56 protein-coding genes and 1 tRNA gene (2 of these 57 only partly in view) are annotated in these 55,852 nt (G+C 57.4%); 37 read left to right on the top strand and 20 right to left on the bottom strand.

What is annotated here, in order from left to right:
• Nucleotides 1-135: the 5' portion of a glycerophosphodiester phosphodiesterase gene (locus tag GHO32_RS09055; RefSeq protein WP_048368699.1), read on the bottom strand. It extends 588 nt beyond the left edge of the window; 135 of the gene's 723 nt are visible here — the first part of the coding sequence; the start codon lies at nt 133-135; its stop codon lies beyond the left edge, outside the window.
• A gap of 52 nt (nt 136-187) precedes the next feature.
• Complete coding sequence (locus tag GHO32_RS09050) at nt 188-772, bottom strand: PilZ domain-containing protein (RefSeq protein ID WP_048389311.1); 585 nt, start codon at nt 770-772, stop codon at nt 188-190.
• A 94-nt stretch (nt 773-866) separates the two neighbouring features.
• Here GHO32_RS09050 and GHO32_RS09045 point away from each other — a divergent pair, with 94 nt between their 5' ends.
• From GHO32_RS09045 to GHO32_RS09035, 3 genes are all read left to right on the top strand, one after another.
• Entirely contained in the window at nt 867-2,114 is a 1,248-nt protein-coding gene (locus tag GHO32_RS09045) for a lipoprotein-releasing ABC transporter permease subunit (RefSeq protein WP_153334251.1), read from the top strand.
• Nucleotides 2,115-2,121: 7 nt separating this feature from the next.
• Complete coding sequence (gene lolD, locus GHO32_RS09040) at nt 2,122-2,805, top strand: lipoprotein-releasing ABC transporter ATP-binding protein LolD (RefSeq protein WP_173430604.1); 684 nt, start codon at nt 2,122-2,124, stop codon at nt 2,803-2,805.
• Nucleotides 2,806-2,866: 61 nt separating this feature from the next.
• A complete protein-coding gene (locus GHO32_RS09035) occupies nt 2,867-4,111 on the top strand; it encodes a lipoprotein-releasing ABC transporter permease subunit (RefSeq protein ID WP_048389308.1) in 1,245 nt (414 codons plus the stop codon).
• Between the two features lie 102 nt (nt 4,112-4,213).
• Here GHO32_RS09035 and GHO32_RS09030 read toward each other — a convergent pair whose 3' ends face one another.
• Together GHO32_RS09030 and GHO32_RS09025 are read right to left on the bottom strand one after the other, a co-directional pair.
• Nucleotides 4,214-5,569 carry a heavy metal sensor histidine kinase gene (locus GHO32_RS09030; protein WP_153334253.1) on the bottom strand — a complete coding sequence of 452 codons (1,356 nt, stop codon included), beginning with the start codon at nt 5,567-5,569 and terminating at the stop codon, nt 4,214-4,216.
• A complete protein-coding gene (locus GHO32_RS09025; protein WP_123750253.1) occupies nt 5,569-6,249 on the bottom strand; it encodes a heavy metal response regulator transcription factor in 681 nt (226 codons plus the stop codon). The genes GHO32_RS09030 and GHO32_RS09025 overlap by 1 nt, the downstream gene beginning before the upstream one ends.
• 153 nt (nt 6,250-6,402) lie before the next feature.
• Here GHO32_RS09025 and GHO32_RS09020 point away from each other — a divergent pair, with 153 nt between their 5' ends.
• Entirely contained in the window at nt 6,403-6,939 is a 537-nt protein-coding gene (locus tag GHO32_RS09020) for a plastocyanin/azurin family copper-binding protein (protein ID WP_178113865.1), read from the top strand.
• Nucleotides 6,940-7,008: 69 nt separating this feature from the next.
• Nucleotides 7,009-7,839, top strand: coding sequence for an NADPH-dependent 7-cyano-7-deazaguanine reductase QueF (gene queF, locus GHO32_RS09015; protein WP_153334256.1), 831 nt, complete (start codon nt 7,009-7,011; stop codon nt 7,837-7,839).
• A gap of 83 nt (nt 7,840-7,922) precedes the next feature.
• Here queF and GHO32_RS09010 read toward each other — a convergent pair whose 3' ends face one another.
• Together GHO32_RS09010 and GHO32_RS09005 are read right to left on the bottom strand one after the other, a co-directional pair.
• A complete protein-coding gene (locus GHO32_RS09010; protein WP_123750256.1) occupies nt 7,923-8,396 on the bottom strand; it encodes a peroxiredoxin in 474 nt (157 codons plus the stop codon).
• A gap of 14 nt (nt 8,397-8,410) precedes the next feature.
• Nucleotides 8,411-8,971 (bottom strand): glycine cleavage system protein R, encoded by a 561-nt coding sequence (locus GHO32_RS09005; protein WP_048368689.1) that lies wholly within the window; start codon nt 8,969-8,971, stop codon nt 8,411-8,413.
• A gap of 328 nt (nt 8,972-9,299) precedes the next feature.
• Here GHO32_RS09005 and dapA point away from each other — a divergent pair, with 328 nt between their 5' ends.
• From dapA to GHO32_RS27165, 7 genes are all read left to right on the top strand, one after another.
• On the top strand, nt 9,300-10,178 hold the full coding sequence (dapA, locus tag GHO32_RS09000; RefSeq protein ID WP_153334258.1) for a 4-hydroxy-tetrahydrodipicolinate synthase: 879 nt from the start codon (nt 9,300-9,302) through the stop codon (nt 10,176-10,178).
• A gap of 17 nt (nt 10,179-10,195) precedes the next feature.
• Nucleotides 10,196-11,311, top strand: a complete 1,116-nt coding sequence (gene bamC, locus GHO32_RS08995) for an outer membrane protein assembly factor BamC (protein ID WP_153334260.1) — start codon at nt 10,196-10,198, stop codon at nt 11,309-11,311.
• A 4-nt stretch (nt 11,312-11,315) separates the two neighbouring features.
• Nucleotides 11,316-12,074, top strand: a complete 759-nt coding sequence (locus GHO32_RS08990; protein ID WP_153334262.1) for an MBL fold metallo-hydrolase — start codon at nt 11,316-11,318, stop codon at nt 12,072-12,074.
• A gap of 28 nt (nt 12,075-12,102) precedes the next feature.
• A complete protein-coding gene (gene purC / locus GHO32_RS08985) occupies nt 12,103-12,816 on the top strand; it encodes a phosphoribosylaminoimidazolesuccinocarboxamide synthase (RefSeq protein WP_048368685.1) in 714 nt (237 codons plus the stop codon).
• A gap of 92 nt (nt 12,817-12,908) precedes the next feature.
• Nucleotides 12,909-12,998 (top strand) — tRNA-Ser (locus tag GHO32_RS08980).
• 583 nt (nt 12,999-13,581) lie between these two features.
• The gene (locus GHO32_RS08975; protein ID WP_153336849.1) at nt 13,582-14,223 is read left to right on the top strand and encodes a hypothetical protein; all 642 of its coding nucleotides are present in this window, start codon (nt 13,582-13,584) and stop codon (nt 14,221-14,223) included.
• Complete coding sequence (locus tag GHO32_RS27165; protein WP_153338126.1) at nt 14,139-14,807, top strand: transglycosylase domain-containing protein; 669 nt, start codon at nt 14,139-14,141, stop codon at nt 14,805-14,807. The genes GHO32_RS08975 and GHO32_RS27165 overlap by 85 nt, the downstream gene beginning before the upstream one ends.
• A gap of 254 nt (nt 14,808-15,061) precedes the next feature.
• Here the strand turns inward: GHO32_RS27165 and GHO32_RS08965 are convergent, their stop codons facing one another.
• The 4 genes from GHO32_RS08965 to GHO32_RS08950 form a co-directional block, all read right to left on the bottom strand.
• Complete coding sequence (locus GHO32_RS08965; protein ID WP_153336907.1) at nt 15,062-15,463, bottom strand: type II toxin-antitoxin system MqsA family antitoxin; 402 nt, start codon at nt 15,461-15,463, stop codon at nt 15,062-15,064.
• A 2-nt stretch (nt 15,464-15,465) separates the two neighbouring features.
• A complete protein-coding gene (locus GHO32_RS08960) occupies nt 15,466-15,762 on the bottom strand; it encodes a type II toxin-antitoxin system MqsR family toxin (protein WP_153336906.1) in 297 nt (98 codons plus the stop codon).
• A gap of 150 nt (nt 15,763-15,912) precedes the next feature.
• Nucleotides 15,913-17,166 (bottom strand): MFS transporter, encoded by a 1,254-nt coding sequence (locus GHO32_RS08955; protein ID WP_153336905.1) that lies wholly within the window; start codon nt 17,164-17,166, stop codon nt 15,913-15,915.
• 301 nt (nt 17,167-17,467) lie between these two features.
• Nucleotides 17,468-18,310: a P-loop NTPase gene (locus GHO32_RS08950; RefSeq protein ID WP_153336904.1), complete on the bottom strand. Its 843-nt coding sequence runs from the start codon at nt 18,308-18,310 to the stop codon at nt 17,468-17,470.
• A gap of 449 nt (nt 18,311-18,759) precedes the next feature.
• Between GHO32_RS08950 and GHO32_RS08945 the strand changes: the two genes are divergently transcribed.
• Complete coding sequence (locus GHO32_RS08945; RefSeq protein WP_153336903.1) at nt 18,760-19,731, top strand: AraC family transcriptional regulator; 972 nt, start codon at nt 18,760-18,762, stop codon at nt 19,729-19,731.
• A gap of 348 nt (nt 19,732-20,079) precedes the next feature.
• Here the strand turns inward: GHO32_RS08945 and GHO32_RS08940 are convergent, their stop codons facing one another.
• Entirely contained in the window at nt 20,080-20,841 is a 762-nt protein-coding gene (locus GHO32_RS08940; RefSeq protein WP_153336902.1) for a bifunctional 2-polyprenyl-6-hydroxyphenol methylase/3-demethylubiquinol 3-O-methyltransferase UbiG, read from the bottom strand.
• A gap of 340 nt (nt 20,842-21,181) precedes the next feature.
• On the opposite strand from GHO32_RS08940, the gene GHO32_RS08935 reads away from it, so the two are divergent.
• Genes GHO32_RS08935 through GHO32_RS08925 form a run of 3 tightly spaced genes read left to right on the top strand, consistent with a single transcriptional unit; the run spans nt 21,182 to nt 24,089 of the window.
• Entirely contained in the window at nt 21,182-22,801 is a 1,620-nt protein-coding gene (locus GHO32_RS08935; RefSeq protein WP_153442822.1) for an FAD-dependent oxidoreductase, read from the top strand.
• Nucleotides 22,798-23,124 carry a ferredoxin family protein gene (locus GHO32_RS08930; RefSeq protein ID WP_048368674.1) on the top strand — a complete coding sequence of 109 codons (327 nt, stop codon included), beginning with the start codon at nt 22,798-22,800 and terminating at the stop codon, nt 23,122-23,124. Before GHO32_RS08935 ends, GHO32_RS08930 begins: the two co-directional genes overlap by 4 nt.
• Before the next feature lie 2 nt (nt 23,125-23,126).
• Nucleotides 23,127-24,089 carry an ABC transporter substrate-binding protein gene (locus GHO32_RS08925; protein WP_153336664.1) on the top strand — a complete coding sequence of 321 codons (963 nt, stop codon included), beginning with the start codon at nt 23,127-23,129 and terminating at the stop codon, nt 24,087-24,089.
• A gap of 290 nt (nt 24,090-24,379) precedes the next feature.
• Here the strand turns inward: GHO32_RS08925 and GHO32_RS08920 are convergent, their stop codons facing one another.
• The 6 genes from GHO32_RS08920 to GHO32_RS08895 all read right to left on the bottom strand — a co-directional run bounded on the left by GHO32_RS08920 (nt 24,380) and on the right by GHO32_RS08895 (nt 28,695).
• The gene (locus GHO32_RS08920; protein WP_153336663.1) at nt 24,380-24,892 is read right to left on the bottom strand and encodes a GNAT family N-acetyltransferase; all 513 of its coding nucleotides are present in this window, start codon (nt 24,890-24,892) and stop codon (nt 24,380-24,382) included.
• 44 nt (nt 24,893-24,936) lie between these two features.
• Nucleotides 24,937-25,596, bottom strand: coding sequence for an NAD(P)H-binding protein (locus GHO32_RS08915; RefSeq protein ID WP_153336662.1), 660 nt, complete (start codon nt 25,594-25,596; stop codon nt 24,937-24,939).
• A gap of 18 nt (nt 25,597-25,614) precedes the next feature.
• Nucleotides 25,615-26,664 carry an AraC family transcriptional regulator gene (locus tag GHO32_RS08910; RefSeq protein WP_153442820.1) on the bottom strand — a complete coding sequence of 350 codons (1,050 nt, stop codon included), beginning with the start codon at nt 26,662-26,664 and terminating at the stop codon, nt 25,615-25,617.
• Nucleotides 26,665-26,700: 36 nt separating this feature from the next.
• Nucleotides 26,701-27,522: an SDR family NAD(P)-dependent oxidoreductase gene (locus tag GHO32_RS08905; protein WP_153336660.1), complete on the bottom strand. Its 822-nt coding sequence runs from the start codon at nt 27,520-27,522 to the stop codon at nt 26,701-26,703.
• Nucleotides 27,523-27,655: 133 nt separating this feature from the next.
• Nucleotides 27,656-28,447, bottom strand: a complete 792-nt coding sequence (gene map / locus GHO32_RS08900) for a type I methionyl aminopeptidase (RefSeq protein ID WP_153336659.1) — start codon at nt 28,445-28,447, stop codon at nt 27,656-27,658.
• Nucleotides 28,444-28,695: a ParD-like family protein gene (locus GHO32_RS08895; RefSeq protein WP_048368667.1), complete on the bottom strand. Its 252-nt coding sequence runs from the start codon at nt 28,693-28,695 to the stop codon at nt 28,444-28,446. The genes map and GHO32_RS08895 overlap by 4 nt, the downstream gene beginning before the upstream one ends.
• A 144-nt stretch (nt 28,696-28,839) precedes the next feature.
• Between GHO32_RS08895 and GHO32_RS08890 the strand changes: the two genes are divergently transcribed.
• The 11 genes from GHO32_RS08890 (at nt 28,840) to GHO32_RS08840 (ending at nt 43,101) form a co-directional block, all read left to right on the top strand.
• Nucleotides 28,840-30,561, top strand: a complete 1,722-nt coding sequence (locus GHO32_RS08890; RefSeq protein WP_153336658.1) for a PAS domain-containing sensor histidine kinase — start codon at nt 28,840-28,842, stop codon at nt 30,559-30,561.
• A 60-nt stretch (nt 30,562-30,621) separates the two neighbouring features.
• Entirely contained in the window at nt 30,622-31,929 is a 1,308-nt protein-coding gene (locus GHO32_RS08885; protein ID WP_153338128.1) for a sigma-54 dependent transcriptional regulator, read from the top strand.
• Nucleotides 31,930-32,132: 203 nt separating this feature from the next.
• Nucleotides 32,133-33,446: an ABC transporter substrate-binding protein gene (locus GHO32_RS08880; protein ID WP_048368664.1), complete on the top strand. Its 1,314-nt coding sequence runs from the start codon at nt 32,133-32,135 to the stop codon at nt 33,444-33,446.
• Between the two features lie 28 nt (nt 33,447-33,474).
• Entirely contained in the window at nt 33,475-34,797 is a 1,323-nt protein-coding gene (locus GHO32_RS08875) for an ABC transporter substrate-binding protein (RefSeq protein WP_153336656.1), read from the top strand.
• A gap of 121 nt (nt 34,798-34,918) precedes the next feature.
• A complete protein-coding gene (locus GHO32_RS08870; RefSeq protein ID WP_123750326.1) occupies nt 34,919-35,818 on the top strand; it encodes a branched-chain amino acid ABC transporter permease in 900 nt (299 codons plus the stop codon).
• Nucleotides 35,819-36,763, top strand: coding sequence for a branched-chain amino acid ABC transporter permease (locus GHO32_RS08865; protein ID WP_048368661.1), 945 nt, complete (start codon nt 35,819-35,821; stop codon nt 36,761-36,763).
• Nucleotides 36,760-37,530 (top strand): ABC transporter ATP-binding protein, encoded by a 771-nt coding sequence (locus GHO32_RS08860; RefSeq protein WP_153336655.1) that lies wholly within the window; start codon nt 36,760-36,762, stop codon nt 37,528-37,530. The genes GHO32_RS08865 and GHO32_RS08860 overlap by 4 nt, the downstream gene beginning before the upstream one ends.
• The gene (locus tag GHO32_RS08855) at nt 37,527-38,174 is read left to right on the top strand and encodes an ABC transporter ATP-binding protein (protein ID WP_153336654.1); all 648 of its coding nucleotides are present in this window, start codon (nt 37,527-37,529) and stop codon (nt 38,172-38,174) included. The genes GHO32_RS08860 and GHO32_RS08855 overlap by 4 nt, the downstream gene beginning before the upstream one ends.
• An 8-nt stretch (nt 38,175-38,182) precedes the next feature.
• The gene (locus tag GHO32_RS08850; protein ID WP_153338129.1) at nt 38,183-39,337 is read left to right on the top strand and encodes an iron-containing alcohol dehydrogenase; all 1,155 of its coding nucleotides are present in this window, start codon (nt 38,183-38,185) and stop codon (nt 39,335-39,337) included.
• A 94-nt stretch (nt 39,338-39,431) separates the two neighbouring features.
• Complete coding sequence (locus GHO32_RS08845) at nt 39,432-40,586, top strand: iron-containing alcohol dehydrogenase (protein WP_153334642.1); 1,155 nt, start codon at nt 39,432-39,434, stop codon at nt 40,584-40,586.
• 187 nt (nt 40,587-40,773) lie between these two features.
• The gene (locus GHO32_RS08840) at nt 40,774-43,101 is read left to right on the top strand and encodes an AAA family ATPase (RefSeq protein ID WP_153334640.1); all 2,328 of its coding nucleotides are present in this window, start codon (nt 40,774-40,776) and stop codon (nt 43,099-43,101) included.
• Between the two features lie 81 nt (nt 43,102-43,182).
• On the opposite strand, the gene poxB is transcribed toward GHO32_RS08840, so the two are convergent.
• Entirely contained in the window at nt 43,183-44,904 is a 1,722-nt protein-coding gene (gene poxB, locus GHO32_RS08835) for a ubiquinone-dependent pyruvate dehydrogenase (protein WP_123750331.1), read from the bottom strand.
• Nucleotides 44,905-45,432: 528 nt separating this feature from the next.
• Between poxB and GHO32_RS08830 the strand changes: the two genes are divergently transcribed.
• Nucleotides 45,433-46,812 carry a glutamine synthetase family protein gene (locus GHO32_RS08830; protein ID WP_153334638.1) on the top strand — a complete coding sequence of 460 codons (1,380 nt, stop codon included), beginning with the start codon at nt 45,433-45,435 and terminating at the stop codon, nt 46,810-46,812.
• Between the two features lie 195 nt (nt 46,813-47,007).
• Nucleotides 47,008-47,652, top strand: coding sequence for a class I SAM-dependent methyltransferase (locus GHO32_RS08825; RefSeq protein WP_123750332.1), 645 nt, complete (start codon nt 47,008-47,010; stop codon nt 47,650-47,652).
• Here the strand turns inward: GHO32_RS08825 and ampC are convergent.
• Nucleotides 47,649-48,806 carry a class C beta-lactamase gene (gene ampC / locus GHO32_RS08820; protein ID WP_153334636.1) on the bottom strand — a complete coding sequence of 386 codons (1,158 nt, stop codon included), beginning with the start codon at nt 48,804-48,806 and terminating at the stop codon, nt 47,649-47,651. The genes GHO32_RS08825 and ampC overlap by 4 nt on opposite strands.
• A gap of 290 nt (nt 48,807-49,096) precedes the next feature.
• Between ampC and rnd the strand changes: the two genes are divergently transcribed.
• The 3 genes from rnd to GHO32_RS08805 all read left to right on the top strand — a co-directional run bounded on the left by rnd (nt 49,097) and on the right by GHO32_RS08805 (nt 51,555).
• Nucleotides 49,097-50,230 (top strand): ribonuclease D, encoded by a 1,134-nt coding sequence (rnd, locus tag GHO32_RS08815; protein WP_368668371.1) that lies wholly within the window; start codon nt 49,097-49,099, stop codon nt 50,228-50,230.
• Complete coding sequence (locus GHO32_RS08810; RefSeq protein WP_048368652.1) at nt 50,227-50,520, top strand: YcgL domain-containing protein; 294 nt, start codon at nt 50,227-50,229, stop codon at nt 50,518-50,520. Before rnd ends, GHO32_RS08810 begins: the two co-directional genes overlap by 4 nt.
• Before the next feature lie 102 nt (nt 50,521-50,622).
• The gene (locus tag GHO32_RS08805) at nt 50,623-51,555 is read left to right on the top strand and encodes a D-2-hydroxyacid dehydrogenase (protein WP_153334632.1); all 933 of its coding nucleotides are present in this window, start codon (nt 50,623-50,625) and stop codon (nt 51,553-51,555) included.
• A gap of 101 nt (nt 51,556-51,656) precedes the next feature.
• Here the strand turns inward: GHO32_RS08805 and GHO32_RS08800 are convergent, their stop codons facing one another.
• The gene (locus tag GHO32_RS08800; protein WP_048368650.1) at nt 51,657-52,250 is read right to left on the bottom strand and encodes a nitroreductase family protein; all 594 of its coding nucleotides are present in this window, start codon (nt 52,248-52,250) and stop codon (nt 51,657-51,659) included.
• Between the two features lie 156 nt (nt 52,251-52,406).
• Here GHO32_RS08800 and GHO32_RS08795 point away from each other — a divergent pair, with 156 nt between their 5' ends.
• From GHO32_RS08795 to kdpA, 5 genes are all read left to right on the top strand, one after another.
• Entirely contained in the window at nt 52,407-52,856 is a 450-nt protein-coding gene (locus GHO32_RS08795) for a YcgN family cysteine cluster protein (RefSeq protein ID WP_048368649.1), read from the top strand.
• Nucleotides 52,857-52,883: 27 nt separating this feature from the next.
• Nucleotides 52,884-54,116, top strand: a complete 1,233-nt coding sequence (locus GHO32_RS08790; protein WP_153334630.1) for a hypothetical protein — start codon at nt 52,884-52,886, stop codon at nt 54,114-54,116.
• Between the two features lie 89 nt (nt 54,117-54,205).
• Nucleotides 54,206-55,225 (top strand): RHS repeat-associated core domain-containing protein, encoded by a 1,020-nt coding sequence (locus GHO32_RS08785; RefSeq protein ID WP_082158135.1) that lies wholly within the window; start codon nt 54,206-54,208, stop codon nt 55,223-55,225.
• Between the two features lie 156 nt (nt 55,226-55,381).
• On the top strand, nt 55,382-55,471 hold the full coding sequence (gene kdpF / locus GHO32_RS08780) for a K(+)-transporting ATPase subunit F (RefSeq protein WP_048368646.1): 90 nt from the start codon (nt 55,382-55,384) through the stop codon (nt 55,469-55,471).
• A gap of 8 nt (nt 55,472-55,479) precedes the next feature.
• Nucleotides 55,480-55,852 carry the 5' end (the start) of a potassium-transporting ATPase subunit KdpA gene (kdpA, locus tag GHO32_RS08775; protein ID WP_048390053.1) on the top strand. The gene runs 1,322 nt beyond the window's last position, so 373 of the gene's 1,695 nt are visible here — the first part of the coding sequence; it begins with the start codon at nt 55,480-55,482; the stop codon falls past the right edge of the window.

The following is a 55,852-nucleotide window of genomic DNA, read 5'->3' as shown; positions in this document are numbered from 1 at the left end:
CAACTCGCCATCTTTGGACAAGTGCAAATCCAGTTCGCAACGACGAACGCCGTGCTTGAGGCATTGCTCAAAGCTGGCAAGGGTGTTTTCCGGTGCTTCGCCTTTGGCGCCGCGATGGCCATAAATCAGGGTCACAATTGCTCCTTTATGCAGCATTCACTGCGTCTACAGAGAGGCCGTTGAGGGCTTACTCGGTCGTTGGATCGTCTAAGTCGCGCGCCAGGCGCCGTGCCTGAGCCTGTTTTTGCAAAATATGGCGTGCCAGCAATTGGCGCTGGGTTTCGCTCAGTGCTTCAAATTCTGTCGCTATCCAATAACGCCCGGCGTCGGCCCGGCATTCAACGATCCGTGCGCGCAGCAACAACCCCAATGCTTGCGGCATCAGCACCAGCTTGACCGATACATGGCTATCAACCGGGTACGCTTGCGGGTGGTGAAAGTCGATGCCGCCTTCGGACAGGGTGACTGGCTGCAGTTCGCCGACTTTACCCAGCACGGTTTGCGCGACGATCTGGCTGAGCAGGTCGACGCGTTTGTTCAGGGTTTTAAGGTAACTGGACAGCGTGCGGTCGCGCTCGCTGATCTGGCGCAACAGGTGTTGGGACTCGAATTCGCTGAGGTGCAATTCACTGAGCAAATTGAAGAGCGGGGATGCATCCTGCAACACTTTACCGCTGTCGACCTCGGCGGCCGACAGTGGGGTGATTTCCAGTGCGATCACATCCTCGATACGGTAGTATTCGCGGCGATTTGCTTCATCTAATGTCGACATGGCGAACCCATGATGGCGGCTGTGGTCAGAGTGTAAAGCTGCTTATCAGGCCCCGCCACAAGGACGCCTTCTTTTCCCCAGAACAAGCCCCGACATGTTCAGACCTCTCTTCGTATTTATTGGCACGCGTTATACCCGTGCAAAGCGTCGCAATCATTTTGTGTCGTTCATTTCCCTGACTTCAATGATCGGGCTCGCCCTTGGCGTGGTCGTGATGATTGTCGTGCTCTCGGTGATGAACGGCTTCGATCATGAGATGCGCACCCGCGTGCTGGGCATGGTGCCCCACGCGACTATTGTCGGCGATCAACCGATCACAGACTGGCAAAGCCTGGCCGCCAAGGTTCAGCAGAACCCGAAAGTGCAGGCGGTTGCGCCGTTTACCCAGATGCAGGGGTTGCTGACCCACGATGGCAATGTGCAGAAAGTGCTGCTCAATGCCATCGACCCGGTGCAGGAGCGCAAGGTCTCGATCATCGATCACTTCATGCAGGAGGGGCAGCTCGACTCCCTGACGCCCGGCAGCTTCGGCATCATTATTGGTGACAAGGCCGCCAAGGCGCTGGGCGTGGGTGTGGGCGACAAGCTGACCTTCGTGGCCCCGGAAGTGTCTGTGACCCCGGCCGGCATGTTCCCGCGCATGAAGCGTTTTACGGTGCAGGGCATTTTCCATGTTGGCGCGGGTGAGATCGATGGCTACCTTGGCCTGACCAACTTGCAGGACCTGGCGCGCATGCAGCGCTGGAAGCCTGATCAGGTACAGGGCTTGCGCCTCAAGTTCGGTGATTTGTTCGAGGCCCCGCGCGGCGCGTGGGAAATCGCCCAGCATTTGGGTGACAGCTATTATGCCCGTGACTGGACCCGTACCCACGGCAACCTGTACCAGGCCATCCGCATGGAAAAAGCCATGATCGGCCTGCTGTTGTTGCTGATCGTGGCTGTCGCGGCGTTCAACATCATTTCCACGCTGGTGATGGTGGTCAATGACAAGAAAGGCGACATCGCCATTCTGCGTACCTTGGGCGCGACACCGGGCACCATCATGGCGATCTTTATGGTGCAGGGCACGGTGATTGGCGTGGTTGGCACGGCCATCGGCGCGGTGGTGGGCATCCTTGCCGCGCTGAATGTAAGCGCTGCGATTTCGGCCCTCGAAGGCCTGATCGGTCACAAGTTTCTCAATGCTGACGTGTACTTCATCGACTACCTGCCGTCGCAATTGCAGGCGCAGGATGTGTTGATGGTGTGCGGTGCAGCGTTGGTTCTGAGTTTCCTCGCGACCTTGTACCCGGCCTGGCGTGCTGCGCGCACCCAGCCTGCGCAGGCGCTTCGTTATGAGTGAGTTGGGCATGAAAGAACAAGCAGTGTTGAGTTGCCGCGACCTGGGCAAGGCCTATGAGGAAGGTCCGGAGTCGGTGGTGGTGTTATCGGGCCTGCAGTTAGAGCTGCACCCGGGTGAGCGCGTGGCGATTGTCGGTACCTCGGGCTCGGGTAAAAGTACCTTGCTGAACCTGCTCGGCGGCCTCGATACCCCGACCACCGGCAGCGTGTGGCTGGCCGGCGAAGAGTTGTCGGCGCTGGGTGAAAAGGCCCGTGGCCTGCTGCGTAACCGCTCGCTGGGCTTTGTGTACCAGTTCCACCACTTGCTGCCGGAGTTCACCGCACTTGAGAACGTGTGCATGCCGCTGTTGATCGGCAAAACCCCGATCCCCGAGGCGCGCGAGCGTGCCACCGCGTTGCTGACCCGTGTCGGCCTGGGCCATCGCCTTGAGCACAAGCCCGCCGAGCTGTCGGGTGGTGAGCGCCAGCGTGTGGCAATTGCCCGTGCACTGGTTAACAAGCCGGGGCTGGTGATGCTCGATGAGCCCACCGGTAACCTCGACTCGCACACCGCGCAAGGCATTCAGGATTTGATGCTGGAACTCAGCACCTCGATGCGTACCGCGTTCCTTGTGGTGACCCACGACATGAACCTGGCCCGGCAGATGGATCGCGTGTTGCACCTTCAAGAAGGTCGCCTGACCGCGATTTGATCGGCCAAGCCCGACGCTGAATCACGGCGTCGGGCCTTTTATTTTTATACGGTGCCCGCGAATGTTCAGACCGTTATCGATTTTTATCGGCACGCGCTATACCCGCGCCAAGCGCCGCAATCGTTTTGTTTCGTTTATCTCCATGACCTCGATGATCGGCCTCGCCCTGGGCGTGCTGGCGATGATCGTGGTGTTGTCGGTGATGAACGGTTTTCAGCGTGAAATGAGTAACCGCATCCTCGGCATGGTGCCGCACGCAACCATCGTTGGCGTCAAGCCGATCGATGACTGGCGCCCGGTGGCCGAAGCGGCGATGAAAAACCCGGAAGTGACGGCGGCTGTGCCGTTTACCGAGATGGACGGCATGTTGTCGTACAAAGGCTCGATGCAACCGATCCAGATCAGCGGTGTGGATCCTGCATTGGAAGGGCAGGTGTCCATCGTCGCCAAGCACATCGTGCAGGGCAAGCTTGAAGACCTTAAGCCGGGCGAGTTCGGTGTTGTGCTGGGGGATATCACGGCGCGGCGTTTTCGCTTGAGCGTCGGTGACAAAATCACCTTGATCGTACCCGAGGCCAGCACCGCACCCGGCGGGATTACCCCGCGCTTGCAGCGTTTGAACGTGGTCGGCATCTTCAAGGTCGGCGCTGAGCTGGATGGTTCGATGGGCCTGGTCAACATGGCCGATGCTGCGACCATCCAGCATTGGCAGCCAAACCAGGTGCAGAGCGTACGCCTTGCGGTCAAAGACTTGTACGCAGCGCCAAAAGTGTCGCAGCAAATTGCTGCCGGGCTGGGCGCGGACTACAAGGCTGATGACTGGACCCATACCCAGGGCAGCCTGTTCAGCGCCATGAAAATGGAAAAAACCATGATCGGCCTGTTGCTGCTGATGATTGTCGCCGTGGCGGCGTTCAACATCATCGCCACCTTGATCATGGTGGTGAACGACAAGGGCGCGGACATCGCGATCTTGCGCACCATCGGCGCGACACCACGTCAGATCATGGCGATTTTCATGGTGCAGGGTACCGTGATCGGCATCGTCGGCACCTTGATCGGCGGCGTACTGGGCGTGATAGCCGCCTTGAATGTCAGCGAACTGGTGGGCTGGATCGAACGGATTTCCGGGCAGCATATTTTCAGCTCGGACGTGTACTTCGTCAGCAACCTGCCGTCAGAGCTGCAAGGTGGCGACGTCGCATTGATCTGCGGTGCGGGGTTTTTGTTGAGCTTTTTGGCGACCTTGTACCCGGCTTACCGCGCGGCCAAGATCGAGCCTGCGCACGCGTTGCGGTATTCCTGATCTACCCTGGCCCTCTGTAGGAGAAGCCGGTCGACGCTCGATTGCCTCGCGATCTTTTGATCTTTAAAAGATCGCGAGCAAGCTCGCTCCTACAGAGGGATGTCAGGCATGACAGGGCAATTCAATCACAAACTGTGTCCAGCCTTCCTGCGATTCACACCTGATCTGCCCGCCATGGGCGCGAATGATCGATTGGGTGATGGCCAACCCCAAACCTGCATGTTCGCTACTGCCTTCGCTGCGCGCCGGGTCGGCCCGGTAAAAACGGTCAAACAATCGCGGCAGCAAATCGGCGCTGATCCCGGGGCCGGTGTTGGACAGGCTGATGCGCACAGCGGTCGCCGCTTCGCTGATCACCACCTTGATCGCCCCGCCAGCCGGTGTGTAACGCAAGGCGTTATCCAGCAGGTTGGAAAGGGCGCGCCGCAACATGCTGCGGTCTCCGGCGATCCGGGCGCGACCTTCGCGGGTCAGTTCGATCTGTGAGTCTTCAGCCAACAGCGCATAAAATTCCAGTAGCGACTCCACTTCATTGGCCAGCTCCAAGGGCTCGCGGCGCGGGGTCAGCAAGCCATGGTCGGCCTTGGCCAGGTACAGCATGTCGTTGACCAGTTGGGCCATCCATTGCAGCTCTTCAAGGTTGCTGTGCAGCGCTTCTTTGTAGGCTTCGATGTCTCGCGGCCGGGTCAGGGTGACTTGGGTGTGGGTCAGTACGTTGGACAGCGGCGTGCGCAGTTCATGGGCAATATCGGCGGAGAACGCCGACAGGCGCTGAAAAGAGTCGTCGAGTCGCTCCAGCATGGCGTTGAAGGCGATCGCCAGTTCCGCCAGTTCGGGCGGCATCTGTGCGTGGGGCAGGCGTGCATTCAGCGAGTCGGCTGACACGCTGCCAGCAATCGCGCTCATGCGGCGCAGCGGGCGCAAGCCACTACGGGCCGCCCAGGCGCCGAGCAGAGCGGTGGCCAGCGCCGAAAGCCCGACCGTCATCCAGATCAAGTGCTGCATGCGTTGCAGAAAGTGCTGGTGATGGGTGATGTCGAGCAATAACGTCAGTTGCGGCGCATCAGGGTTGTCAGTGCGAGGGTTGAGGACCCGGTAATCGGTGCCATTGATCTGCAGGCTGCCCAACCCTGGTTGGGTAGGCAACTCCAGCGGCAAGCGCGTCGAGCTGTCAAACCACAGGTGGCCGTCCGGGTCGCGCACTCGTACCGCCAGGTCGGGCTGATGGCTGAGGTCTTGCAGCAGTACCGGCAAGCGTTGCTTGAACGTGCCGAGGGAGTCCACGCCTTGTAGGGTGTTGCGCAAGACCGCGAGGCGGCTTTCCATCAGTTGTTGATCAAGCTCGACGAAGTGCATCTCGCTGGCGCGGCCAAACAGCACCCCGGCAAACAACGAGACGACCGCCGTGCAGCCGGCAAACAGCAGGGCAAGGCGAGTGCTCAGTGACAGACGCCGCATCAGGGCGCGCGCTCTTCAAGCACGTAACCCATGCCGCGCACGGTGTGTATCAACTTGTGTTCATGGTTGTCGTCGATTTTCAGGCGCAGGCGGCGAATCGCCACTTCGATCACGTTGGTGTCGCTGTCGAAGTTCATGTCCCACACTTGCGAGGCGATCAACGATTTGGGCAGCACTTCGCCCTGGCGGCGCAACAGTAACTCCAGCAATGAAAACTCTTTGGCGGTGAGGTCGATGCGCTGACCGGCGCGTTCGACGCGGCGGCGAATCAGGTCCAGGCGCAAGTCGGCCAATTGCAGGCTGGTTTCTTGGGTGGTGCTGCTGCCGCGCCGCAACAGGCTGCGCACTCGGGCCAGCAGCTCGGAAAAAGCGAACGGTTTGACCAGATAATCATCGGCCCCCAGCTCAAGGCCATGCACGCGGTCTTCTACGGCATCGCGGGCGGTCAAGAACAGCACGGGAATATCCAGCCCGGCGCTGCGCACCGCTTGCAAGATCTGCCAGCCGTCGCGACCGGGCAGCATTACATCGAGAATCAGCAGCGAGTAATCACCCGTCAGGGCCAAATGCTGGCCAGTGATGCCGTCGGTGGCCAGTTCGGTGGTAAAGCCTGCCTCGCTCAAGCCTTGGCGCAGGTATTGGCCGGTTTTGGCCTGGTCTTCGACAATCAGCAGTTTCATGGGCAACTCATCACAAAATTCACCTCAGCCTTATACAGGGCGGATTTGTTCGTAGGGTCAAGCTTACAAAGTTGTAATCTAGCGGTCAGTTGAATGCCAGTCGCGCCGCTTTAAGGTGGTACAAAGTCTGACTGCATGTTTCTGGAGGTAAGTATGGCGGTACACAAGCGTTTGTCTCTTGCGGGTTGTTTGCTGGCGCTGAGTTTGCCGGTCATGGCCTCGCCGGGGGAACACTTTGACTTTGGTCATCCGGCGCCTGCCGCCAGTGCCACGCGCACGGTGGAAGTCGACATGACCGACATTGCCTTCAATCCCAAGACGCTGGATGTAAAAGCCGGCGAGACCGTACGTTTTGTGCTGGTCAACAAAGGCCAGTTGCTGCACGAATTCAACCTGGGGCACGCGGCCATGCACGCGGCGCATCAAAAAGAGATGCTCGACATGCAGCAGAGCGGCATGTTGACGCCCACCGGCATCAATCACGCAGGTATGGATCACTCGGCGATGGGGCATGGCGAGATGAACATGCCGGGCATGAAGCATGATGACCCTAACAGCGTGCTGGTGGAGCCGGGTGAAACGGCTGAACTGACCTGGACCTTTAGCAAAACCGACAACCTGGAATTTGCCTGCAATGTGCCGGGGCATTACCAGGCGGGCATGGTGGGGCAGCTGAAAGTTGCACCTTAAATCGGTCTGATCGTCTGCGGGGGCTGAAAGCCTGTAGAATTGCCGGGTTTTTCTAGCCAGGTTTTTGTCATGCATCCCGCAGCCGAACATTCGCCGCTGGGCAAGTCCAGTGAATACATCAGTACCTACACCCCGTCCTTGCTGTTCCCGATCCCGCGTGCGGCGAAATGGGCGGAGCTTGGGCTGAGCGCCGACACGCTGCCTTATGTGGGGGTGGACTTTTGGAACTGCTTCGAACTGTCGTGGCTGTTGCCCTCGGGCAAGCCCGTGGTGGCCATTGGTGAATTCGCGTTTGCCGCTGATTCGCCGAACATCGTTGAGTCCAAATCCTTCAAGCTGTACCTGAACTCGCTGAACCAGACCGTGTTTGCTGACACGCAAACCCTGGAAGCAACCTTGCAGGCTGATTTGTCAGCCGCTTCTGGTAAGCCTGTGAGCGTGCGCGTGCGCAGCTTGAATGACGTTCAAGCAGATGGCGTAGGCGTTTTGCCGGGTGTATGCATTGATGATCTGGACATTACGGTCAGCGATTACGCGCACCCGCGTCCTGAGTTGCTCAAGTGCGACCCATCGCAGGTTGTGGAGGAGAGCGTGTACAGCCACTTGCTCAAGTCCAACTGCCCGGTCACCAGTCAGCCTGACTGGGGCACGGTGGTCGTGGAGTACCGTGGTGCAGCGCTGGATCACGCCAGTTTGCTAGCGTATCTGGTGAGCTTTCGCCAGCACTCAGACTTCCATGAGCAGTGTGTAGAGCGAATTTTTCTCGATGTGCAGCGTTTGCTCAAACCCGAAAAACTGACCGTGTATGCGCGCTACGTGCGCCGTGGCGGGCTGGATATCAATCCGTACCGCAGTACCGAAACGGTTGAATTCAACAACCTGCGGTTGGTTCGTCAGTAAAACCATTTGATCGTGTAGGAGCGAGCTTGTCTCGCGATCTTTAAAAGATCAAAAGATTGCGAGGCAAGTTCGCTCCTACAAGGTCAGGCCTGGTTTAATTGCTTGGCCTGTTCCAGCACCGCTTCAACGTGCCCTGGCACTTTTACGCCGCGCCATTCGTGACGCAGGACGCCGTCCTTGTCGATCAGGAAGGTACTGCGATCCACGCCCAGGTATTCCTTGCCGTAGAGCTTTTTCAGCTTGATCACGTCAAACAGCTGGCACAAGGCTTCGTCCTTGTCGCTCAGCAATTCAAACGGAAACGCCTGCTTGGCCTTGAAGTTCTCGTGAGACTTGAGGCTGTCCCGTGAGACGCCAAACACTTCGGTATTGGCTGCCTGGAACTCGGCGTAATGGTCACGAAAGCCCTGGCCTTCAGTGGTGCAGCCCGGCGTGCTGTCTTTGGGGTAGAAGTAAATCACCACCTGTTTGCCTTTAAGGGCCGACAGGCTAACGGTTTTCTCGCCGGTCGCCGGGATCTGGAAGTCGCTTACGGGTTGGTCAAGTGCAACGGCCATGAGGGGTTCCTTCCTTACATCGGGTTCTGTGGGCGCCACGGTTCGATCAGCGCGTCGAGGTTCAGGGCATCGGCGAAATCCAGGAACTGGTCGCGCAGCCAGCTGATTTGCACACCGGGCGGCAAGGTCACGGTGAACGTGGCGTTGAGCATGGTGCCGCCGGTTTGCGGCGCCTGATAGGTGTCGCAGGTCAGGTTTTCGAGTTCAACGTTGTGGTCCATGAAGAACTGGCACAGCTCGTTGATGATGTCCGAGCGGTAGGCCGAGCTGACATAGGCCACGTACGGCAGTGCCTGCGGGCGAGTTTCAAGTGCCGCGCTGCGCACAACATTGACGTTGAAAGCGTGGCGTTTGGCCAGGGAGGGCAGGCCGGCCTCAAGGCGGGCCAGGGCGTCCCAGCTGCCAGAAATTTCCAGTACCAGCGCGCTGCATTCGCCGTGGCGAGTCAGACGAGAGGTCACCACCGCGCAGCGATTTTCATGGCTGGCCCGGCACAGGACGTTAGTCAGCTCCATTGGGTTGGCGCCGAGTGCACTGATGACAAGGAATTGTTCGCGGACTGTGGGGGTGGACATGCAGCCTTCCTAAAACGATGAGCGGTCAGTACGGTCGATGGCGTGTGAGTCGAGAATCAAGCCCTTAACAAACAGCAGAAGCCCGCCAGCAGGCCGTTTCAGGCAATTTGCACATGCGGCAAACTGCGTTCTGTGGCGTGGGGGCAGGGTGTGAAATGCTGACATAAAGGCCTGTAAAACAGACGTTCGCACACATCAGTACCAATCAAAGGATGAAGGGTAGCGAAAAGCAACGCGAAGGGGAATGCTCATGAGGCGCGCTGTTGCTTGTGCAAGGGTCATGGCGCCAGTACCATTACGGCTCTCTTTTTCCGGCAGGAGCGGTTGCATGATTGCGGGCAGTATGGTGGCACTGGTCACACCTATGGATGCACAAGGACGTCTTGATTGGGACGCTCTGAGCAAACTGGTGGACTTTCACCTGCAAGAGGGCACCAACGCCATTGTTGCCGTTGGCACCACAGGTGAATCAGCAACTCTGGATGTGAATGAACACATCGAAGTGATTCGTCACGTCGTCAAACAGGTGGCGGGGCGTATTCCGGTGATTGCCGGTACAGGCGCCAACTCGACGCGTGAAGCGATCGAACTGACCTCCAACGCGAAGGCCGCGGGCGCAGATGCGTGCCTGCTGGTGACGCCGTATTACAACAAGCCGACCCAAGAGGGCTTGTATCAGCACTTCAAGGCCATTGCCGAAGCGGTTGATATCCCGCAGATCCTCTACAACGTTCCGGGCCGTACGGCGTGCGACATGCTGCCAGAAACCGTGGTGCGCCTGTCGACAGTGAAAAACATCATCGGCATTAAGGAAGCCACTGGCGACCTGACCCGTGTACCCGCCATTCTGGCCGGTGTGAGCAGCGATTTCCTGGTGTACTCCGGTGATGACGCCACGGCTGTAGAGCTCATCCTGCTCGGCGGCAAAGGCAATATCTCGGTGACCGCCAACGTTGCCCCGCGTGACATGAGCGATCTGTGCGCCGCTGCGATGCGTGGCGATGCTGACACGGCCCGCAAGATTCACGAAAAACTGATGCCGCTCAATAAAACCCTGTTTATCGAATCCAACCCGATCCCCGTGAAGTGGGCGCTGCATGAGATGGGCTTGATGCCGGACGGTATCCGTCTGCCGCTCACCTGGCTCAGCGAAGCCTGTCACGAACCGCTGCGGCAGGCCATGCGCCAGTCCGGCGTCCTGGTTTAATTGAGGAAGCATTACGCATGAAGCGATTGGCCGGACTGTCCGCACTAGCCGTGATTATTTCAAGCACCAGCGGCTGCGGTTGGCTGTGGGGCCCAGATGGGTACTTCCGGGACCGTGGCAGCGACTATTTGCAAGCTCAAGAAACTGCACCGATGAAACTGCCACCGGGTGTTGTTACTGACAAGCGCCTGGTGCCGTTGTTGCCGATTCCGGCCAACGTGCCGGATGACAACGTCAAGGGCGAGTTTGAAGTACCCCGTCCACAACCCTTGGCGGCGATTGCCGGCTCCGGCGACTACAGCCTGCAAAAAACCGGCGACAGCCGTTGGGTGTTGGCGCAGCACGTGCCGTCCGAGGTATGGTCGGTTGCGATGCAATTCTTCCAGGACAACGGCTTCCGTATCGATGAGCAGCGCCCGCAAACCGGCGAGTTCACCACCGCTTGGCAGCAGGCTGGCGAATTGTCCTCACCGATTGCCCGTCACGTGACCAGCAGCGGCTTGGCTGCCGACAGCGAAACCCGCCTGCGGGTGCGTATCGAGCCTGGCGTGCAGCGCAACACCAGCGAAATCTACGTGGTCAGCGCCAACCGCCCGGCGGGCAGCACCGCCAATGTTGATTTCACACAGAACTCGGTGAACACCGGTCTGGATGCGGGTCTGGTTGACGAAATGCTGATCAGCATGAGCCGCAGCGCCGAGAAGGGCGGTTCGGTGTCGTTGCTGGCAGCCCGTGACTTCGATACCCCGGCGCGTGTCACCCTGAGCGAAGACGGCAGCGGCAACCCGGTGCTGAGCCTCACCGAAGACCTCGACCGTGCCTGGTCCAGTGTCGGTCGTGCACTTGAGCAAGGCGATTGGCGCGTTGAAGACATCAACCGCACATTGGGCCTGTACTACATCAACCTGGCGGAAAAAGCCGAGAAGAAGGACGAGAAACCTGGTTTCTTCTCCGGTCTCTTTGGTGGCAAGCCGAGCAAGGAAGAAGTTGAAGCCCGCGCCCAGCGTTATCAGGTTCGCCTGAGCAAGGTCGGCGACAGCGTACAAGTGACGGTTGAAGAGAACATCAACAAGAGCGCATCGCCAGAAGTGGCGCGCAAAGTGTTGAGCGAGATTCAAGACAACCTGGGCTAATTTTATGCGTTTTGCCGTTCTCGGCAGTGGTAGCCAAGGGAATGGCACGCTGATAGCCAGCGACAGCACCTATGTATTGGTCGATTGCGGTTTCTCGTTGCGAGAAACCGAGCGCCGCCTGGTTCGGTTAGGCGTCAGCCCACACCAACTGAGCGCGATTCTGGTAACCCACGAACATGCAGATCACGTGCATGGCGTGGGTTTGCTGTCTCGGCGCTACAATTTGCCGGTGTATATGAGCCGTGGCACTCAGCGCGGGATGCGCAAACCACTGGAACCAGCCGGTTTCGTGGCCGATGGTGAGACGCTGCAGATCGGCGCCCTGACCGTCAGTGTGACCCGTGTGGCGCATGATGCTCAGGAGCCCACCCAATATGTGTTCAGTGATGGTCAGCGGCGTTTTGGCTTGTTGACCGACCTGGGTTCCTATTGCGCGGGCGTGCTGCACAGCTACCGCGATCTGGATGCACTGATGATCGAGGCTAACCATTGCCGCGACCTGCTGGCCCGTGGTCACTACCCCTACTTTCTCAAACAGCGAGTGGGTGGTCAGGAAGGACATTTGAACAACCATCAGGCTGCAAACCTGGTGGCCGAGTTGGGCTGGAAAGACCTGCAACACCTGGTGCTGGCCCACCTCAGCAGCAAGAACAACCTGCCGCAGCTGGCCCGACAATGTTTCGTCGACACCCTTGGGTGCGACCCGGACTGGCTGCAACTGGCGGATCAAGATTCAGGGCTCGACTGGCGCACAATCGCCTAGCCCACCTACTTAGCATGCGGAGCCCATCATGGAAAAACGTGAAGAACTCTATCGCGGTAAAGCGAAATCGGTTTACAAGACTGACGACGAAAACCGCTTGATCCTGTTGTTTCGCAACGACACCTCAGCATTTGATGGCAAGCGTATCGAGCAGCTCGATCGTAAAGGCATGGTGAACAACAAGTTCAACGCCTTCATCATGCAGAAACTCGAAGCCGCCGGCGTGCCGACGCAGTTCGACAAACTGCTGGGCGACAACGAATGCCTGGTTAAAAAGCTCGACATGATCCCGGTTGAATGCGTCGTGCGTAACTACGCGGCAGGCAGCCTGGTCAAGCGTCTGGGTGTTGAAGAGGGCATGAAGCTCAACCCTTACACCTTCGAACTGTTCCTCAAGGACGACGCCAAGGGCGACCCGTTCATCAACGAGTCCCACGTAGTGGCATTCGGTTGGGGCACAGCCGAGCAACTGGTTCGCATGAAAGAACTGTCCCTCAAAGTTAACGACGTGCTGAACAAACTGTTCGACGACGCTGGCTTGCTGCTGGTCGACTTCAAACTTGAATTCGGCGTATTCCACGACGGCACCATCGTCCTGGGCGACGAATTCAGCCCGGACGGCTGCCGTCTGTGGGACAAAGCCACTGGCAAGAAAATGGACAAAGACCGTTTCCGTCAGGGCCTGGGCGACGTTATCGAAGCCTACGAAGAAGTTGCAAACCGCCTCGGCGTCCCGCTTTAAGCTGTAAACGCGCGCAAGCAACTGATAGCACGCGATTTTTTTGAAAAAAGGCTTTGCCTGAAATCAAAAGCGTTGTTATGATGCGCGCCGTTGGAGAGATGCCAGAGTGGCCGAATGGGACGGATTCGAAATCCGTTGTACTGGCGACAGTACCTAGGGTTCGAATCCCTATCTCTCCGCCATTACAAAATACCTTTGTAAATCCATCGGTTACGAAGGTTTAAAAGCAGCGATTTGTAGCAGCGGTTTGCAGAAATTTTGCCAAGCCGCAGCGATCAGATCGCTGTTTTTTTTCGTCTGCCTTTTTTTGAGTCGCTGATCAGCCTTTTCGGCCTCTATAAACTGCACTGCGCTCGGTAAACGTCTGAGGTGCGAAACGGCGGGGGCGCCAGCTTCGCGTGGTAGGCGAGCGAATATGCTGCATTGCGACTCCGAGCTTTTGACGTGCTGTGGCTCGGCAGCAGTACGGTAGATGGTCCACTAACAGTTGCGTGGGAGGTGAGGCTCAGGCGAAAATTGGACTGGGCATATCGCCATCATGGAAGGGGGGCCTGCAATGTCATATCGAACTCAAATTGCCTGCTTGGGCAATTCGCGGCAACCCCACGTTAAGTTTATTGCTGGGGAAAATTGGGAAGGTGAGAACCGCAGCACATGGATACGTCCGATGAACAACCGCCAGCAAGACTCAATTGGGCGGCTCTTTCAAGCAACCGTACCTTGTTCCTTCGAATCAACCACTTCAAATTGAGTAGGTGAGGCCTCATGTCCTTCTGCGATGCGGTGCAAGTTACGGTTTCCTCAATCGAAGATACTTTGAAAATTTGCCTCAATGCGATCCACCTTTTTGGAACTCAATCTTCTAACTATGGGTCGTTGGCTGCAGCTATTATCGTCGCAGTGCTATTGTTTGCCATTCGCGAGCTGTTTATCAAAGCCAAGAACTATTCAGGTATCTACTATACGCTGAGCACTGTGGAGGATACGTCTTATAATCCTTATCGCGAAATGCGGATGTTCCATACACTTGTTTTGTTTTCGGACGGATATGTCATTTCTGGAACAACTGAAAAGACCGGTGATATAGACAAGGTTCGGCCTTGTGAATACGAAGGCTCTAGAAAAATCAGGGGTGTGGTCAGCGGTAGGGTTGAGCGGAATTATTTCGGAAGCAGTGTGATGAATCTTCATATAGTGGAACAAGGGAGGTATCGAGAAAGTACCTCATTTATGACTATAAAGGTTCGTCGATTTAGATTTTTTAATCGGTTGAATTCTGGAACTTTTTACTCGACTGCTGCAAAAACAAAAGGAAGTGTGCTGTGTGGAAGAGAACCATTCAAAGAGCATCCTATAGGGTGTGTACCATTCCAATCTATTGCGGAATCGCAATCGTCAAACTGCTAAATTATAAATCTATTATCTCAGACTTAGAGAAGTGTGCAGCGGTTGTGAATTACCTTCAAGGAAAGCATAAATCCGAGGTTACCGATTCTCTACTTCGTGCCTTGGTCGTTGCAGAGGATCATCGGAACTCTATGCACTACGGTGTAGATCCGATAGCTATTCTTCGGTCTATCAAGGTCCGTATGTTGGAAGGTAAGCGGCAGGGGGCAAGTACTATCGAGCAACAATTTGTTCGGACGATAACAGCTCGCTACGAAAAAAGTCCGAGACGCAAAGTGCGAGAGCAGGTCTTGGCGGTTATGTTGAGTTCGAAATTTAGCAAAGGTGATATTGCGTCTTGTTATCTGAAGGTGGCCTACTATGGCGTGTCACTAGTAGGGATTAAGGGTATGCGGGTTTTGAGGGCCGACAGTCAGGAATTCACAAATGAAATAATTGTCGCCCATCTAAAGTATCCTCGGTCGTCTAATCCAGAAGGAATCATGGCGAAAAAACATTTCATTAGGGTGAATCATATAAAAATGTTGCTTGCGAGAGAGAAGGCATGTGTTCTTTTAGCTGAAAGAGACTTGACAGTTTTGTAGCAGAGTTTTGTAGCAAAAAAACTCACAGTTACCTGTATCTGTTGGTTTTGACGTGCTGCGGAGTATGAATCTGAACGTCCCTATCTCTCCGCCATACAAATGAAAGCCCCGCAGATCAAGGTCTGCGGGGCTTTTTGTTTTCTGGTTGTATGCTTTGTACCCACCCGCAACGGCACGATCAAAACCGTATTCGATATCAACCAAGAGCCAGTAGATGAAGTGCAACCGTATCAAGGAGCAATAACGCTCTGTGATTAGCCGTGGCGCACTTCATTTAATAACTCAGGGTGATGATCAAGCAGCTTCAATAGCTTGACCAAGGCCAGAGGCGGTTTGGTTTTACCGTTTTCATAGCGGGAAAATGCGTTTACACCGCCCCCGAAAATCTCGGCGGCTTCGCGTTGATCGAGGTCCAGCTTTTTACGCACAGTGGTAATAAAGGCTGGATCAACAATCGAGGCATTGACTTGCTTGTTGAAGGCCAGCATTGCGCCGCTGACACGACTCGATTGGCTGGCATCCAGCACTGCTTCACCGCAAGCCGGGCAGAACTCGCCGGTCACTTGCGGGATCAGTGTGGATTCGCTCTTGTAGGTATAAGACAGAACTCGGGTGTCATGCACCAGTTCTGCCGCACCGCAAGATGGACATTTCATGTTCATAACTCCTTGAAAGACACGATGAGTACATCATCAATGATCGTGAGTTTCAGATAGACCTCGCCAGCTTGAGTTTTACGCCGGTATACGTCTTGCCAGATTTTGTGATCGGCATGCGTGGTCATGCTTTTATAGAAATCAGTGGGGGCTAATGCCAGAACCACACTGACGATGCCGTCAAAGTCAAAGCCCAGGGCTGCACCGCCGATCAGTGCTGACTGGGTAGAGCGAACCTTTCCTGCTTCAATCAAGGCTTTGACGGTGTGCAGCTTGCAATGCGGGGTCTTTTTCTCCATGGGCTGAAATTAACCTACTTGGTTTTATTTGGCAAATAGGTTAATTGTGTCAGCGCTGCATTCGTCAATGTTTTTTGATTATTTGGCTTAGTCTTATTCCGCTGACCCGGCTCTATTACCCGGCGGATCAGCAGATTCGACACGCTGCCCTTAACCTCTCTCAGCCTCTACCTGCATTTCCGCCGGCTCTGCCACCAGGTTATTACTCACATTACGCCCCAGCACCAGCACGGTGACAAAGCCGCAGCCGACCAGTGCGGTGGCGAGGCTGAATAGCATTGCGCTGCCCATTTGGTCGACGATCTGGCCGCCGAAGAATGAGCCCAGGGCGATAATCACCTGGAACAAGGCGATGAACAGCGGCATGCCGCGTTCGACGTCTTTGGGGGCGACGACGAACATCCAGATGCTGGCGCACGTCGGGAAGGCACCGAAGGCAAAGCCCCAGAGTGCGATGAGCATGACGGCGCCGGTCATGTGGGTGGCGAAAAGGGGGAACAGGGCGGTGCTGGCGCCGATCATCAGTGCCACCAGTAGCAGGGTATAGCGCACGCTGCGGTTGGCCGCGAAGCCGGCAAAGAAGTTACCCAGAACCCCGGCCGCGCCGTAGAGCAGTAACAGGGAGCCAATGGTCGGCCCATCGAAGCCCGAGCTGTTTTTAAAGAACGGCGCAACGTAGGTATATGCCGCAAAGTGGGCCAGGCCGATGAGCAATACGGCGATCAGGCCAACCCGGGATTTCGGGTTGATAAACAAGGCAGGCAGGTCGCTGACCAAAATGGCCTTTTCCGGATTAAGGCGCGGCAACAGAAAAATTTGCGCCAGCAGCACCGGCAAGCCCAGCAGCGCGGTGAGCAGAAACGTCATGCGCCAACCCATCAGGCCGCTCAGCCAAGTGCCCACGGGCACGCCTAGCACGGTGGCCAAGGTCACCCCGAACATGATGATTGAGGTTGCCTGGGCGACGCTCACGCCTTTGGGGGCCAGCCTGCCGCTGAGGCCGATGGCGGTCGCCCAGAAGCCGCCGATGCTAATGCCCAGCAATGCGCGGCCTAACAGCAGTACATTAAAGTCGCTGGCGACGGCTACTACCGAGTTGGCGACGATCATCAGCAGGGTCAAGCCGATTAGCAGATAGCGGCGGTCCATGGCACCGATACCGACAGACAGTAAAGGGGCGGCGAGCGCCGCCATGATGCCGGGCAAGGTTACCATCAGCCCGGCGTGGCCTGCGCTGATGCCAAGGTCGGTGGCGACGTCGTTGAGCACGCCCACCGGGAGAAATTCGCTGGTCACTAAGGCAAAAGCGCCTACGCAGACCGACAGAATCGCCATCCACTGCTGTTTGACGCTTTGCTGATTATGTTCGGGTAGGCCGCTGGAGGCCTGGCTTGCGCTTGGCATGGAGTGGGGTTCCAGGAGGGATATCGCCTGAAGGCAGGCGAGGAGGGGAATTGGGAGGCGATTATAAGAAGCCATTTCGGCAAGCAGGCAGGCGGTCGTTTCGATAGTGATCATCAGTGTAATTAATGCGATGACCCGATTGCTTTCGCGAGGTAGAACAGTGGCTTACAGAGCGACGGATGTTTGCAAGTGTGACAAACCTCACAAGGTTAATGCGTCAATCACTTGACGAAATCTTTTTGACTGTCAATTTCTGAACATGAACAGTAAATGCAGTTTGCACATTAGGGAATGAGAGCTATTATCCGGGTGTCTTTGTGCCATGATCCGGTGGCGCCATGATCAAACTGTCCATGAAAAACTCGATGTGCCCTCTCGGTGTTGTATGGAGGGGCCATCTGCTGATTTTTTTTGCAATCGCTTCGAGCTCTCGAGAAAATTTCGAGCGGGGTGAAATTTCATAGACGGCTCGTCGTTTGTGGGTGGCGTATCGCACGGCGAGATCTTCGGGTAAGTTGCCAACATACATAAGTGACAAGTCAACGTTGCAGGAGGTGAGGGCAAGCAGTTTGCTAAATGCATCGCGGCCTTCCATAGGGCTATACGTTCTATTACTGATAACTCTGAATTTTCTGATTTTGTATTGGTTATTTAGCGTATAGATAAGCGCGTGCGCATTCAGGATCGAGGCGGGCTCATTACAGATGACCACCAATACTTCGTGAGCGGCACGTGTGAAGTTCAGGACAGAATCATTGGCCCCGGAGGCAGTGTCTACAACCAGAACATCCACTTCAGTCTGGATTTCGTTGAACGCGTTTATAATCCCGACGTGATGAGCGGTTAGAAGACCGTGCATCGTTTTTGAGTAGGCGGTGCCGAGTATCAAGTTGATGCCTCGGGGGCCGGTGTGCAGTATTTCGGTTAAGGTGCAATTGCCTTCAATCAAGTTTGAGAGTGTTCTCTGCGGTCTGATATTCAACAGTGTATCGATGCAAGGCAGTTCAAGGTTGCCGTCCAGTAATGCAACCCTCTGCCCTAAAGTGGCCAGGGCAATGGATAGATTGATGGCCAGTGTGCTTTTGCCGGTGCCTCCTTTGCCGCCAGTAATGGCAATGACCTGAACCGAATGCTTTTTTTTCATGAGGTTAACGCCGTCCTTAGCGGGTTGCGCAAGTGTAAACTTGCTTGGTTATAATTTTATTCTTATTTTGTAGTGGCTATGTTTGTCTCTGAAAGCACCCGTGTCCCCCGTGAGTAAAAAGCGCGTGGCTCTTAATGCGGCGGTACTTCGGGAACAGTGCAATGAGCGTATTTTTTTATAAGCCCACCACCATCCGCGTTTTTTTCTATGATTGTCCATGGGGTTGATACTTCTTGGGTTTTTTAGAGACTTGCTATGTGATTTCATTCTCCCATGCGCATGATTTAATCATAAGTGTCCTCTGAGGCTAATAGTATGTCCTGAAGCGCAACAGCATTGACTCAGTCCTGTGGCAGGATTGATTCTATAGAGTCTGTTGTGCACGTTATTTTATGTCTGAAAATTAGAAGGCACTCGTTCGTGCTCTTGTTTGTTCCGTGGATAAATGAATGTATAGAATTCGAAAATCATATGTTTACTTGCTCTGTCGAGCGTTGGGGACTGTCTATAAGTCCAGTGAAACATTTCATGATTATGTCGATGACACGGAATTTGTTGAAATCCAGTCGGTGTATGAGTGGTTGGCCAATCTTGCTGTAACTTCTTGTGACCCGGATCTGGGGCTAAGGGCCTACAGGAACATGCACCCCGCCATGCTGGGGGCGTTGGGGTATGCCGTCATGTCATGTGCGACATTGGGGGGAGCCCTTGAACGCCTGGTAAATTACTATCCCCTGATCAGCAGTGGTTCCTTGTTAAAGCTGGAATTACATGACCATATCGTAAAAATTGTCAGCATTGAGGTGACCAAAAAAGTGCCTCGCGTTTTTATAGACGCAGGCTTATCTATTTTACTGGCACTGATCAGGTGGTTGGTCCCACATTATTATGTGGTGCCATTGGGAGTTGAATTGGTCTATGCACCTCCCGGCGAAAGAGGGGGGCTTGAAGAGGTGTTTGGCCGGAATTTAAAGTTTTCAGCAGGTCATAATGTACTGGTGTTTTCTCGGGAAATTTGCAATTACCCGCTGATTACAGCATCGCCAAAGTTAGACCGTCTGCACGCTGATTTTCTTAAGGTTCAACTGGAGTCATCGCCCACCGGTTTCGCATCCTCGAAGATAAGAAGAGCGGTTGCGCAAAGTTTAGCGCTGGGGGTTGCCCCGACATTGGATTCAATTGCGGATGCACTCAAAATGAGCAAAAGAACCTTGCAATACTCTTTAAGGAATGAGGGGCTCAGCTTTTCCATGGTGTACAACGATGTCAGGCAAGCCTTGGCGCATGATTATTTGAGGCACTCTGTATACAGTATTAAGTATATTTCTGCGACCTTGGGCTTTAGTGATCAGAGTAGTTTCTACAAAGCTTCTTTAAGGTGGTTTGGAATGACGCCTCAGAACTACAGAGATTTGTCTTGAATCTTTAGTGGTGATAGTCAGGAGTTTTGGTTTTAGCTTTTATTTCTATTTGTTTGTTGTCATAAAAAATACATATTTTCTTTTTGGCGTGTTATGGGTGTGCGTGACTTTGCTTTTCCTGTCAGCTATTTAGCAGCGTTGAAATGATCACCGCTCTAAGCGTGGATGAAAGTTAGTAATCGATATTTTTTTCAAACAAAGATTTTGCGTTACGTCTTCGTCAGGGGTGTTGCAGACCTGTCAGTGGCAATCAGAAGCGCGAAAGGGGAGGCCATCCATAGCCTTTTAGTGTCTCGATTTTTCCACAGAAACATGGCGAAAAGGCAGACGAATTATATCGGTGTCCATTCAGTTTAAAGCGGGCTTACTCACTGCCAACAATAAAAAAGGCGGGCGTCTAAGTGTATCTGTTAATGATGGGCGCTCTTTTAGTGCATGCGGCAAAGGCGTGGGTTCGCCCAGATGATCCAGGCGAAAACCCGCGGCTATCAGTGTGTTGACGTAGGTTTGCAGAGTCCGGTGGAACTTGGTCACGTTCTCCACAAACCAACGGCTTTGGCGTTCTGTTTCATAGTGGTAATTGTCCAGCGGCCAATGCAAGCGTTCGCCCTCAGGGCTGAGGACCCAGCCGCTGGGCTGCGCCGTACAGAGCGGGTGTTCGACTGAAAAAACAAATTGGCCACCGGGGACAAGGCTCGCGTACACGCGTTTGACCACCGCTGCATAATCATCGACGTAGTGCAGCGCCAGTGATGACACCACCAGATCAAAAGCATGAGCCACGGGTGTGAAGCTTTCGATCGGGTGATGAACATACACAATCTTATCGTCGTGGGTGAGGTGTCGGGCCTCAGACAACATCTTTTGTGAAATATCGACAGCAGTGACTGTCTGGGCGCCCTGGCTGCGGGCATAGCGAGCGAAATCACCAAACCCCGCACCCAAATCCAGCACCTTGAGCCCCTGCAATTTGGGCAGCAGTGCATGAAATGCCGGTATCTCAAGCACACCGTTCAGCCCCGAATCCTTCTGGCGCAGATTCTTGTAGCCTTCAAAAAATACCGGATCGTCGTACACGTTCTGAGGCTGGGGTGAGGTCGTGTCGCTCATCTACAAACTCCTGTGGAGGGGGCGCCTGAAGGGTTGAAGTTGAGCAAACGTCCAGCAAAAAACACGCCATTAATGGTTACAAAGTTTGTCGGGCTTTAGCTGCTCTGATGATGTCTGGATGCAAACAGTGCTACTGCAACGCTGCTGTTGGCGCAGCACTATCCATATCGGAGTCGGTCAAGTCATCCATTCTCTAAAACCCGTTATAACCAAATAACAAGCAGGTCTTTCGTTTTTAGACTTTTTCCTTTTATTTTTATAATCAGCAACGCCATCAACCACCTGACTGAAGTCGGGCCCGTCATACCTAAAATTCTTCTGTTTCAACAAGGAATTCACTATGTCAGGTCTTGAGGAGCGCGTGGGCGGGCGTGAGTGGCGCGCCGATGTGCTGGTGATCGGGGGTGGACCTGCGGGCACTTGGGCGGCGATCAGTGCGGCGGCCCAGGGTGCACGTGTGGTGCTGGCGGACAAAGGCTACTGCGGCGCGTCCGGGGCTACGGCGCCCTCGGGCACGGCCGTCTGGTACGTCGAGCCTGACGCGCAAAAGCGTGAAGACGCTAAAGCCAGCCGTTATGCGCGCGGTGGCTATCTGGCGGAAAACGACTGGATGGACCGCGTCCTCGAACAAACCTGGAGCAACATGCAAACCCTCGCTGACTGGGGTTATCCCTTCCCGCTCGACAGCGACGGCCAGCAGCAGCGGATTTCTTTGCAGGGCCCGGAATACATGCGTTTGATGCGCAAGCGGGTGAAGCAGGCTGGCGTGCGAATTCTCGATCACAGCCCGGCGCTGCAACTGCTCACAGACAGTGAGGGGCGCGTCAGTGGTGCGACCGGTTTCTCGCGACAGAAAAATCATGAATGGAAGGTCGAAGCCGCTGCTGTGGTCATCGCGACGGGTGGCTGCGCGTTTCTAAGTCGGGCGCTGGGTTGCAATGTATTGACGGGCGACGGGCATTTGATGGCGGCCGAAGTCGGCGCCGATTTTTCCGGCATGGAGTTTTCCAATGCGTATGGCTTGTGCCCGGCTTTTTCGTCGGTGACCAAATCAGCGCTCTATAAGTGGGCGGTTTTTTATCATGCTGACGGTCGCGTGATGGAAGGCGCAGGTTCGGCCCAGGGCCGTGGCGTGATTGCCAAGGCGCTGCAAACCGAGGCGGTGTATGCGAGGCTGGACAAGGCCGATGCTACGGTTCAGGCGCAGATGCGCCTGGCGCAGCCGAACTTCTTCCTGTCGTTCGATCGTCTGGGCATTGATCCTTTTCAGCAGTTGTTCCCGGTGACCTTGCGCCTGGAGGGCACGGTACGTGGCACCGGCGGCCTGCGAATTGTCGATGAACAGTGTGCGACCAGCGTGCCGGGCTTGTACGCGGCCGGTGATGCGGCGACACGCGAGCTGATCTGCGGGGCGTTCACCGGGGGTGGCAGTCACAACGCGGCGTGGGCGTTGTCGTCCGGCTTTTGGGCGGGGGCTGGTGCGGCGCAGTTCGCTCAAGCCAACCGACTGGCGGCCAGCACCCATTTGCGCGCCCGGGGCGGGGCGGGCCTGCTGGATGCCCGTGGCCAGCGCCTGGACAGCGGCGCGCTGATCAAAGCCGTGCAGGATGAAGTGTTCCCGTATCAGCGCAACTGGTTCCGCCATGGTGAAGACTTGCAAGCCTCGCTCGGCCGGCTCGACACGCTGTGGCAGCAGACGCGCCACGCGGCTCCGGCGGCGGATCACGAACAAACCCTGCGCCTGCGTGAAGCTACGGCAATGCTGGCGGTGTCCCGCTGGATGTACCGCAGTGCGCTGGAACGCACCGAGTCCCGTGGTATGCACCGGCGCAGTGACTATGCCTGCACCGACGTGACGCAACGCCATCGGGTCATCAGTGGCGGGCTGGATAACGTCTGGACCGGGCATGAACGCCTCGGGCCGGTCATGGAGCAGTTGCTGAGAGGGCAGGCGGCATGATTGAACTGATTGATCCGCAGCGTTGCACCGGCTGCAACATTTGCGTGCTGGCTTGCCCCACTAACGTGTTCGCGCCAGTACCGGGGCAGGCGCCGTTGATTGCCCGGCAGAACGATTGCCAGACCTGCTTTATGTGCGAAGTCTACTGCCCCGAAGATGCCTTGTTTGTGGCGCCGTACGCAGACCGCCTGGCCACGCCTGTCGAGATCGCTGATCAGACCCGGCAGTGGCTGGGCAGTTACCGCAGCGCGGTGGGTTGGGGCAAGGGGCGGGCGTCTACCGCCAGCGATGACCAGAGTTACCATTTGCTAGGAAAGTATTAACCATGAAGGGATTCAATCGACGGCAGTTTTTGGGGGCCGGGCTCGGTGCTGCGGCCCTGTTAGGGTTGCCCGGGCGTTTGCTCGCCGCCAGCGACCCAAAGCGTACTTTGCGTGTGGGCTATGTGGGTTCGACCACAGTGCCTACCGGGCCCTCCGGTTGGGCCTTGCACCAAGGGATTACGCAAAAGCACCTGGAGCCACTGGGTTTCGACAACATCAGCACTTACGTGTTTGTGAACGGCCCGGAACTGAATGAAGCCTTGCTGTCGGGTGCGCTGGATGTCGGCACCTACGGCGATACCCCGGCCATGGTGTGTTACGCCATGAGCCAGGCCAGCCGTTTGCTCAGCATTGATGCCGTGGGCATGAACGCCTGGCTCATCACCCCCAAGAACGGCGTGAGTTCTGTGGCCGAACTCAAAGGCAAGGTGGTAGCCACGCCGCTGGGGTCGTACATGCATCGCTACCTGATCGGCACCTTGCACGAGGCGGGCATTCTCAAAGACACCAAAATCGTGGCCTTGCCTGCCCGGGATTCGGAAGCCGCACTGGCGCGGGGCGACATTGCCGCTTACGCAGCGCAAAGCGAATTGGGCCCTACGCTGTTGAGCAATGGTTACCCGCTGATCGATCAGGCCACTGACCACCCGCACTTGCGCGGCTGCACCGTGACCGTCGCCAGTGAGAAGTTATTGAAACAAGTGCCCCACTTTAGTGAGGCCTGGTTGGCTGCGCGCCGTGAGTCGGTGGCGCAGATCACGGCCGACTGGCCGGCTTACTTCAGCTTCCATGCCCAAGCGTCCAAATATTCCCAGGCGGCGATTGAAGCCACCTACACCGGGAATGAGTTTCAGCTGGAGCCACTATCCCCGGTGGGCCTTGAATTGTTGAGGGGGGCCAAACAGTTCCTGCTCGAACAACGCCTGATTCGTCGTGATTTCGATATCAACGAGTGGAAGGTCTAACCCAGCGCCCCAACCAACTGTAGGAGCGAGCTTGCCTCGCGATCTTTTAAAAGATCAAAAGATCGCGAGGCAAGCTCGCTCCTACACACACACATTTAATTGCCTCAGCCCTTCACCAACCGCCGTATGTCCACCGTTTCCAGAATGCTTTTCGGCGTACCATGGTGCGCCACTTCGAGCATGACCAAGCCGACTGGCTGCCGGTGCATAGATAAAGGTCAGGTTACGCAAAATCCAGGGAACCCTCGAAATGTGGCGAATCTATGCCGGAACACGCTCGTAAGAGAAAATCAATTGCTCCAAACATACCTCACCTCATCCAGCGTCACGCCACCACGCACGAGCGTGCGGCAACTGCCAGGCTCTTCTGTTCCACCAAGGCCCTTATAGAAACGAATGGCCCTTTCGTTGCCAGATAAAACCCATAAGGTGATGCGTTTATAACCTTGATCAAGCAAACGCTTAAAACCCGCCTGCCACAATTGGGCGCCAATACCCTTACTCCAGTATTCAGCCAAAACGTAGATCGCCATGACTTCTCCCGACGCTGCTTCGGGCGTGTTTTCATCGCGACAAGCCCCCAGCGAAAGCCAGCCAATAACGTTTCCCTCCACTTCGGCGACTAAAACGTCAGCGTCTTTGTCTTCAATTGTGCGGGCCCAATAGGCCTCTCTTTGAGGCAATGTCGTACTAAGGGAGGCTAAATAGTCAGTGGGCATCAGATCAAGATAAGCGTGTTGCCAACTACTGACATGAACTTGAGCGATGCGTTTCGCATCCTCGGGTAATGCGTCACGAATCATAGCCATCCCTCTCAAGCTCGCTCCTACACACACATGTGAATGACTCAGCCCTTCACCAATCCCCGAATATCCACCGTCTCCAGAATGCTCTTCGGCGCACCGTGGCGCGCTACTTCGAGCATCGCCAAGCCGATTTCTTCGGTGGACAACACGTATTTGGGCAGTAACTTGCGGGCAATCGACAGCAAGGGCGAGGTCAGTACATAGAACGCGTTGTACATCGGGGTCTTCGAACGCGCGCCGTGCAACGGCTGGATAACCCCCGGACGAAACATGTAAGCCGCCTTGAACGGCAACGCCAGCAGGTCGGTTTCGGTGCGCCGTTTAACCCGCGCCCACATGGCCGACTGGCTGCCGGTGCCGGCGCCCGACACATAGGTAAAGGTCAGTTGCGGGTTCAGGCGCGACAGCACTTGGCCGGCCGCCAGCGGGATGTCGTGGTTGATGCGCGAATACCCGGCTTCGTCCATACCCACTGCCGAGGCGCCGAGGCAAAAAAAGCAGGCGTCAAAGCCTGTCAGCAGGTCTTCAATGGCCGAGTAGTCGAGCAGGTCGGCATGCACCAGGGTGCGCAGTTTGGGGTGGCTTGTTTCGCTGTCAGAGCGGCCAATGCTCAGGACATGGGTCACATCCTGTGCGGCCAGAGCCTCACGCAACACCCCTTGGCCCACCATCCCGGTGGCGCCAAACATTACGATTTTCATCTCAGTAGTCCGTTAGCGTCAGTGAGTGGAGGACGACATGGGTTGCAAGGCTTGCGAGGCGCGCCAACGCGCTGGCGTTGTGCCTTCCCATGAACGAAACGCCCGATAAAATGAGTTGGTGTCTTCGTAGCCTAGCAGGCAGGCAATTTCTTCAATTTCGATTGAAGGTTCGCTGAGCAGATGGCGCACCACCTCTTGGCGGGTCTCCAGCATCAGTTGCCTAAAGTTCGTGCCGTCTTCAGTAATACGCCGCTGCAAAGTGCGCTCGCTCATGCCCAGTTCCCGCGCCACATCGGCCAGTTCCGGGCGACCGCTGGCGAGGATGCGCTTGAGTGCCGCCTTGACTTGCAGGCTGATGCTGGCCGAAGCCGTGGCCTCGGCCAGTGCAGCAATCAGCGCCGGGTTGAGCATGTCCAGCAGCGCCGGGTTATGGCCCGGAAACGGCCGATCCAGATCCGCCACGTCCAGCACCAACGCATTGCGCTCGGCGCCATAGCGTACGGGGCAGCCATAGAACTCGCTCAGCGCAGAGCTGCCATCGTCTGCACGGGCCAGTTCGACCTTGCGCGGCGTAATGTGCACGCGGGCGCCTTGGCGACCCAGTTCTACGAAGGTGGCAAAGGCTGCGTCCACCAGCAGGTTGGGCGGCAGCTCGGGGGTGTGCAGCCAGTCAATGGTGACGGTGCAGGTCTGGCCATCCTCATTAACCAGCAGCCGTTCCGGTGTGCACAGTTGTTTGAAGCGGGCCATGCGGTGCAAGCCATCGCGATAATCACGGGCGATAAAGGCAGCAAAGCTGGACGGCGGCAAGGTCGCAAAATCAAGCCGGGTCACCAGCAACACAGCGACAGCCGGGTCCGGGTTGAGGGCCTGCACGGCGGCCCACAAACGAAAGAATTCTTCGGTGCTCACCTGACGCCGGTCACGCAGTTCACGTATGCACAGCGTGACGGGGAGCCGTGCCTGACGCAGGACCACTGAAGGCTCCAGCCCGATCAACTTCAGGCCTTGCCAAAAGGCATCCGGCACATTGAAACGAGAGGCAACAGGGCGGCTTGCGTCAGACATGGGGGCTCCTTTATGTCAGGTCAGTCAGGGGGTAGCTCAGTTAGAGGCCGACACGCTCAGGTCGTGCCACTTTTTATCCGATTCGGCCAGGTCTTGCGCGGCCTTGGCAGCGTACTGCACCGCGTCGCTACCGATCAGCAGACGCAGTGGCGCGTCGTCCTTGAGGGCCAGTTCCAGAACAATTTCAGCCACACGGGCCGGGCGGGTCGGCAAAATACCCGGCGAGTTGAGCAGCTCGGCCAGTGCGCCGACCGATTGTTTGTAGGGTTCGCTGATAGGCGGGATGGTCATCGACGGGCCGGCCCAATCGGTCTGCATGCCGCCCGGCTCAAGCACGGTGACTTTGATGCCCAGCGGGGTGACTTCCTGTGCCAGCACGGTGGAGAAGCCGCCGACGGCCCACTTCGCGCTCTGGTACGCGCCCAGGCCAGCCATGCCGATGCGCCCACCCAGCGACGAGACCTGGAAGATGTGCCCGCTGCCCTGGCGACGCAGGACCGGCACAACCGCCTTGCTCACATACACCACGCCGTAGAAGTTGGTGTCGATCTGGGCGCGGAAGTCTTCCAGGGTGACGTCTTCGACCGCAGCCAGATCGCCATAACCGGCGTTGTTGACCACCACATCGAGGCGGCCAAAATGCTTCACGGCGGCGTCAACCGCCTGTTCCACCTGCTCGTTGTTGGTCACGTCCAGCGCCAGTGGGTAAATCGCATCGCCAAACTCGGCCACCAGGTCATCGAGTTGCTGAGGCTTGCGGGCGGTGGCGACAACACGGTCCCCGGCGCGCAGGGCAGCCAGAGTGATGGAGCGACCGAGGCCACGGGAACTGCCAGTGATAAACCAGATCTTGGACATTCGAACACCTCTTCGTTAGAAACCGCTGAAACACCTGCCTCAGCGCCTGAACAAATAATGCTCGGCTGACCGCCTTTACACACTAGCAGCAAGGCGCCAAGTGGCTTGCAGAAGGCGCCATTGTGCTTGCAACTCAGGTAATCGGCGCGAACTCCTCAACCGCATCCGGCCAAGGGCTCAGCACTTCAAAGCCGTTGTCGGTCACCGCCACCATGTGTTCCCACTGGGCCGACAGCGACAAATCCTTGGTGACCACGGTCCACTGGTCAGCCAGGGTTTTGACGTGGCGCTTGCCCGCGTTGAGCATCGGCTCGACGGTGAAAATCATGCCGGCTTTAAGCTTCATGCCCTGGCCCGGATAACCGTAATGGAGGATCTGCGGTTCGTCGTGATAGACCTTGCCGATGCCGTGGCCGCAGTACTCGCGCACCACGCTGAAGCCTTCTTTTTCGGCAACGGTCTGGATCGCGTGGCCAATGTCGCCCAGGGTTGCGCCGGGGCGGACCTGGCGAATACCGGCGCACATGGCCTCATACGTGGTCTTGACCAGATGCCGCGCTTGCGGGCTCGGTTCGCCCACGTAGTACATGCGGCTAGTGTCGCCGTACCAGCCATCCTTCACCACGGCGATGTCGATGTTCACAATGTCGCCATCGTGCAGTACTCGGCCCGACGGGATGCCGTGGCACACCACTTCATTAACCGAGGTGCATACGGTTTTCGGGAAGCCGTGGTAGCCGACATTGCCGGGAATGGCCTTTTGCACATTGACGATGTAGTCGTGGCAAATCTTGTCGAGCTGGTCGGTAGTCACCCCTGCTTTGACGTGCGGGGTAATCATCGCCAGTACTTCAGCCGCGAGCATGCCGGCGACTTTGGACTGGGCGATTTGGGCCGGTGTATTGATAACCACGTGTGCTCTCATGGGCGGGCTCCTGCTGCAGCCTGTGCCGAATCAGCCAACTGGCACAGCTGTTTTAAATCGAGACCGCCCTCAAGCTCGGCGCGAATCAGTAATCGACTGATCTGGTTATGATCCAGATCCGGGTACAGCTCTGTGAGCATGCCAATGCGCATCCAGTGCTCTGCCTGAGCATTGATCGAGCGACTGAGCGCGTTGCTGGCGATGCGCAGATTTTCGTGCATGGCGTCCGAGATTTTTACGATGCCCATCAAATGACCCAAGATGAAATATATATGGAATGTAAGCGAAACGTATATTAGGCGATGAGCCACGAAATCTGCAACACGCAGTCATGGACAGGCCCAAGGGTCGATCCCTATGCTGGGGCCATTACAAAAACAATCAAGAACGCCATGAATCCCGACTCTTCCTTCCATGTGTTGTTGCAGTGGCTTGCCCGGCCACACCGTAGCCTGGTGGCGCGCTATACGTTGCTGTCCGTTGTGGTCATGAGCGTGGCGCTGATTACCCTGGCGATTTTTTATGAGCAACTGGCCAAGGACTTGCTCAACCGCCTTACCGGCGAGCGGCTGGATGCCCAGGCATTGTCGACGGCCAACCGCCTGTCTTCCTTTCTGGATGATCGCTTCTACCAGCTCTCGGCACTGTCCAATCACCCCAACATGCCTGAATTCATAGTTGATCAATCGCGGCTGATCAGCGACGTCGACTCGCTGCTCAAGCTGGAAGGGGACTTGCCCTTTATGTACGGCGTGCTGTTTTTTGATGAGCAGGACCGCTTGATCAAAGTACTGCCGGGCCAGTCTGCGTCGGGGGAGCCGTACTGGGGCAGTGAACACTGGTCCATCGCTGGCTTGCCGGTGCAATGGGTCGGCGATGTCGAAGTGATAGGCCCGCTGCTGCCCAAGGCGGGCGGCTCGGGCAGCTTTCTGATCCGCAAGAGCATCCGCATCGGGCGTACCAACCAGAAGGTGCGCATAGCCCTGCATTTGCGCCTGGCCTCCTTGAGCGAGTTGCTGGTCAGTGCGGGCATGGGCGGCGTGGTTGCGCCTTTGTTGCGCGTGCCTGGCGGTGCGTTTATCGACCCCACCGGGCGGCCCGTCAAGGCGCCGGGGCAATGGCACGAAGGGCCGATGATTTTGCCCGGCTGGCAACTGGTGTTCAGTGTCGAGCCGGGGGCCATCCTCAAGCCCCTGAACGATGCGCGCTGGTGGCTGTACTGGGTGGCGGCGGGGTTTATCGGGTTTATCCTCATCGTTTTTTTTACCCTCTCGCGGCAGTTGCGCGCGCGGGTCAGCACCTTGCTGCAAGGCGCCCATCAACTGTCCATGGGCGACTTGAGCTATCGCCTCGCGCTACAACCCAAGGACGATGAAATCAGCCATGTGGCCCGCGCCTTTAACGTGATGGCCGAGCGTCTGGCGCAGGTCATGGACCAGACCGTACGCAGCGAAAACCTCGCCGTGCTGGGCACCTTTGCCACGGGCGTGGCCCATGAAGTGCGCAACCCGCTGGCGACCATGAAAACCACGGTGCAAGCCTTGCTGCGCCGCGAGCAAGAACCCGAGCGGCGGCACCTGCTGAGTGATCTGGTCAAGGAAATCGACCGCTTGTCACGGGTCACCAATGACCTGCTCGAATATGGCCGCCCGCACCCGGCCAAACCGCGGGTGGTCTCGGTGGCGCACCTGTTCGAGCACACAGCGGCGATGGTCGCCCCCCACTTGCAAGCGCGCAATATCGAACTGCTGTGCGAGTCGGCAGGGGATTTGCAATTGTTCGTCGACCCGGATCAAGCCCGCCAAGTGCTGCTCAACCTGTGTTTGAACGCTGTGCAGGCCAGCCCGGAGGGCGGCGTGGTGCGCTTGTGCGCCGAGACAGGCCAAGGGCGGGTGCGGGTGTTGATCATCGATCAGGGTTGCGGCATTTCGCCTGAACACCTGGAACAGATTCGCCAGCCATTTTTCACCCTCAAACCCCAGGGCACCGGCTTGGGGCTGAGCATCAGCCAGCAACTGCTGGAGGCCAACGATGCGCGCATGCACATCGTCAGCCGCGTGGGTGAGGGCACCCAGGTGGCGCTCGACTTCCTTGCGTTCACCCGGTTTTTGTAGCCGCCTGCGTGCCTCGTCAGCGGCTACCGATCATTTTGAATACGTAAAAGTGAGACACAGATGCCTGATGTTCACGTGTTAATCGTCGACGATGAAGAAGCGCTGGTGCGCTCGCTCAGCTATGCATTGCGCGGGGAGGGCATGCGTATCAGCACGGCCAACAGTGGCGAGGCGGCGCTGCAACAGGTGCTGGATGACATCGACATCGTCTTGCTGGACCTCGGCCTGCCGGGCATCGACGGCATGGCCACGCTGGATGGCTTGCGCCAACGCAGCCCGCACCTGCCGGTGATCATGATTTCTGCCCACGGCGATACCCGGGCGGCGGTGCAGGCGGTCAAAAGCGGTGCCACCGATTACCTGACCAAACCCTTTGAGCTGGATGACCTGCTCGCCACCATCAGCAGCACCTTGGCCCTCGACACGCCTGAGTCACCGGTGCCCGGCCTGCAAGGGCAAAGCCCGGCCATGAGCACGCTGCACGCGGCGGTGCAACGGATTGCCCGCAGCTCGGCCACACGGATCCTGCTATTGGGTGAGTCCGGAACCGGGAAGACCTTGGTCGCCCAAGCGTTGCACGCGCACAGTTCACGGGCTGCCAGCGCGTTTATCGAAGTGAACTGCGCCGCCTTGCCCGAGCAGTTGATCGAGGCCGAGCTGTTCGGCTCAGAGAAAGGCGCCTACACCGGCGCCCATCAAAAGCGCGCCGGGCTGGTCAGCCAGGCCAACGGCGGCACGCTGTTTCTTGACGAAATCGGCGAGTTGCCGCTGAGCCTGCAAGCCAAGTTGCTGCACTTTCTGGAAAACGGCAGTTATCGTGCGGTGGGCGCCAGCCAGGCCAGCAGTGCCGACGTGCGCGTGGTGGCGGCAACTAACCGGGACCTGGCCGAAGATGTGCGTTTGGGGCGGTTTCGTGAAGACCTGTTTTACCGTTTGAACGTCATCACGGTAGACATCCCGGCCTTGCGTGAACGCGGCGAAGACCTGCTGTTGTTGGCGCAGTATTTTGCCCAGCGCCAGGCGGTTGAAGAGGGAGTCAGTCCGATCCAGTTTTTGCCCGATTGCGTGGCGGCGCTGCGCCGTCATCGCTGGCCCGGCAACGTGCGTGAACTGAAGAATCTGGTCGAGCGCCTGACCATTCTGTTGCCGGGCCAAGGCATCAGCGCGGCGATGCTGCCCGCGCCCTTGCAAGGGCAAGAGGTGGAGGCATCCGGCGTGCTGGGCGACCAGCTTGAACGTGCCGAGCGTGAGCTGGTGACCGATGCGCTTAGCCGCTCGGCGGGCCACAAAGGCCTGGCCGCGCAATTGCTCGGTATTTCGCGCCACGCGCTCAAACGCCGCCTGCAACGGCTGGGTATTGAGCGCTAAGCGCTCACACCCGCGCGCAGGTTGAGCGCAAACCGCTCAACACACCCGTAAATCCTGTAGGAGCGAGCTTGCCTCGCGATCTTTTGACCCTTTAAAAGATCGCGAGGCAAGCTCGCTCCTACGCGTTGTTCACCTTGGCACAGCCCTTGCTCTGTCCCTTCCCGCACTCCAACAAGAGGCGTTTTCAACGCCCAAAGGAATTTATGTCCCTGTTGCGTCAATGGGCCTGTGGCCTCCTGACCCTGAGCACTCTGCTTGCCAGCCCCTTGTCCAGCGCCGACGTCGGCCGCCTGGAATTAGGCGTGCCGGCCGCTGACGCCGACCTGACCCTGGGCTGCCTGTACCCGATGACCGAGCGCGCCGCCATTTATGGCCACGACAGCATCCTCGGCATTCAAGTCGCACTCAATGAATTGCAAACCCGCCGCGTGGCCGGTGAGCCCGTGCCGCGCCTGCGGGTAATTGTCGATGACGACCAGTCCAAAGCCTCCTACGGCGTCAGCCTGGCCAAGAGCTTTATTCACAAGGACGGCGTGCAAGTGCTGTGCGGCATGGTTTCGTCCGGCGTGGCGCTGGCCGTCAGCCAACTGGCCCGCCAGGAAAAAGTGCTGATGATCGGCTCCGATCACGCCTCGTCGCGCATGACCCTGGAAAACGGCCACCCGTACTATTTTCGCGTGACCAATGACACCTGGACTTCCATGGCGGCAGGCGCGCGGTACCTGCAAGCCTTGCAGAAAAAAACCGGCTGGAAGCGCCTGGCATTTATTGGTCCTGACTACGAATACGGCCATGTGTCCCGCGATGACTTGCACGAAGCCCTGAACCAGTTGGGGGTGAAGTTCGATGACGTCATCGAGTTATGGCCGCGTCTGTACGAACCTGATTACTCGCCGTACATCACCGCGCTGGAACAGGCCCGGCCCGACATCATCGTCTCGGCGATCTGGGGCGGCGACTTCCATGCCTTTGTCAAACAGGCCGCCGGTAGCCGCTTGCTGGAAACCTCGCGGCTGGCGAACTTCGACACCGGGGCCAATTACGATTTTCTGGTGTCGCTGGGCAACAAGGCGCCTGCCGGGTTGATTCTGTCGGCGCGCCACCACAACAACTGGCCCGACACCCCGCGCAACCGCTCGTTTGTCGAGCGCTTTCATCAGTTGAGCGGGCGCTACCCGACCTACGCCGCGCAAGGCGCCTACAGCGTGGTGATGGTGATGGCCAAAGCCTTTGAGAAAACCGGCGGGGTGACCGACACCCAGGCCCTGATCCGTGCCCTCGAAGGCCTGGACATCGCCTTGCCCGAAGACCCGCCCGGGAGCTTTTCACGCATCGACCCGGTGACCCATCAAATCCAGCAAAGCCAGGCCATTGGCACGCCGGTGAGCAATACCGATTACCCACCAGCCCAACTGATGCTGGGTGACTGGTCGGTGTATTCGGCGCAAGAGCTACAGCTCGACAGCGCCACCCTGAAGCGGCGTCTGGCCGCGCGCAAACCCGTCGCCGAGCCCTAGCGGCTCGCACCTTGACCGAGAAGCAAGCATGAATAATTCCAAGAAAAGCATGTTGAAACACCCTTTGGCCTTTGCCATCACAGCTGCCGGGCTGGCGCTGTCATTGAGCGCCGGTGTGCACGCCGCTGAAAACGGCAAGTTCCGCATTGGTGTGGTGACCTTCTTGTCAGGCCCGGCCGCAGGCCCATTTGGCGAGCCGTCAGCGAATGCCGCCAAGGTGCTGGTCGAAGGCTTGAACAAAGGCCAGTTACCTGCGCCCTACGACAAGATCGGTATCAACGGTGCCGAAATTGAAATGGTCATGATTGACGAAGCGGGCGGGGCGGCCAAGCAGGTCGAGGAATTCCGCAACCTGGTACAGCGCCAGAAGGTCGATGCGGTGGTGGGCTATATCTCTTCCGGTGACTGCCTGGCCATTGCGCCGGTTGCCGAGGAACTGGGCGCCATGACGGTGTTCTACGACTGCGGCACCTCGCAGTTGTTCAAAGAAGACAAAACCCCACAGTACGTGTTCCGCACCAGCCTCGATGCGGCGGTGGACAACATTGGCGCCGCCCGTTATCTGGCCAAAGTGCGCCCGGATGCTCAGAAAGTCGCCGGTATTCAGCAGAACTACGCCTGGGGCCAGGACAGCTGGAACGACTTCACCCACTCCATGGAGCAACTGATGCCCAAGGCCAAAGTGGTGGAGTCGCAAATGCCCAAAGTGTTCCAGGGCCAGTACGGCGCTGAAATCTCCGCGATCTCGGTCAAGCGCCCGGACATCATTCACTCCAGCTTCTGGGGCGGCGACATGGAGGCGCTGGTGTTGCAAGCCAACGCCCGCGGCTTGCTCGAAGACGCTACCGCTGTGCTGACCTGCGGCGAATCGGCCATCGACCGTTATAAGGATCAGGCGCCTAACGGCATGATCATTGGTGGCCGTGGCCCGTTCGGTGCCTTTGCGCCGGATAACACCCTCAACGGCTGGTTCAAAGGCCAGTACCAGGCCGCCTACAAAACCGCGCCGACGTACCCGGCCAGCAAAATGGCCCAGGCCATTTTGGGCCTCAAGCACGCAGCGGAAAACGCCAAGGTTGAGCCGGGCAAAATCCCGACCCCGCTGCAAATGGCCCAGGCGTTCAAGGGCGCGACCTTTGAGTCGGTGTCCGGCACCGTGCAAATGGCCCGCGCTGATGGCCATCAAGCCATGCAAGGGATTGCCTACGGCGAATACCAATACGACCCGGCGACGAAAAAGGGCGGCGTGCAAAACGTCATCGCCTTCTCGGGCGAGTGCGTGACCCCGCCGGATGGCACCACCGCGCTGGACTGGATCAAGGCCGGCTTCCCCGGCGCGCAGTGCAACTGATCCGCTAAAGGCCTCTGTAGGAGCGAGCTTGCTCGCGATCTTTTGATCTTTAAAAGCAAAAGATCGCGAGCAAGCTCGCTCCTACAGTGATCGCCACGTTTTTTGCCAAGGTAGGACCTCAATGATGAGTCTTTTCGCGGTGCTGATTGACGGCACCATTTATGCCTCGTGGCTGTTTCTGGTCGCGGCCGGGCTCACGGTGATTTACGGGGTGATGCGCATCCTGAACATGGCCCACGGCAGCTTTTATGCCATTGGCGCCTACACCGCTGCGTCTCTGGTGGGCTGGTATTTCAATAACGGCATTGGCCCGGTCTGGGTCGGGTATCTGCTGATGCTCGGCTGTGCGCTGGTGGCCGGGCTGATCGTCGGGCTGATCATCGAGCGCGGCCTGCTGCGCTTTATGTACGGCCGTGACGAAGTACTGATGGTGATCATCACCTACGCGCTGCTGCTGATCCTCGAAGACACCATGAAGATGATCTGGGGCGTGAACCCGTATTTCGCTTATCAGCCCTATGCCGAGATGGGCCGCAGCGCGCTGGCCGGGCTCAAGGTGTCGAATTACGACCTGATGCTGGTGGGCATCTCGCTGGTACTGGGCCTGGGCCTGTGGTCATGGCTGGAGCGTACGCACCAGGGCAAGGTGCTGCGCGCAGTGATCCACGACCGCGAAGTGGCCATGGCCATGGGCGTCAACGTGCGGCGCATGTTCACCCTGGTGTTTGTGCTCGGCACCATGCTCGGCACGTTGGCGGGCGCCTTGACCGCACCGGCGATCTCGGTGGTGCCGGGCATTGGCGTTGAAGTCATCGTGCTGGCGTTTGCCGTGGTGGTGATCGGCGGCATGGGCAGCATCGCAGGCGCCGCAGTGGGCGCCTTGCTGGTGGGCTTGAGCCGCGCCGCTGCCGTGCATTACGCGCCGGAGTTCGAGCTTTTTGTGATCTACGGAGTGATGGCGCTGGTGTTGGCGGTGCGTCCTCAAGGGCTGTTCGGCCGTGTACTGGCGAGGAAAATCTAAATGCGCCTGAGTAAAACCGAATTGATTCTGCTCGGCGTTGCCGTGCTGCTGGCCGCAGGCGGCGTAATCGCCCCGCAATGGCTGGTGTTTCTGCTGACCATGGCGTTGGCCAAGGCCATGGTGGTGCAAGGCGTGGTCATGCAAATGCGCGCCGGGCTGGTGACCTTTGGCCAGGGCTTGTTCTTCTGCATCGGCGGTTACGCGGTGGGCATGAGCGGGCACTTTCTGGACATCACCGACCTGGCCCTGCTGCTGGTGATCGGGGTGGGTGCAGCGGTGTTGCTGGCCATGTTGCTGGGGTTGCTGATGACCCGCTACCGGGAGATTTTCTTCGCCATGCTGTCGCTGGCGTTCTCGATGATTTTGTACGGCGTGCTGGTCAAAAGCTCGGCGCTGGGCAGCACTGACGGTTTCAACGTCAAGGCCTGGACCCTGTTTGGCTGGACACCCGCTGCCGGGCAGGCGCCGCTGGCGCTGTTTATCATCATCGTCGCCTGCTCGGGGCTGCTGGCGGTGTTGCTGCACCGCTACAGCCGCAGCAGCGCCGGGATGATGTGCGAAGCCATCCGTGAAAACGAAGTGCGCGTCGAATACCTTGGCCAGTCACCGCGCTGGGTGCTGTACATGAACTACGTTGCGGCCGCTGCCGTGTCGGCGTTGGGCGGTGGTTTCATGGCGTTGTCGGCCGGGCATATCGACCCGGAAATGGCCTACTGGATCACCTCCGGCGAATTCGTCTTCATCGCCCTGCTGGGCGGTACTGCCCACGTCGCCGCGCCGTTTATCGCGGCCATTCTGTTTGCCGTGGTGCGCACCTACGCCATCGAGCTGGTGCCGCACAGTTGGCAGATGATTCTGGGCTTCACCCTGTTGGCGATCATTGTGTTCCTGCCTAAAGGCTTGTGGAGCCTGTTCACCGGGCAGGCGCGGAGGGCAAAGGCATGAACTGCATTCTTGAAACCCAAGGGCTGTGCAAGGAATTTGGCGCCGTAACGGCGGCCAAAGACGTCAACGTGCGCATCCACAAAGGCGAAGTGGTCGGGGTGATTGGCTCCAATGGCGCCGGTAAAACCACGTTTATCAACATGGTTACCGGCTACCTGAAACCCAGCCGTGGCGAGATCCTCTTCAACGGCCAGTCGATCCTTGGCCGCACGCCCAGGGCCATCACCCGGGCGGGCATGGCGCGCTCGTTCCAGGTTGCGCAGTTGTTCCCGCAACTGAGCGTGCTGGACAACTTGCTGATTGCCGTTTCGGCTGCGCAAAGCCCGTTTCCGCCGCTGCTGGCGCCGATGCGCAATGCATCACGCATTGCCCAGGCTGATGCGATTCTGGCCGAGTTCGACATCAGCCGCTGGCGCGACACGCTGGTCACGGCGGTGCCGCAAGGCGTGCGCAAATTGATCGACATTGCCATGGCGTTGATCGGTGATCCGCAAATGCTGCTGCTCGATGAGCCCACCAGCGGCGTCAGCGCCGAAGAGAAAACCGCCCTTATGGACACCGTGATGCGCGTGGTCGCGCAGCATCAGGTCACGGTGCTGTTTGTGGAACATGACATGGACGTGGTGCGCCGCTACGTGTCGCGAATTCTGGCGTTCTACAGCGGTGAAGTGCTGGCCGACGGGGCACCTGAAGCGGTGCTGGCCAATCCCCGCGTGCAAGAGTTCGTCACCGGCGGGCCAAACGCTCACAAGAGGGCAGCGCAATGAGTCTGGATATTCGCAACCTGCACGTCTCGATCGATGGTGTGCCGATTTTGCATGACGTGTCGTTGCACGTGGGCGCCGGGCAAATGGTCGGTTTGATCGGCCATAACGGCGCCGGTAAAACCACCCTGATCCGCGCCATCATGGGTCTGCTCGACGCTGACTCGGGGTCGATCACATTTGCCGGCCAGGACCTGCGCAACCGGCCGGGTTTTACCCGCGCCGCAGCGGGTATCAGCTACCTGCCCGAAGACCGCCGATTGATCCCGGCGCTGACCGTCGAAGAGAACATCTTGCTGCCGGTCTGGGCCAATAAATTGCCTGACAGCCAGCGCCGTCTGGAGTGGGTCTACAGCCTGATCCCGGAGATCGCCCAGTTCCGTGAGCGCAAGGCCATGCAACTGTCCGGCGGGCAACAAAAGCTGGTGGCGCTGGCGCGGGCGTTGATGCCGGGGCACACGTTGCTGTTGCTCGACGAGCCGTTTGAAGGGGTGGCGCCGGTGTTGTCCCGGCGCCTGAGCGAAGTGATCGCCAAGCTCGGCCGTGAAGGGCTGTGCGTGCTGATATCTGAATCCGATGACACTCATTCTGCCGATCTGGTCGATGCGCTCTTTCGCATCGAGCGCGGCAGCGTGACCGCAGGGTAGGGACCGTCATGTCAAAATTTACCTTTGAAACCACACCTCGGGTGATCTGCGAAATCGACGGCGCACTGCGCCTGGGCGCCTTGTGCCGAGAACTGAATGCCGAGCGGGTGTTGCTGGTCAGCGACCCCGGTTTGCTGCGCGCAGGCTTGCTCGACGCGCCGATCAACGCCATGCGCGACAGCGGTTTGCAGGTCACGTTGTACAGCGACGTGCAGGCCGACCCGCCGGTGGCCTGCGTTGAAGACGCCGTGGCGGTGGCGCGCGAATGCCGCGCGCAGGCGGTTATCGGCCTGGGCGGCGGCAGCTCGCTGGACATCGCCAAGCTGGTGGCCTTGCTCTGCGGCCACGAACAACGGTTGGAGGACATCTACGGCATCGGCCTGGCCAAAGGCCCGCGCTTGCCGCTGATCCAGGTTCCGACCACCGCAGGCACCGGCTCGGAAGTCACGGCGGTGGCCATTGTCACCACCCCGAGCCACGAGAAAAAGGGCGTGGTCAGCCCGCTGCTGTACCCCGACATCGCGTTGCTCGATGCGCAGCTGACGGTCGGCCTGCCCGCCGCTGTCAGCGCCATGACCGGTGTGGATGCCATGGTCCATGCCATCGAGTCCTACACCAGCGCGCACAAAAAAAACGTGCTGTCGGATGGCCTGGCGGTGCAGGCATTGACCTTGCTGGCGGCCAACATGGACCGCGTGCTGGCCGAGCCCGGTGATTTGCAGGCGCGTTCGAACATGTTGCTGGGCTCGATGCTGGCGGGCATGGCCTTCGCCAACGCGCCGGTGGCAGCGGTGCATGCACTGGCGTATCCGCTGGGCGGGCATTTCCATGTGCCCCACGGCTTGAGCAATGCCTTGGTGCTGGTGCCAGTGTTGAACTTCAACCGCCCGGCCGCCGAAGCCTGGTACGCGCAATTGGCCAGTGCGGTGTTACCGGGGCAGCGCTTCGCCAGCCCCCGTGAGGCGTGCGACGGCTTTATCGACTTTATGACCCGGCTGGTGGCGCGCATGCCGTTTGCTCAGCGCCTGAGCGAAGTGGGTGTCACCGACGCAGACATCAATCAACTGACCGATGACGCCTTGAAAATCGAGCGTCTGCTGATCAACAACCCCCGCCCGCTAAACCGCGACGACATCCACGCCCTCTACACCTCGGTGTTGTAAACGCCGGGCTCTGTAGGAGCGAGCTCGCCTCGCGATCTTTTAAACGATCAAAAGATCGCGAGGCGGTGTATTCATCAGTTAACAGGAGTCAGCGATGAACCATGAATTCAGAAGCGTGCCGCGCATCATTTGCGAAGCCGGGGCACTGCAAGAACTTGGCTATGTGTTCCGTGGCCTGGGGGCGCAGCGGGTGCTGCTGGTGTGTGATCCGGGGATCGTCAGCCTCGGCTTCGCCGGCCGCGCACAAGCGGTACTCGAAGCCGCCGGGTGCGCGGTGGCGGTGTTTGATCACGTCACGCCGGACCCGTCTTCAGCCGTGGTCGAGCAAGCCGCCCTTCAGGCCAAGGCATTCCAGGCCGACGGCGTGCTAGGCCTGGGCGGTGGCAGTTCACTGGACGCCGCCAAGCTGGTCGCTCTGCTGACCAACAGCGAGCAGCCGCTGGAAAACCTCTACGGCACCGACAAAGCCCGTGGCAAACGGGTACCGCTGGTGCTGATGCCGACCACCTCAGGCACCGGTTCGGAGGTGACGTGGGTGTCGGTGATTACCGATCCGCAGAATAAAAAACAGGCGGTCTATTCGCCGCAACTGCTGCCGGACGTGGCCATTCTCGACCCGCTGCTGACCTTGGGCCTGCCGCCCAAAGTGACGGCGGCCACGGGGCTGGACGCCATGGTGCATGCGATTGAGGCCTACACCAGCCGCACCCGCAAAAACCCTATTTCCGATGGTCTGGCCACGGCCGCGTTGAGCTTGCTGGGCTCCAACCTGCGCAAGGTGCTGGCCGACGGCACGGACCTGCCAGCGCGCACGGCCATGTTGCAAGGGTCGTTGATGGCGGGCATGGCGTTCGTCAATGCGTCGGTGGCGGCGATTCATGCCCTGGCGTATCCGTTGGGTGCGCGCTTTCACATCCCCCATGGCCACGCCAATGCTTTGGTCATGGCCCCGGTGATTCGCTTTAACCTGCCCACGGCTCAGCGCCAGTACGCCGAACTGGCGGCGCACCTGTTGCCGGGCGAGCATTTTGCCGACGAAGCCAGCGCCGCAGAAGCCTTTGTGCGTGCCATTGAAAGCCTGGTTGAGGACAGCGGCCTGGAGCTGCGGTTGTCTGAGTTGAAAGTGGATGAGCCGTCACTGGCGGTGATGGCCAGCGAGGTGGTGGTGGGCATTCGTCGCTTGATCGACAGTAACCCGTGTGACATGAACGAGCAGGAGGTTGAAGCGATTTACCGGGGTATTTTCTAAGCCTTGCTTAACACAAGCATTGGACCTCCTATTTTCGTCAAGGAGGGGGGCTAATCGTGGCGCTGAAGCCACGTGTGAATACGCATCCTCGGTTCTGGTCTACCATCATCCTGCCACTACTACAAAATAATGCCGGCTGGGTATCAACCGACATATATAAATGCAATTGTCAGCACGGAGCGCAGCAATGATAAGCAACATTCAAAAACTCAAAAACTTCGGGATATTCAAAAACTATAATAATAAGGCGACCCAGAACTTCGGGCGATACAATCTTGTATATGGTTGGAATGGCACAGGAAAATCAACACTTTCAGGTCTTTTTTCCTCCCTTGAAAAGCGAACTACTAATCCGAGCTTTACAGGCTCAGAGTTCACTATTACAACAGATGCTGGGTCGACAGTAACGGAAAAAAATCTAGCTACCAGCAACCTTAATATTCAAGTTTTTAATCAGAAATTTGTGCAAGACAACATAGATTGGAACAGCTCCGTTAAAAGCATACTGCTAGTGGCTAAAGAAAAGATAGACGAAATTAAAAAACTTGAAGAGCTTAAGAAGCAGGTAAAAGAAAAAGACGCAAAATACACTATTGAAAATACTTCGCTCGGCCGACTTGTCACTGACCAAGCTAAATTCATGACGGATAGTGCAAGGCATGTTAAGACTGGATTACAGTCAATTGATACGAGTGATAGCTACTACTTAAATTATGACAAGCGAAAACTAGAGGGTTTCATAGTTCGAAATAAAGAAAAAATTGACGCCCCGGCTTCTATATTACAAAAAGACAAGATAGTTGAGCTTACCAACTCAGCTAAATCGGCACAGCTGCCGGCTATACGATTCGTCAAAACCGTTCTTGACAACGAGTATTACAAACAAGCTTCCACTAGGCTAAGAGACTTGCTAAAAACTACAGCGGTTAGCAAAACCTTGGAAAGGTTAAGTCAGAACAGCGATATTCAGAAATGGGTGCAGGATGGTATAGAGATACATCACCGGCACAATTCAAGCTGCTGTGAATTTTGTGGAAACCAAGTATCGGAACAAAGAGCTAAGGAAATAGAAAGCCACTTCAGTGAAGAATTTAAAAACTTCCAATCTAGGTTAGCCAAAGCCCACGAGTGGCTGATTAACCAAAGTATCACTCAACCTATGCTGCCATCCCCAGAGACACTATATAAAGAGTTTTCCACGGCTCTAAATGCGGCGGCTCGACGCAATTCTGCGGCGGTGAACGAAATCAATGAGCAAATCAAAAAGTGGCAAATCGCTTTAGATAAAAAAATAGAGAATCCTTTTGACGTCGAAATCAACATTGAAGAGATAGCTGCGACTTCAATTGATGCATTCAACAGCACTCTAACTGACGTCCAAAACATTACCGAACAACATGATAATAAAACCGACAATTTTGAAAAAGAAACAAAAAAAAGCAAGGAAGCGTTAGAGCTTCACTACGCAGCAAGTGAAATCAAAGCATTTGGCTTCGGAAGTAAAGCAAAGACTATTGAAACCAAGACAGCGGAACTCAACGCTTTAGATGAGACGATAAAAAAAGCTAAGCAAGAAATAAGGACCATCGAAGCATCTTTATCAAACGAAACTATAGGTGCGGACAAATTCAATGACTCTCTGCATAAATTCATAGGCCGTAGCGAACTGTGCTTAAAGTTCAACAGCGCTCGAAAAGGTTACGAGATAATAAGAAATAATGTAGGGACGCATGACGGTAATCTCAGCGAGGGTGAAAAAACTGCAATCGCATTTATATACTTCATAACTAAGCTAGAGGAAAATAACAATCGAATACAAGATACGATTGTCGTAGTGGATGATCCAGTATCGAGCTTCGACTCAAATCATCTGTTCCACGCATACTCGTTTCTAAAAACCAGATGTATCGATGCTAAGCAACTTTTTGTGCTCACTCACAACTTTACGTACTACAAACTGGTTCGAGACTGGTTCAACGGGACTAATAAAAATAGAAGTAAAAAAATACCGGCCAAGCCGCCGGTAGCATTCTTCTTCAGAATTGACACTACAGCAGCGCTGCCAAGAGAGTCCCTACTAATGAATGCTGACTCTTCTTTGACGGACTACAACTCAGAGTACCATTACATTTTTTCGAAATTATATCTGTATAAAGAGCGTAAGACTCTTGATAGAGACGAAGCTTTTTTAACAGCAAACCTATCCAGAAAATTAGTAGAGTCGTTTTTTACTTTTAAATTTCCTAAAGGGCGCTCAGACGTTAACGCCCTATTGGAAAGCGGATTAAAGAACTGCACAGTAACTACGGCCGAAACAAAAGAAAAAATCTATCGCTTTATTAACAAGTACTCTCACAGCGATGTAATTGAAATCAACGAGGAGTCGGCTGAAAACTTGGCGGGGGAAAGCCATAGCGTAATTGAAGACATATTTAAATGGATTGAAGAAATTGATTTAGTCCACTACAACGAAATGGTGGAGGTTGTCGCCCCACCTAAACCTGCGGTGGTTTGACGAGATCAGCCTGTCATTTCTTTAGTGACGGCGCTGGTTTAATTTGCTGAGCAGCGGCGCCCTCAGGCGCCGCTGTTTTGTTCAGCGCAACAGATTGACCTTGGCCAGATCAATCAACTCCTTGGCGCGGCCATCCATCACGGTTTTAAGCATGAACAGGCTAAAGCCCTTGGCTTGTTCGAAAGTTTTGGTCGGCGGCATCACCAGTTCCTGACGGGCGCTGACCACATCCACCAGCACCGGGCCGTCATGGCTGAAGGCTTCACGCAATGCGGCTTCCAGCTGCGACGGGTGCTCGACGCGAATCCCTTTGACGCCCATCGCTTCGGCCATTGCGGCAAAGTTGGGGTTGTCCAGGTCACAGCCGACATCCGGGAAACCGGCCGCCTTCATTTCCATTTCAACAAAGCCCAGGGTGCCGTTGTTCAGCACAATGACTTTGACCGGCAAACCCACCTGATTGAGGGTCAAAAAGTCGCCCATCATCATGGTGAAACCGCCATCGCCGGACATTGAAATCACCTGCCGGTAAGGGAAGGTCGCCTGTGCGCCGATGGCTTGCAACATGGCGTTGGCCATCGAGCCGTGGTTGAACGAGCCGACCAGGCGGCGCTGGCCGTTCATTTTCAGATAACGGGCGGCCCATGCGGTCGGGGTGCCGACATCACAGGTGAAAATTGCATCTTCGGCCGCCAGTTCGCTGACCAGACGGTTCAAGTACTGAGGGTGGATGATGTCGCTGTTGGGGCCGCTTTCAGCCAGCGCGTCGAGGTCCTGACGGGCTTTTTTGTAATCCTTAAGGGCTGATTCAAGGTGATCGCGATCCGGATTTTGCGCCAGCTTGGGCAGTACAGCCTGTAACGTCAGCTTCACATCGCCGAGAAGCCCCAACTCCAGGCCGCAGCGATTGCCCAGCGCTTCGGGTCGCAGGTCGATCTGCGCGATGTGGCCGTGCTCCGGGTAGAACTGCCGATAGGGGAAGTTGGTGCCGAGCATCAGCAGCGTGTCGCAGTTTTTCATGGCCAGGTAGCCCGAGGCAAAACCGATCAGCCCGGTCATGCCGACGTCATACGGGTTGTCGTACTCGACATGCTCCTTGCCGCGCAACGCATGCACGATGGGTGCGTTCAGACGTTCGGCCAGGGCGAGGATCTCGGTGTGGGCATCGACGCAGCCGGCGCCGCACAGCAGGGTGACTTTTTTGCCGTCATTCAAAAAGGCTGCCAACTCATCGATATCGCTGTCGCTGGGGCGAACCAGCGGCTGAGTCGGGGTGAGCCAGTTCGGGACTTTCGCTTCGGTTTCCTGCAGCGCCACATCCCCCGGAATCACCACCACCGCTACCCCGCGCTTGGCGATGGCGATGCGCATGGCGCGCTCCAGAATTTGCGGCAGTTGCTCGGGACGTGATACCAGCTCCACGTAGTGGCTGCACTCCTTGAACAGGCTCTCGGGGTGCGTGGCCTGAAAGTAGTCAATGCCTATTTCGCTGCCCGGAATGTGCGCGGCCAGCGCCAGCACCGGCACACCGCTGCGATGGGCGTCGAACAGGCCGTTGATCAAATGCAGGTTGCCGGGCCCGCAACTGCCGGCACACACCGCCAGTTCGCCGGTCAGATGCGCTTCAGCGCCTGCGGCAAAGGCTGCGGCTTCTTCGTTGCGCATGTGAATCCACTTGATCTGCTCTTGGCGGCGCAGCGAGTCGGTAAAGCCATTCAAAGAATCGCCGACCACGCCATACACACGTTTAACGCCGGCTTGCTGAAAAGTCTCGGTGATGAAATCGGCTACTGTTCTGGACACGGAAGACGCCTCTCAAAGTCAGATAAAAGATGGCTTGGGTTACCTTTGCCCAAGCAGGATAGACACTGCATCCGACCTTGCCGGTTTTTAAAACGTTCGATGAAAATCTGTTCATGTGCCACAACCGTGCCGCTCTCTAGCGCGCGGCTGGGCGATTAATGTTTAGTCAGCCTGCAACTGAATATCTGAAACTCTGTGTTGCATCGGGTCACCCAGTCGTGTGAGGCTACGGCTTCAGTGTTGACCAAGGTCGAAGGTATGGGTGGTTCGCGAGGAGCGCATGAACGACGCAGTGTGTCGCAGACACCGCTATTGCGTGGCGTTCGGTCCCGTTACTTTGCCCCTTGCCCCTCCAGCCGTTGTGCACTCCCTTCCAAATTGGCCTTTTGGGCCCTGTTCCACTGCCGGCATGCCCGCCCGCCGGATACTCGTCTTTCGCATTAAGTCCTGACTGCCTGCTGCCTTGAAAAGGCGCAGTTGCCTCGGCGCGCCCGTGCGCCTGTCTGATACGAAATGATGAGCACAACCATGACTGCTACGACCCCGTTTGCCCCGCTGAATGAAGCCCTCGATTTTCTGGAACTGAACCCGGACATCGAGATGTTCGAGCTGTTTATCATCGACAACAACGGCGTGCCGCGCGGCAAGTTGCTGCACCGCGATGAGTTGCTGGCGGTGTATGAAAGCGGGCGGCCGCTGCCGAGCACGATTCTGGGCCTGAGCATTAATGGCGATGACGTCGAAAACACCGGGCTGGTGTGGGACGTGGGCGATATCGACTGCCGGGCCTACCCGATCAGCGGCAGTTTGCAACGCATGCCGTGGCGCTTGATCCCCACCGCCGCGGTGCAAGTCAGCATGCACCCGACCCAGGGCATGCCAGCCACAGTGGCCGATCCACGGCATTTGCTGGCCAGGGTCATTGATGGCCTCAACGCTGACGGTTATTACCCGGTGATGGCGGCCGAGATGGAGTTTTACCTGCTCGATCAGCAGCGCGACAGCAACGGGCGCCCGCAACCGGCCCGTGATGCCGACGGTCAGCGGCCACGTGCAACCCAGGTGTACGGGCTGCGTGAGCTGGAGCAAATCGAGCCGTTCCTCGCTGACTTGTACAGTGCCTGTAAACTGCAAGGGATTCCGGCGCGCACGGCGATTTCTGAATACGCGCCGGGGCAGGTCGAAATTACCCTTGAGCACCGCGCCGATGCCTTGCAGGCCATGGACGAAGCAGTGCGCTACAAACGCTTGGTCAAGGGCGTGGCGCACAAGCACGGGATGGTCGCGTGTTTTATGGCCAAGCCGTTTGATGACCTTGCTGGCACCGGTCTGCACATGCACGTGAGCCTGGCCGACAAGGAAGGCAACAACCTGTTCGCCAGCGAAGCACCGGCCGGGACGCCGCTGCTCAAACACGCGGTGGGCGGCATGCTCAGCACCTTACTCGACTCGTTGCTGCTGTTTTGCCCGAATGCCAACTCGTATCGCCGTTTCCAGAGCAACAGCTACGCGCCGCTGGCTGCGACCTGGGGAGTCGACAACCGCACCGTGAGTTTGCGTGTCCCCGGCGGCCCGGCGTATTCGCGGCACATCGAGCACCGAATCTGTGGCGCAGACGCCAACCCGTACTTGGCCGCTGCGGCCATTTTGGCCGGTATTCATCGCGGGATCCGTGAGCAGCGTGACCCGGGTGCGCCGATTGAAGGCAATGGCTACGCCCAGGCCAGCAAATTGCTGCCGACCGACTGGCTGACCACCTTGCGCGCGCTGCAAGCCTCGGAGTGGGCCAAAGAGGCGTTTGGCCCTGAGTTCCTGAAGGTGTATCTGGCCGTGAAAAACGGCGAGTACCGCCAGTTCATGGGCGAAGTGGGCGAGCAGGACTGGCGCTGGTATTTGCAGCAGGCGTAATCAGCGCTGCTGATTAATCTGTAGGAGCGAGCTTGCCTCGCGATCTTTTGATCGTTTAAAAGATCGCGAGGCAAGCTCGCTCCTACAGAATTGCGTGTTTAATCACGCTGCTTTTCATACTTTCCTAACATTTTTTTCACTGGTTGGCCCTTAACCTTTGTGTTGAATATCCCTAAACACAAGAGTTCGCGGGCCATGTCATCGCAGCTACCTTCCACCATTGAGCTTGAGTTCGCCGAGCGTTACGACCGCGAACATGCGCAGATCTGCCTGGCCGTGCGGCCATCAGGGCTCGTCCGGCGTCTGGCCGGGTGGCGTGAGCAACGACTGGTTCGCCGGGCACTTAAAGTGGCGGGGGAGCCGGGGCTGGTGTTCGATGTGGCCTGCGGCGTCGGGCGTTTCTGGCCGGTGCTGGCTGAGCATGCCAATCGGGTCATTCTGGCGGCGGACGCTTCGCAAGGCATGCTCGACCATGCGCAAACCCATCATCCTGCAAGCCTGCTAAAACGCATCACGCTGTTTAAAAGCTCGGTGTTTTCCATCGATTTGTCTGAAAACGCCGTGGACAGCATCTTTTGCATGCAGCTGTTTCATCACGTCAGTGACAGCGAGCACCGCCTGGCCATTTTGCGAGAACTCTCTCGGGTTAGCCGCGACACGTTGATTGTGTCGGTGTCGGTCGGGCGCACAACCCGCCAGCGTGACAGCCAGCGGGTAGTCATCAGCAAGCATGAGCTTGAAACGCAGTTCGCCCTGGCGGGCTTCAGCATCCTCAAGCATTACGATGTGCTGCCCGGCTTTGCGCAGGGCAGCATTTATGTGCTGCGCAAAGGCGCTTAGTTCAGCGCCTTGAAAATCGCATCGGCCAGCTCTACGCGGGCGCTGTTGGGGTAGTTTTTGTTGGCCAGGATCACTACGGCTTGCTGTTTGTCGGGAAGGACCGCGATGTAGCCGCCAAACCCCGAGGTGGAGCCGGTTTTGTTAAGCCATACGGCTTTTTGTGGCGCCAGCGGCGGGTTTAACGCCACGGCCTTGTTGGTCTCGTAGGCCATGGTGTTTGAGTTGCCTTCCAGCAGGTCTGCCTGCGTGAACGGGTAAGGGTATTGCTCCCAAATCAGGTCCTGGGTCATGGGACCGACCTTGAAGTAGCCGGTGTGGGTGTTCAGCACTGCACGTTCGATCACCGATTCGGGCTTGCCCGTGTTCAGGTTCAGTTGCGCAAAATGAATCAGGTCGCGAGCGCTGGTCCGCACGCCGTAGGCTTCGTCGGCCAGTACATCCTGGGTGAGCCTGCGCGGCTGGTTCTGCTGGTCATACCCTTGAGCGTACAGCGGCATTTTGTCCTGCGGCACGCTCAGGTAGGTACTGCTCAGGCCCAAAGCGGGGTAGAGCATGTTTTGCATGGCCGACTTGAACGGCATCTGCAAGCTCTTGGCGGCAATCACGCCGAGCATGCCAATGCTGGGGTTGGCGTACGTTCGGTGGGTGCCGGCTTGATAGGTCGGCTTCCAGTGTTTGAGGTAATCCAGCAGTTGCTCATCGTTTTTTACGCTGTCTGGCACTTGCAAGGGAAACCCCCCGGCGGTGTGCGTTGCCAGATGCAACAGCGGCACTTTGCCGAACGCACTGCCTTGCAACTGCGGCAGGTAGTGGCTGACCGGCTCGGTGAAAGACAGCTTGCCTTCGACTTGCGCGTAGGACGCCAGGGTGGCGGTAAACAGTTTGCTGATCGAACCGACTTCAAACAGCGTGTCGGGGGTTGTTCTGGCATCGGTTTCTTTGGAGGCCAGGCCGAAGCTGTAGAACTGCTGTTTGCCCTTGTCACTGATGGCAATGACCAGGCCAGGCACTTCGTACTGCTGCATCAGCGCTTTGGCGGCTTTTTGCACGCTGTCTTCAATGTCCGGGGCAAAGGGCTCGGCATGGGCAACTCTGGCAAGAGTGCTCAGCGCAAGGGCGCAGGCTGCAGTGGAGAGTGTTCGGGTAATACGCATAGAGGGAAATCCCGATTTATTAGCATGGGGTGAAGCACAGGTTCAGTTAATAACCTTGTCACGTCATATTTCGTAACGACGCCACTGTGGGTGAATCTTACGGCCGCTCTTTTAGTGGTTCCACCGGGCCTGGCCTCGGTGGGTGGAAAACGTATCAACAAAAAATAGCGAAGTATTGAAGGTCATCGGCTTTTAACTTGTAGGCTTTTTCGTCGACAAGAGGACGAGTCAATGCGCTGATTGCCACGGTGGCGATATATACTGCGCGCCATTCTTCAAGGGAGAGCCGTGTGGCCATCGATATTCACTGGATTCGCGACAACGATAGCCTCGGCCAACATTGTGCCGAATGGCAACACTTGCCATTCATAGCCCTCGACACCGAATTTATGCGGGTCGACACCTTTTACCCGATTGCCGGGCTGATTCAAATTGGCGACGGCGAACGGGCTTTTCTGATTGACCCCTTGACCATCGACAACTGGCAGCCGCTGGCTGCACTGCTGGAAAACCCGGCGATGGTTAAAGTGCTGCATGCGTGCAGTGAAGACCTGGAAGTGCTGTTGCGCCTGACGGGCAGCTTGCCTGCGCCGTTGTTCGACACCCAACTGGCAGCGGCCTATCTGAACCTGGGCTTCTCGATGGGTTATTCGAGGCTGGTCAAAGAGGTGCTCGACCTCGACCTGCCTAAAGGCGAAACCCGTTCTGACTGGTTGCAACGCCCGTTGTCGGAAACGCAGATCAGCTACGCCGCTGAAGATGCCCAGCATCTGGCTGAGGTGTATGTGCAGTTGCGTCCGCGCCTGTCGGATGACAAGTACAACTGGGTGCTGGAGGACGGCGCCGAACTGGTGGCCAACCTGCGCCGTGAGGTCGACCCTTACGAGGTGTACCGAGAGGCCAAACTGGCCTGGAAACTCTCGCGTCAGCAACTCGCGGTGTTGCGCGAAGTGTGCGCCTGGCGTGAGCTGCAAGCCCGTGCCCGGGACCTGCCACGCAACCGTGTGGTGCGTGAGCATGCGCTGTGGCCATTGGCCAAAACCCAGCCAGATAACCTAGTGACCCTGGCGCGCATTGAAGACATGCACCCGCGCACGGTGCGTCAGGATGGCGAGTTCCTGCTGGATCTGATCAAGCGGGCAAGCAGCCTGGGCCCGGACCAATGGCCCCCGGCCGTGCCTGAGCCGTTGCCGGTCGAGGCTGCTGCGCTGGTCAAGCGCCTGCGTGCCATCGGTCAGGCCGAGGCTGAGCGTCTGAACATTGCGCCCGAGTTGATGCTGCGCAAGAAAACCCTCGAAGCCCTGCTCAAAAGCGGCTACCCCGAGGGGCCTTATCAATTGCCCGACTCACTGCGCGGTTGGCGCCGTGAGTTGATGGGCCAGGCGCTGCTTGATTGCCTGGCCGACGCTGGAGAACCGTCTTGAAACATATTTGCTCGATCTACCGCAGCCCAAAACGCAACGGCATGTACCTGTACGTATTAAAAGCCGAAGCGCTGGAACGTGTGCCTGAAACCCTGTTGAGTGGTTTTGGCAAACCGCAGCACGCCTTCGACCTGGTGCTGACCCCGGAGCGCACATTGGCCCGTGAAGACATCGGCAAAGTCCTGGAAAACCTCAAAGAACAGGGCTACCACCTGCAAATGCCGCCGGCCGAAGACGAATACATCGAGCATTTGCCTGAAGAGCTGTTGCGTCGTAACGACCCTGTGTAAAGGCCCTGGTGCAGAACAGACTCACTTTGATTGCCGGTGGCTGAACGCAATGGAGCAAACCCGGGCGTGGCGGCTGGCAATGGTTTTAATAAGGTTAGAAGCATGCGTGTCCTGATTGCCGAGCAAGATTACTCGCTGTATGCCCAACTCTTGCAGCAAGCGGCCCCTGAACTGCAAGTGCACACCAGCGGCGACTCGGCGCAACTGGCGCAGTTGGCCGCCGACTGCCCGGTGTGGCTGGGTCAACCGGACCTGCTGGCCACTCTGTTGCGCCAAGGGCACACGCCGCAATGGGTGCAATCGACCTGGGCCGGGATCACCCCACTGCTCGCTGAAGGGTTGGGGCGTGATTACCGGCTGAGCCGCGCGGTCGGTATTTTCGGTCAGGTGATGGCCGAATACGTGTTGACCTACATGCTCGGTCACGAGCGTGAAGTGATGGCGCGGCTGGTCAGCCAGGTCGAACGCAAATGGGACAATCGCACGGGCCAGAGCCTGGTCGGGCGCAAGGTATTGATTGTCGGGGCAGGTGACATCGGCCAGACCGTGGCGCAGTTCCTGCAACCGTTCGGGGTTGAGCTGTACGCCATTGCCAGCAGCGCGCGGGAACAGGCGCCGTTCACCGAGGTTGCGACCTTGAATGATCTGCCGCGTTTGGTCACGCAGATGGACTACGTGATCAACCTTTTGCCGAACACTCCTGAAACCCACGACTTGTACGATGCAGAACTGTTTGCCCTGTTCAACCCCAACGCTGTCTTCATCAATGCCGGGCGGGGTGTTGCGGTGGTGGATGCTGACTTGGTTGAAGCATTGCGCCTGGGGCACCTGGCTGGCGCTATCATTGACGTCTGCCGTCAGGAACCATTGCCGGCCAAACACCCGTTCTGGACAGCCTGGGGTCTACTGCTGACCGGCCACAGTTCGGCACCCACCTCACCGCCGATGATGGTGCAACTGTTCATCGACAACCTGCGCGCGTACCAGGCGGGCGAGCCGCTGCGTGGAGAAGTGGACTTCGCACGCGGGTATTAAAGGCTCAATTCACCCTGTAGGAGCGAGCTTGCTCGCGAGCTGTTGGTCTTGAAAGATCGCGAGGCAAGCTCGCTCCTACAGGATGCAGTGCCCTCAAACCCTTACAGGCTGAAATCACCTTCAGCCACCAGCTTGCTCAACGGCTCGCGCTGGCTTGGGACTTCCTTGGCTTGCAGGTAGTCCACCAGGCTCGCTTTGTCGCCCAGTTTGCCAATGGCAACCATGGCCTGAACCGCGTAACCCTCAGGAATCTTCAGCTCGGTGCGGGCCCGTTCAAAATCCAGACCGCTCATGCCATGGGTGTGCCAGCCGCTCAAGTGCGCTTGCAAGGCCAGTTGGCCCCAGGCAGCGCCTGTATCAAAGGCGTGGGTGGGTGCAGGTTTTTCTTCTGTACTGCCCGGTGCGGCGAAGGTGGTTTTCGACACGATCACCACCAATGCCGCGGCGTGCTTGGCCCAACCCTGGTTGAACTCAACCAGCAGGCTCAAGTAACGCTCAAACTCAGGGGTGCCGCGCAGGGCGAACAGAAAGCGCCAAGGCTGTGCGTTGTAGGCCGACGGGGCCCAGCGGGCCGCTTCGAAAAAGCTCAGCAGCGTTGGCTTGTCCAGGGTTGCGTCGGTAAAGGCACGTGGCGACCAGCGCTGGGTGAATTGCTCGTGAATCGGGTGTTCGGCAACGCGGTTGGAGGTTGGCATTCGAGTTTCCTGAGTGGATTTGACCAGCCGCAAAATTACTGTCATGTCTGCCAGCTGACAAGTCCTGTTACGCCGTCAGTCACAAGCGCTTGGCCCACGGCAGCTTGGGCACTAGACTGGCGGCCTTTTCCACTCCCTGATGTTGATGTTTGAGCCATGGCCGCAATCGTAAAACCCTTCTGGATCCGCAAAACCCTCGATCAACTCGATCAAGAGGAGTGGGAGTCGTTGTGCGACGGCTGTGGCCTGTGCTGCCTGCAAAAACTCGAGGATGAAGAAGACAACAGCGTTTACTACACCCGTATCGCCTGCAAATTGCTCGACATGAAAACCTGCCAGTGCAGCGACTATGCCAACCGCCGTGACAGCGTGCCTGATTGCATCCAGTTGTCACCCGGCAAGGCTGAAGAGTTCAAGTGGCTGCCGCCCACCTGCGGCTACCGGCTGGTCAGCGAGCGCAAGGACTTGCCGCTCTGGCACCACCTGGTCTGCGGGGACCCTGAGGCCGTGCACCATGAGCGCATCTCGCAATCCGGGCGCATGCTGGCCGAGGGCAGCGTGCCGGAAGACGACTGGGAAGATCATCTGATTTTCCGCGCCGGTTAAGTGCCGGAGCGGTGCAAAGGAGTGTGTATGCCGCTGTGTTTTAAATGGCCTTTGGGCGTGTTGCTGATCATCGCCAGCGGCCCGCTGTGGGCGGGCAAAAAAGTCGACCTGGATTACCACGTGCAACTGATGCCGCAGAGCAATCAGGCGCAGGTGCGCGTGACCCTGGCTGAAGGCTCTGCGGTGCGTAGTCTGGACTTCGACCTGGGGGTGCCCGACAGTTACAGCGATTTCAAGGCGGACGGGCAGTGGCAATTGACCCCGGACCCCGAGCACAGCCGTGGCCTGTGGCATCCGGGGCCAGGCAAGGCCAGCCTCACTTACCGCGTGCAGTTGAATCACCCGCTTAAAAATGGCAGCTACGACACCCTCATGACCCCGACGTGGGCCTTGTTTCGCGGTGAACAGTTGGTCCCGCCTGCAAGCCTCGATCAACAAGACGGCACCGAGTTGGTCTCGCGGCTTGAGTTTGAGTTGCCCAAGGGCTGGAAAAGTGTTGAAACCGCGTGGCCGCGTATCGGTAAGAACCGCTTTCGTATTGACGATGCTTCCCGGGTGTTTGATCGGCCTACAGGCTGGATGCTCGCTGGCACGCTAGGCACCCGGCGTACCACCCTGGGTGAAACCGAAGTGACTGTATCGGCGCCAAAAGGGCAGGGCATGCACCGTATGGATGTCATCACCTTGCTGACGTTTGTGTGGCCGCAAGTGCAAGCCGTGTTCCCGCGTAACCCCCCTAAACTGTTGATCGTGGGGGCGGCCAGCCCGATGTGGAGAGGCAGTACGGCAGACTACAATTCAATTTATCTCTCCAGCGTCTTGCCGCTGGTCAGCGAAAGCGGCAGCAGCCCGTTGCTGCGAGAAGTGGTGCAAGTGTTTGCCGGCATTAATGCCGAGCCAGGCCATGAGTGGATCGTTGACGGTCTCAGTGAGTACTACGCCATTGAACTGCTGCGCCGTGCGGGCGGCATGAGCGACGAGCGTTATCAGACCCTGCAGCATCGGCTCAATGCGGTCGGTAAAGGCGTCACTCATTTGCGTGGAGCGACTATTAACCAGGCGATGCAGGCCCGTGCGGTGACTGTGTTGCAGGCACTGGACCGCGAAATACGTTTGCAAACCCACAACAAGCGCTCGCTGGATGATGTGAGCAGGGCGCTGATGCGCATGGACAAGGTGAGCACGGGCTCATTTATCCAGCTCAGCGAAAGTGTGCTGGGTGGGTCGTCCGAGGTGATGGATAGCCCTTTGCTGCGTTGATGATGTCGGGAACCTATCAGATTTGACAGGTATCCAGTCAGGCTGAAGGGGCTGAGAATGACCCTTTCTTTGCGGGCAGGATGCAAGTCATGGCCATTTCTTCAATGCAGTATGTCTACGACCCACTGGACCGGCTGGTCAGCTCGGTTCTGGCCGGCGAGCCACTCTTGCAGCGCTTTTATCAACGCCAGCGACTGGCCTCAGAAATTCAAGGCGATGTCACCCGTTGTGTGTTTCAGTCTGCGGATCAGTTGTTGGCCCAGGGCGATAACACGAGCACGCATTTACTGATCACTGATTTACAACGTTCAGTGTTAGGCGCCGATCAGGAAAATCGTCAGGGTTATAGCCCCTATGGACAGCGTACGACTTACCGTGGGTTGAGTACATTGCTGGGGTTTAATGGTGAGCGGCCAGACCCCACGAGCGGGCATTACTTATTGGGCAACGGCTATAGAGCGTATAACCCGGTGCTGATGCGGTTTAACAGCCCGGACAGTTTGAGTCCGTTTGGTCTCGGAGGAATCAATGCTTATGCCTACTGTTTGGGGGACCCGATTAACCGGCTGGACCCCACTGGGCATATTCCCTTTTTCAACAGTTTCATGCATCGGGTAAGAGCCGTGTTCAGACGAACTCCAGATATCCAGCCCGCGACGACTAATCGTAATCCCTTAGCCAACGCTAATTCAGGGTATTACCATCAGCGTCAGAGATGGGCGCCTTCTGAAGGTCGCTTACCGGCTTACGCATCGATACATAGTGATCCCGTTTTAGAAAATTCATCGACCCGTTTCATTTACTCCTCAGTTCCAGAAAGGCCTCCAACTTATGTCAACAGGCCTGTTTCTCCCGGTGAATTACCGCCCACGTATGAGTTCACAGTAGCGTCTCCCGAGACTCAGTATGTAATGGATCAGCCTTCTCCACGCTCGAGCCCGCGAAACTCTCAAACGGTGAGGTCTTCGTCAATGAGACTTAGCAGGAGATCATCCGAGATCGAGGCGTTGCAAAGAATGCTCCATGAAGTGGAAGCGACCGAGTTGAGGCTGCGTGCTCCGCAACTGGCCAGAGGAGCACAAATGGCTAATGCTCTTATTCGAAGGTAGAGCTATCTCCCCTCGCGATACTTGAGGTGATAGAGCTTTGAGCTGATCTCTTTACGCCTTCTTTACGCCCCCGCATCCCTCTCGATCTCGATCCTTTACGCCCACATTGCACACACTCTTCCTACACGCGGCACGTGCCGCTTTGGGAGAGTTGTCATGGGCGTTCTGGATGGGGTGTCCCTGCTGCTGGCAGTGGGGCTGTTCGTTTATCTGTTGGTTGCGCTGTTGCGCGCAGATCAGAACTAGGAGCGGATATGCACAGTTATGACTATGCGCTGATTCTGGCCTTCTTCGTTCTGGTGTTACTGCCAGCACCGTGGCTGGGGCGCTTTTATTACAAGGTGATGGAAGGGCAGCGTACCTGGATGACCCCGGTACTGGGGCCCGTCGAAAACGTGTGCTATCGCATTGCCGGGGTTGACCCGAACAGCGAGCAAAGCTGGGTTAAATACATGCTGGCGCTGCTGGCCTTTAACCTCGCGGGCTTTGTCATCCTGTTCGCGATTCTGCTGTTTCAACAGTACCTGCCACTCAACCCGCAACACTTGCCGGGGCAAGAGTGGACACTGGCATTCAACACGGCGGTGAGCTTTGTCACCAACACCAACTGGCAGAGTTACAGCGGCG

Source organism: Pseudomonas sp. FSL R10-2189, assembly GCF_009600325.1.
Taxonomy (GTDB): domain Bacteria; phylum Pseudomonadota; class Gammaproteobacteria; order Pseudomonadales; family Pseudomonadaceae; genus Aquipseudomonas; species Aquipseudomonas helleri.
The sequence above is the reverse complement of the archived record's forward strand: the minus strand, read 5'-3'. Positions and strand labels throughout refer to the sequence as shown.

Bases quoted from the DNA above. Each gene is read 5' to 3' on its own strand.
- GHO32_RS09030 (WP_153334253.1), bottom strand. From the start codon at position 5,569: ATGCGGCGTCTGTCACTGAGCACTCGCCTTGCCCTGCTGTTTGCCGGC.
- dapA (WP_153334258.1), top strand. From the start codon at position 9,300: ATGATTGCGGGCAGTATGGTGGCACTGGTCACACCTATGGATGCACAA.
- GHO32_RS08990 (WP_153334262.1), top strand. From the start codon at position 11,316: ATGCGTTTTGCCGTTCTCGGCAGTGGTAGCCAAGGGAATGGCACGCTG.
- GHO32_RS08965 (WP_153336907.1), bottom strand. From the start codon at position 15,463: ATGAAATGTCCATCTTGCGGTGCGGCAGAACTGGTGCATGACACCCGA.
- GHO32_RS08855 (WP_153336654.1), top strand. From the start codon at position 37,527: ATGAGTCTGGATATTCGCAACCTGCACGTCTCGATCGATGGTGTGCCG.
- GHO32_RS08880 (WP_048368664.1), top strand. From the start codon at position 32,133: ATGTCCCTGTTGCGTCAATGGGCCTGTGGCCTCCTGACCCTGAGCACT.
- lolD (WP_173430604.1), top strand. From the start codon at position 2,122: ATGAAAGAACAAGCAGTGTTGAGTTGCCGCGACCTGGGCAAGGCCTAT.
- GHO32_RS08875 (WP_153336656.1), top strand. From the start codon at position 33,475: ATGAATAATTCCAAGAAAAGCATGTTGAAACACCCTTTGGCCTTTGCC.
- map (WP_153336659.1), bottom strand. From the start codon at position 28,447: ATGAGAGCACACGTGGTTATCAATACACCGGCCCAAATCGCCCAGTCC.
- GHO32_RS08845 (WP_153334642.1), top strand. From the start codon at position 39,432: ATGAACCATGAATTCAGAAGCGTGCCGCGCATCATTTGCGAAGCCGGG.
- GHO32_RS08785 (WP_082158135.1), top strand. From the start codon at position 54,206: ATGGCCATTTCTTCAATGCAGTATGTCTACGACCCACTGGACCGGCTG.
- GHO32_RS08955 (WP_153336905.1), bottom strand. From the start codon at position 17,166: ATGCCAAGCGCAAGCCAGGCCTCCAGCGGCCTACCCGAACATAATCAG.
- GHO32_RS08935 (WP_153442822.1), top strand. From the start codon at position 21,182: ATGTCAGGTCTTGAGGAGCGCGTGGGCGGGCGTGAGTGGCGCGCCGAT.
- GHO32_RS09005 (WP_048368689.1), bottom strand. From the start codon at position 8,971: ATGTCCACCCCCACAGTCCGCGAACAATTCCTTGTCATCAGTGCACTC.
- GHO32_RS08920 (WP_153336663.1), bottom strand. From the start codon at position 24,892: ATGATTCGTGACGCATTACCCGAGGATGCGAAACGCATCGCTCAAGTT.
- GHO32_RS08795 (WP_048368649.1), top strand. From the start codon at position 52,407: ATGGCCGCAATCGTAAAACCCTTCTGGATCCGCAAAACCCTCGATCAA.
- GHO32_RS08905 (WP_153336660.1), bottom strand. From the start codon at position 27,522: ATGTCCAAGATCTGGTTTATCACTGGCAGTTCCCGTGGCCTCGGTCGC.
- GHO32_RS08915 (WP_153336662.1), bottom strand. From the start codon at position 25,596: ATGAAAATCGTAATGTTTGGCGCCACCGGGATGGTGGGCCAAGGGGTG.
- GHO32_RS09020 (WP_178113865.1), top strand. From the start codon at position 6,403: ATGGCGGTACACAAGCGTTTGTCTCTTGCGGGTTGTTTGCTGGCGCTG.
- GHO32_RS08960 (WP_153336906.1), bottom strand. From the start codon at position 15,762: ATGGAGAAAAAGACCCCGCATTGCAAGCTGCACACCGTCAAAGCCTTG.
- GHO32_RS08945 (WP_153336903.1), top strand. From the start codon at position 18,760: ATGTATAGAATTCGAAAATCATATGTTTACTTGCTCTGTCGAGCGTTG.
- GHO32_RS08890 (WP_153336658.1), top strand. From the start codon at position 28,840: ATGAATCCCGACTCTTCCTTCCATGTGTTGTTGCAGTGGCTTGCCCGG.
- GHO32_RS09025 (WP_123750253.1), bottom strand. From the start codon at position 6,249: ATGAAACTGCTGATTGTCGAAGACCAGGCCAAAACCGGCCAATACCTG.
- purC (WP_048368685.1), top strand. From the start codon at position 12,103: ATGGAAAAACGTGAAGAACTCTATCGCGGTAAAGCGAAATCGGTTTAC.
- GHO32_RS09035 (WP_048389308.1), top strand. From the start codon at position 2,867: ATGTTCAGACCGTTATCGATTTTTATCGGCACGCGCTATACCCGCGCC.
- GHO32_RS08850 (WP_153338129.1), top strand. From the start codon at position 38,183: ATGTCAAAATTTACCTTTGAAACCACACCTCGGGTGATCTGCGAAATC.
- GHO32_RS08870 (WP_123750326.1), top strand. From the start codon at position 34,919: ATGATGAGTCTTTTCGCGGTGCTGATTGACGGCACCATTTATGCCTCG.
- GHO32_RS08930 (WP_048368674.1), top strand. From the start codon at position 22,798: ATGATTGAACTGATTGATCCGCAGCGTTGCACCGGCTGCAACATTTGC.
- GHO32_RS08865 (WP_048368661.1), top strand. From the start codon at position 35,819: ATGCGCCTGAGTAAAACCGAATTGATTCTGCTCGGCGTTGCCGTGCTG.
- ampC (WP_153334636.1), bottom strand. From the start codon at position 48,806: ATGCGTATTACCCGAACACTCTCCACTGCAGCCTGCGCCCTTGCGCTG.
- GHO32_RS08910 (WP_153442820.1), bottom strand. From the start codon at position 26,664: ATGTCTGACGCAAGCCGCCCTGTTGCCTCTCGTTTCAATGTGCCGGAT.
- GHO32_RS08830 (WP_153334638.1), top strand. From the start codon at position 45,433: ATGACTGCTACGACCCCGTTTGCCCCGCTGAATGAAGCCCTCGATTTT.
- GHO32_RS08895 (WP_048368667.1), bottom strand. From the start codon at position 28,695: ATGGGCATCGTAAAAATCTCGGACGCCATGCACGAAAATCTGCGCATC.
- bamC (WP_153334260.1), top strand. From the start codon at position 10,196: ATGAAGCGATTGGCCGGACTGTCCGCACTAGCCGTGATTATTTCAAGC.
- GHO32_RS09050 (WP_048389311.1), bottom strand. From the start codon at position 772: ATGTCGACATTAGATGAAGCAAATCGCCGCGAATACTACCGTATCGAG.
- GHO32_RS08800 (WP_048368650.1), bottom strand. From the start codon at position 52,250: ATGCCAACCTCCAACCGCGTTGCCGAACACCCGATTCACGAGCAATTC.
- GHO32_RS09045 (WP_153334251.1), top strand. From the start codon at position 867: ATGTTCAGACCTCTCTTCGTATTTATTGGCACGCGTTATACCCGTGCA.
- GHO32_RS08885 (WP_153338128.1), top strand. From the start codon at position 30,622: ATGCCTGATGTTCACGTGTTAATCGTCGACGATGAAGAAGCGCTGGTG.
- kdpF (WP_048368646.1), top strand. From the start codon at position 55,382: ATGGGCGTTCTGGATGGGGTGTCCCTGCTGCTGGCAGTGGGGCTGTTC.
- GHO32_RS08860 (WP_153336655.1), top strand. From the start codon at position 36,760: ATGAACTGCATTCTTGAAACCCAAGGGCTGTGCAAGGAATTTGGCGCC.
- GHO32_RS08825 (WP_123750332.1), top strand. From the start codon at position 47,008: ATGTCATCGCAGCTACCTTCCACCATTGAGCTTGAGTTCGCCGAGCGT.
- GHO32_RS08790 (WP_153334630.1), top strand. From the start codon at position 52,884: ATGCCGCTGTGTTTTAAATGGCCTTTGGGCGTGTTGCTGATCATCGCC.
- GHO32_RS08925 (WP_153336664.1), top strand. From the start codon at position 23,127: ATGAAGGGATTCAATCGACGGCAGTTTTTGGGGGCCGGGCTCGGTGCT.
- GHO32_RS08950 (WP_153336904.1), bottom strand. From the start codon at position 18,310: ATGAAAAAAAAGCATTCGGTTCAGGTCATTGCCATTACTGGCGGCAAA.
- GHO32_RS08805 (WP_153334632.1), top strand. From the start codon at position 50,623: ATGCGTGTCCTGATTGCCGAGCAAGATTACTCGCTGTATGCCCAACTC.
- queF (WP_153334256.1), top strand. From the start codon at position 7,009: ATGCATCCCGCAGCCGAACATTCGCCGCTGGGCAAGTCCAGTGAATAC.
- GHO32_RS08940 (WP_153336902.1), bottom strand. From the start codon at position 20,841: ATGAGCGACACGACCTCACCCCAGCCTCAGAACGTGTACGACGATCCG.
- GHO32_RS09010 (WP_123750256.1), bottom strand. From the start codon at position 8,396: ATGGCCGTTGCACTTGACCAACCCGTAAGCGACTTCCAGATCCCGGCG.
- GHO32_RS08975 (WP_153336849.1), top strand. From the start codon at position 13,582: ATGTCCTTCTGCGATGCGGTGCAAGTTACGGTTTCCTCAATCGAAGAT.
- GHO32_RS08840 (WP_153334640.1), top strand. From the start codon at position 40,774: ATGATAAGCAACATTCAAAAACTCAAAAACTTCGGGATATTCAAAAAC.